The sequence below is a fragment of the Alteromonas sp. MmMcT2-5 genome, from assembly GCF_022348315.1.
In the GTDB taxonomy this organism is placed as follows: domain Bacteria; phylum Pseudomonadota; class Gammaproteobacteria; order Enterobacterales; family Alteromonadaceae; genus Alteromonas; species Alteromonas macleodii.
This window is the reverse complement of the sequence record NZ_JAKRFB010000014.1, coordinates 1-57,671: the sequence shown is the minus strand read 5'-3', so window position 1 is coordinate 57,671 and position 57,671 is coordinate 1. Positions and strand designations below refer to the sequence as shown.

Here is a 57,671-nt window from a genome sequence, read left to right as displayed (position 1 = left end):
CATTTGGCAAATTCAGAATTTAATAACGACATGGCTGCCTCATTTAGAACGCAATAACAGAAGTTACGTAACCGTAGCCATTGGCTGTACTGGCGGGCAACACCGTTCGGTTTATATCGCACAGACCCTGTCGAAAACCTTCAGTGAAATACACCCTGATGTTCAAATTCGCCATAGAGAGCTGAATCAGTAATGACTATTCAAAAAACGCTAACTATCGTCAATAAGTTAGGGTTGCATGCGAGAGCGGCGACCCAACTGGTTAAACTGGCTAATCAATTCGACGCTAAAATCATCTTAAAAAAAGGCGATAAAGAAGCAGACGCAAGCAGTGTATTGGGATTAATGATGCTTGAAAGCCATCAAGGTGAACAGGTAGATGTGATTGTGGACGGCAGTGATGCTGTTGATGCACTTGCAGCTATTGAAGAGCTTATTGAGGGCAGATTTAACGAAGACGAATAGTCTTACTTACCCAATCCATTGACCAATTAATCAACACTTAGCGCAGTTATCTTAAAATCCTGCGCAAAACCTACGCAATTATCATGACAGACTCATCATAATTGCGATATTCTACGCCCACTTAGGCTCTATGGCCTGCATTGTTCATCTTTTAGCTTGTAGGAATAACGCCTTATGGCAGAAGCGCTTGTTTCTAAATACGTACAAACTCAGTTACGCGCACTCAACGCTGCGTTGACCAACGGTCAATTCGTATCTGTACGTAAGCTTCTGCTTGAATTACCGCCTTCAGACGTCGCCCACATTCTTGAATCTAGCCCTAGCAGAACCCGTGACGAATTATGGGAGCTCATTGATGGTGACTTTCACGGCGACATTTTAGAAGAACTGTCTGACGATGTTCGAAACGGTATCATTACAAAAATGCTTCCCGCTAATGTGGTTGACGCACTTGAAGAGATGGATACCGATGACTTAGCAGAGACGCTAAGCAGCCTTCCCGAGCCAGTATTGGCCGATATTCTAGATTCGATGGATGCACAAGATCGCGTGCGCGCAGAGCAAGCGCTGTCTTACGGTGAGGAAACCGCTGGTTTCATCATGAACACCGACACCATCACTTTACGTCCAGATGTGACCATTGACGTGGTTCTGCGCTATATTCGCTTAAAAGGCGAGCTACCTGAGAATACGGATACGTTTTACGTGGTAAACCGAACTGACAACCTTGTTGGTATTGTTCCGGTTACCCGTTTACTCACCGCAGATACCGACGATAAAGTGTCTGACGTTATGGACGAGGAATCTGAAGCGATTCCTGTGAATATGCCAGACGATGAAGTCGCAAGCCTGTTCGAGCGATACAATTGGCTTTCAGCACCTGTTGTAGATGAAAACCATCGCTTAGTGGGCCGAATTACCATTGATGACGTGGTTGATATTATTCGTGAGGACGCCGAGCACTCGATGATGAGTATGGCGGGTCTTGATGACGACGAAGATACCTTTGCACCCGTTATGCAAAGTACCAAACGACGCTCGGTGTGGCTGGCGGTAAACTTAGTGACGGCGCTAATGGCTGCGATGGTGAGTGATCTATTTGAAGCAACGCTCAGCCAACTGGCTGTGTTAGCTATATTAAATACCATTGTCCCCAGTATGGGCGGTGTAGCGGGTAATCAGACGCTAACGCTAGTTATTCGCGGTATGGCACTAGGCCATGTTAACGCGAGTAACTCACGATGGCTTATCAGTAAAGAAATATCCATCGGCTTTTTAAACGGTGCTATTTGGGCGGTGCTTATTGCCTCTGTCATCGCGTTATGGAAACAAGATTACATGCTGGGCGTAATTATTGCCTTTGCCATGATGGTAAACATGATTGCGGCTGCTTTAGCGGGTGCAACCTTACCTATGATCATGAAGCGTCTTAAGATAGACCCTGCCCTAGCTGGCAGTGTTATCTTAACTACGATAACCGATGTAGTGGGTATTTTTGCTTTCTTAGGTACTGCGACGCTGTTTCTAATTTAAGTTAATTTTGAACTCTCATGCCTGATAGGGCATGGGTGAGCTAAACAACACTCATGCAATAAGCGCTTTCGCTATATATCCATTGACGTTCAGCTTGTAACCCACACCCCAGACGGTTTCTACTAGCTGTCCACCATTTTCAATACTGTTGATTTTATCAAGCTTAGTGCGTAAACGATTTATATGGGTATTCACCGTGTGCTCGTAGCCTTCGTGGTTATAGCCCCACACCTCACTGAGCAATTGATTGCGAGAAAAAACTTGGTTTGGATGACGACAAAAATAATCCAGTAGCGCAAACTCCCTAGCCGTTAACGTCAGCACTTGGCCGTTTAGGGTTACGCTATGAAAACGCTGGTCGATTTTAAGGGGTCCTATTTCGATGCGCTCTTCACTACCTTGAGATGGTCTTAAATGTGCTTGGCTAGGCATACTTCTGCGCATATGGGAGCGAATACGGGCAGTAAACATGCGTGCATCAAATGGCCCTGATAGATAATCATCTACGCCTACTTCATAGTAGTTTGCTTCATCTACCTCTTCGTCGGCCACATCGTCTGTCATCGCGTCACTTTCCACTGCCATCACCCAACTTTCTGGGTTCGTATCAACAAGGCCTTTTATACGATTAAGACAGATAATATTTCCATGCGACTCAACAATAACGAGCGAATAATGCTGCGCCTTAAGCAACGACTCTGCGGATTGAAAATTAGAGACTGCGTCGTAAAGAAAGCTATGCTTACTTAAGCATTGCGATATGTTCTGTTGAAACTTATTTCCACTGTAGATGATAAGGATCATATCTCGCTCCTAATTCGCCAATAAAAAACAAGACCAGTGCGTTCGTGGTTTTCTTTCACAGTGATTACAATTTTTTTATAAAAAATATAAATTCAGAATTTATAACAGCACTGTTATTTATTGAGACGAATCTGTGTGCGTTTTGTGAAAGTTCTGTGATGAATTGGACATTTTACTGCCCTAAATTTTTATGCGATTTAAGCCATAAATAAGGACAATAAAATGAAATTCACTAAACTTGCTAGCGCAACGCTTTTGTCGCTAGCAGCAGTATCAGTAAGCCAAGCTGTCACTTTAGACATTGAAATTACCAACCTGACTCAGGCGCAGAGTTTTACGCCGCGCTTAGTCATAGCTCACGATGACACCGTCGATGCCTTTGAAGTTGGGCAACCTGCGTCATCAGCTCTAGCGTGGTTAGCTGAAGCTGGTGTTATTGACGACGAACAAAATGCTGATTCAAGCGGCGCAAACTTTGAAGCGTTACTCGGCCCTGTTGATACCGACAATGGTTCAAATACGTGGCACCGTTTTGGCGGACTTCTCGCGCCGAAAGCTACGTTAAGCTATCCCTTCGATACTATGGACAAGCCATATCTTTCGCTACTTTCCATGCTAATACCTACTAACGACGCTTTTGTTGGTATGGACAGTATTGAAATTCCAACCGAGCCGGGTACCTACACTTATTACCTTAATGCATACGATGCCGGTACTGAGCTTAACGATGAACTAAATAGTGCCCGTACAGATGTTGTTGAAGCTGGGACCGGAAATGCGCTGGGTGGATATGGCGTACCGGGTGTTGCCGGTGGCGGCGCTCCAACTCGTATTGTTGATTTGGGTACAGGTGGCACGGGTGTGGGTGCACAAATCGTTAATGGCGAAATTGAAGATGGTGAAGATGGCCCAGTACACATCCACCGCAATGCGCTTGGTGATACTGATAGCGCCGCTGGTGCCAGTGATCTGGACTCTACCGTACACCGTTGGTTGAACCCAGTAGCACGTGTAGTTATTACTGTTCCTGCATCTTAAGGAGCCAATACGATGAATAATCCAATAATTAAACTCAGTACATTATTGATGCTTTCAGCACTTCTTGCTGCCTGCGGCGACGATGGTGATACAGGCCCTCAAGGACCAGCGGGTCCGCAGGGGGAAGCAGGTACTGACGGACAAGATGGTACGGATGGTCAAGACGGTTCGGACGGACAAGACGGTATTAACGGTAATTCAGCGGTTTATACCGTACAAATTACCAACTTAACCTACTCTCAGCCCTTTGCACCTGCCGCCGTCATATTGCATGAGTCAGGCTTCCATTCATTTAATGAAGGCGAGCCAGCCAGCATGGGCATTGAAATAATGGCTGAAGGCGGTGACCCGTCTATGGTCATTACTGAAGCCATGGACTCCACGGACTTTTTGGATGCGCAAAACTCTGGGGGCATATTGGGTCCTCGCTCAATGGGCGCAGAACTAACTCTTGTGGTTCCTGAACTCGATGCTGATGACCTGCGCCTTACGTTGACGACCATGCTGGTCAACACCAACGACGCATTCACCGGCTTAAACGCTGCGAATGTAAGCAACATGGCGGTTGGTGATAAAAAAACGTTCATGACAGTGACTTGGGATGCGGGTACAGAAGCAAACACAGAAACCGCGGCAACTATGCCAGGCCCTGCCGCTAGTGCAGCGGGTGGCGGCGGAGAAGCTGCGGGCTATGATGTGGTGAGGGATGATCTTGCCGATGCAGTAAGACTTCACCAAGGTGTAGTCACTAGTGCAAACGCTGACGACCCAAGCCGTGAGGGCCTGTCTACATCGGTACTAACCGAAGCCCATCGCTTTGATTTCCCAACGAGCCGCGTGGTGATAACCCGAACCCGTTAAATGGTCAAACGCAGTACCACGTGAAAGCGCCCTATTACGCAGGTAATGGGGTGTTTTTACTTTTGTGCGAAGGGGGAACCGGAGATAAAATTTAACGGGAATAAGAAAGATAAGCGCTGGCTTTGCTGAGTAGATAAACTTCACAAAACCAGGCTAATACGTTATTTGATAAGCTATTTAATAAGTTACTTAATAACTTTGAGGGTAGGCTTACCCTTCTTAGGTGGAACAGGTGCGTCTTTCACGTCGCTTGCATCAGCATCTTCCAGCGACGTCGGGCCGCTAGGTTGAGAAACATCTTCAGATGTTTCTGGACGCTCTTGCTGCGCACGAGCCACATCTTCTTCAGTGGCGAATACTGTACCTGCACCATTTTCCCTTGCGTAAATAGCCATTACCGCTTCACAAGGCATACTTAATCTTCTAGGTTGCCCAGAGAAGCGCGCTTGAAACGATAAGCCATCTAAATCAAGAGAAAAGTTAACACACGCACTAGGCGATACGTTTAAAACGATCTGACCGTCTTTAACGAATTCCTGCGGCACTTCAACTAACTCGTTGGTTGCATCTACCACAATGTACGGCGTTAAGTCGTTATCAACAATCCACTCATAAAAAGCCCTAAGCAAATAGGGCTGGTTTGACGTCATAGATGTCATAGCGGGTTGTGGATCTCACGCTCTTGGTCAGTCAAAGACGCTTTAAATGAGCTACGAGAGAAAATACGGTTCATGTAAGCGTTAATTTCTTTGCTGCCAGCACCGTTTAGTTCAATACCTAGTGCAGGTAAACGCCATAATAGCGGAGCAAGGTAGCAATCAACTAAGCTGAACTCTTCGCTCATAAAGTAAGGCATTTCACCAAATACAGGCGCAAGAGATAGCAAAGCCTCACGCAGCTCATTACGTGCTGCTTCTACATCACCTTCGCCACGGAAAATACGGGCAGCAAGCGAGTACCAGTCTTGCTCGATGCGGTGCATCATAAGGCGGCTCTGACCACGTGATACTGGGTAAACCGGCATAAGTGGTGGATGAGGGAAACGCTCATCAAGGTATTCCATGATGATGTGCGACTTGTAAAGTACAAGCTCGCGATCAACTAGAGTTGGAACAGTACCGTAAGGGTTAAGCTCCAACAGATCTTCAGACAAGTTGCTAGGATCTGTGTAGCTGATTTCAACACCCACACCTTTTTCTGCCAACACAATACGCACCTGGTGGCTATAAATATCAATTGTGTCAGAGAACAACGTCATAATAGAACGTTTATTCGCGGCTACGGCCATTCAATTTCCTCCGTCGAGAAACAAGTTTACGCTTACAAACGGTAAGCTTATTACGTTAACTCGTGCTACCTGAAGACCCTATTTATTAGGATTTTCAGATAGCACGAGTAAATACCAAAAAAGGGGGCGAGAAGCCCCCTTTTCATATTATACATAAATCTGTGCGATTAGTGCACTTCTCGCCAGTATTCTTTCTTCAGTAAGTAAACAAATACAAACAATACTGCGATAAAGATAAGTACCCACTTACCGATTTTGTGAGATTCAAGTTTAGAAGGCTCACCTGTGTACTCTAGGAAGTTCACGATATCGGCAACAGCTTGGTCGTACTCGTCAGGAGACATTGCGCCAGTACCATCTGACTTAATGCCTACATAACGCTTAACCATTTCGCCATCAACCATTTGCTCTTCATAAGTACGTGTTGGCGTACCTTGAAGTGGTTGAAGTACGTGTGGCATACCTACTTCAGGGAATACTGTGTTGTTCACACCAAATGGGCGGCTTTCGTCAACATAGAAAGAGCGCAGGTAAGTGTAAATCCAGTCTTCGCCACGAACACGAGCCACTAGCGTTAGGTCTGGTGGAGCAGCACCGAACCAGCCAGCAGCGGCTTCTTCTGGCATTGCACGAGTAATGTAGTCAGACACTTTTTCACCCGTGAACTGCAGGTATTCTTGACCTAGTTCGTCAGGAATACCCAAGTCTTGGAATGAACGCTGATAGCGCTGATACTTCATTGAGTGACAGCCTAAGCAGTAGTTCATGAACAATTGTGCACCGCGTTGTAAAGACGCCTTATCGGTTAAATCGATAGGCGCTTTATCTAGGTGTACGTTCCCGCCTGCCGCAAGCGCTACGCCAGGTAGGAAGAAGGCTAAAAAGCACATCATTTTTTTCATTTAGAAATCCTCTCTGGCACAGGTTTAGTGTTTTCGTTTTTGCTGTACAAGAACAGTGCTACGAAGAAACCGAAGTACATTACCGTTGCAACTTGCGACGCAATGATTTTCCAGTTTTCTTGCGGTGTACCACCTAGGTAACCTAGGAAGATAAACACAATTGCAAACACGATAAGGTTTACTTTGTGTAGGCCACAACGATAGCGCCATGACTTAACACGACCACGGTCTAACCAAGGCAGAGCAAATAGCGCAGCAATTGCACCGAACATTGCTAATACACCGAATAGCTTATCAGGTACCGCTTTTAGTACCGCGTAGAACGGTGTGAAGTACCAAACAGGGAAGATATGCTCTGGTGTTTTAAGTGGGTTAGCAATTTCAAAGTTAGGGTGCTCTAGGAATTTACCGCCCATTTCAGGGGCAAAGAACAGCACGTAAGTGAACAATGCTAAGAATACACAGAACGCCACAAGGTCTTTAAGTACGATGTGTGGGAAGAACGGCAATACGTCATCAGCAATGTCGTACTTGCTTGTGTAGTATTCATGAATTTCATACTTCGTCTTTTCAGACTCAGGTAGTGAACCTTTCTTGTGCTTGATAGCGATACCATCAGGGTTGTTAGAACCCACTTCGTGAAGTGCAATAATGTGAAGGAACACAAGAATAACGATAACCAACGGCAACGCAATAACGTGTAATGCGAAGAAGCGGTTTAGTGTTGCGCCAGAGATAACGTAGTCACCTTGTAGCCAGATAACAAGGTCAGGACCAACAACAGGAATAGCACCAAATAGTGATACGATTACCTGCGCACCCCAGTAAGACATTTGTCCCCAAGGTAGAACGTAACCCATGAAAGCTTCTGCCATAAGCGCTAGGTAAATAAACATACCAAACACCCATAGAAGCTCACGAGGCTTCTGGTAAGAGCCGTAAATCATGCCACGGAACATGTGTAGATATACCACAATAAAGAACGCTGATGCGCCAGTACTGTGCATGTAACGAATGATCCAACCGTAGTCGATCTCACGCATGATGTATTCAACAGAAGCAAATGCGCCTTCTGAAGATGGAACGAAGTTCATGGTCAACCAAATACCAGTAACAATCTGGTTTACCAAAACAATAGTTGCTAGAAAACCGAACACATACCAGAAGTTCATGTTCTTTGGAGCAGGATATTGAAGAGCGTGCATATTCGCAACGCGCATCATTGGGATGCGTTCTTCAATCCAACCTAGGAAAGCATTCATATTACACGGCCTCCGCTTCTGAACCGATGATGATGTTATTGTCATCAACGAATTGATATGGCGGTACAACCAGGTTCAACGGTGCAGGAACGTTTTGGAATACACGTCCAGCCATGTCGAATTTCGAACCGTGGCACGGGCAGAAGAATCCATCTGGAACGCCTTCAACCACTTCTTCAAATGCACCGTCTTTAAGATGCTGTGGAGAACAACCCAGGTGAGTACAGATACCAACAAGGATAAGGTACTCTTCCTTCATTGAACGGAAACGGTTTTGAGCAAACGCAGGCTGCTGCTCAGCTTCAGAGTTAGGATCTTTCAGCTTATCTTCGTGCGCGCCTAGTTCTTCAAGAATTTCAGGCGTACGACGTACAATCCACACAGGCTTGCTTCGCCACATCACACGTACTAACTGTCCAGGCTCAATCCCGCTGATATCTACTTCAACGTCAGCACCGGCGGCTTTCGCTTTGGCGCTTGGATTCCAGGACGCAATAAAAGGCACAGCAGCACCAACGACACCTACACCACCAACTACCGACGTGGCAACGGTCAAGAACCGACGACGAGTGTTGTTTTCTGGCTGGTTTTCATTGTGTGCAGACTCTGTTGCATCTACAGATACATTGCTCATCCACATTTCTCCAGGTTTGGATAATTATGATGTGTAACCCAAGCTTATACTGGTTTTATCACGCTTGCGTCATGCATCATATGGCTTGTCATGACAGCGACGTAACAGTAAAAATTTACTGGTTTACGAGGTCACGAAAGTTTTCAAAATTTTCGACCGCAAATGATAAAAGAAAAGCCCTTATAAACACAAGGTTTTACTGATATTTAAGCGATAATTTAATTCAAAAGGTGTGTTTAGGTTTAGTGAGGGAAAGGCCTAAAATCAAGGTTTTGAAGAATATTTGGTTAGATAACACCAGCAAATTAAACCTTTGTTATGAATTGTAGAGGCTTGAAGACTTTACTGAATGTGGGACGCAGGCAACTTGTAATAGAAAAAAAGCAATAAAAAACCCGGCATAAGCCGGGTTTTTGAAAATACAAAAAACGTAAAAATTAACGCTTTGAGAATTGTGGACGCTTACGCGCTTTGTGTAGACCAACTTTCTTACGTTCAACGCGACGTGCGTCACGAGTAACGAAGCCAGCTTTACGAAGTGCTGGACGTAGTGCTTCATCATACTCCATAAGAGCACGAGTAAGACCGTGACGGATTGCACCCGCTTGACCGTTAGAACCACCACCTTTAACAGTGATGTATACGTCAAACTTTTCAGTCATTTCAACAAGTTCAAGTGGCTGACGAACAACCATGCACTCTGTTTCACGACCAAAGTACTCGTCAAGAGCGCGTTGGTTTACTTTAATGCTACCTGTGCCTGGACGTAGGAACACACGAGCAGTAGAACTTTTGCGGCGGCCTGTGCCGTAGTATTGAGTATCTGCCATGTTAATAGCTCCTTAAATGTCCAAAACTTGTGGTTGCTGTGCGGTGTGCTTGTGCTCTGCACCTGCGTAAACTTTCATTTTACGGAACATTGCGCGACCTAGAGGGCCTTTTGGCAACATGCCTTTAACTGCTTTTTCAATAACCATTTCTGGCTTGTGAGCAATTAGTTTTTCAAAGTTTGTCTCTTTAAGACCACCTGGGTAACCAGAGTGCGCATAGTACATTTTGTCTTGCGCTTTACGGCCTGTTACCGCAACTTTTTCAGCATTGATTACTACGATGTAATCACCAGTGTCCACGTGAGGTGTGTACTCTGGCTTGTGCTTACCACGAAGGCGTAGTGCGATTTCAGAAGCCAAACGGCCTAGAGTTTTGTCTGTGGCGTCTACCACATACCAGTCACGTTGTACCGTTTCTGGCTTAGCAACAAAAGTTTTCATTTTCAAATTCACCCGAATAATATCGTCGTTACTGATTTCTGAACACCAGAAATCACCTTAAAATCAACACAATGACCCCTTCGAGCCGGCTGATTCTTCCACCTTCCCAAAGGTGGGCGTAACTGGGCAGGGCGCGAATTATACAGGAATTGAAGGAAATGCGAACCCCTAAGAACAAAAAATATGGATAAAATTCCATCATCTGCCGATGACATAGAAACCGATTTGAGGTAACGTCAAAACGTTATATTTGGAACCGTTATAAAAACAAAATGAAAATGTCTCGCTTCGTAGCTTCAATGATGATGCTACACACGCTACTTATGGCCAGTGTTAATGCTGAGGAGTTAGTATATACACGTGCGTTTGCCGATGATGATTATGGAAGTTATCACGTAGCTGTACTCAGTGCAGTTATCGCAGCAACACCAGAATACGGTGATGTTGCTTTAACCCCTCACCCCCATCCTATGAGTCAGAGTCGTCAGCTTGTTACTTTGCTAAAAGGCGATGCGGATGTAATGTGGAGTGTCACCAACAGTAACCGAGAGCAGCGTCTTCTGCCCATTAAGTTACCACTGCTGAAAGGTTATTCAGGTTATCGCGTATTGGTGATTAACCCTTCTGAGCAGTCCAGTTTCGCCCAACAAACCGGCGAAGCATTAAAGCAATCAACCATGGTTCAAGGCGCAGACTGGCCAGATTTAAGTGTACTTAAAGCAAATGGCTATAACGTAAGTGGTGAAGATTGGAGCCTTTGGTTCCATTCTATGTACTCGATGGTAGATAGGGGGCTAGTTGACGCTTTCCCCAGAAATATCATTGAAGTACACCGCGATTTAGAACGCCACAAAGATAAGCATGTCTCTTTAGAGCAGTTCCACCTATTAAAATACCCCAACTATGAGTACTTTTTTGTTAGCCCAGATAACCCTGCCCTCGCGAATAGATTGAGATTAGGTCTTGTCAGGATTCTAGATGATGGAGAACTCGAACGTATCTTCGATAGCTTCGAAGGGCACAGAAAAGCAGAAATGCTTGCCGATGCTGAAAGTAGAAAAATTCACGAGCTCGGCAACCCAACAATACCTTACAAACTAGATTATGCGCGGTGGGACAAATACAAAGATTTAGCAATACGCGCGCTCGAAAAAGAGATGTCAGAGTAAAACACTAAGCACTTAAGGTTTTCTTAAGGTCTCTCGTTTAGTGTTTTGATTTGTTTTTTTATCAATGAGTTTTTTATGCGTGTACTGCTTGTAGAGGACGATAGGCCGTTGTCTGACGCCCTCGCCCTTTCACTAAAGAATGCCAACTTCACGGTAGACTGTGTTTATTCAGGCGCAGATGCTCTTGCAACACTTAGAGCGGGCCAAAGTGACATTGTCATTCTTGACTTGGGTTTACCCGACACTGATGGCCTCGACGTACTAAAATCTATTCGAAAGAAAAACGCAACGCTTCCTGTGTTGATATTAACTGCACGGGATAAAACACTAGACAAAATCTCTGGCTTAGATGCAGGCGCCGACGACTACTTACCTAAACCATTTGAAATAGAAGAACTGTTAGCTAGGATTAGAGTACTTGAGCGTCGTCTGAGCACAGCATCTCACACCATTGTTAGTGTTAAGAATGTCAGCCTTGATACTGCCCATCATACGCTTACTATCGACAATCAAAACGTTCACTTACCTCGACGTGAACTCATGCTACTAAAAGCGCTTATTGAAAACGCAGGGCGCATACTGAGTAAAGATCAGCTGGAAAATAAACTTTATGAGTGGGGAGAGGAAGTGTCAAGCAACACAATAGAAGTACACGTGAGTAATTTGCGTAAGAAAATGCCTCCTGAGTTTATTAAGACTATTCGAGGCGTCGGTTATTGCATTTCAAAATCGGGGGAGTGAATTGTCTTCAATTCGCCGCTTTCTAATTCTTACACTGATCAGCGCGCTTGTTTTAGTGATATTTAGTGCAGCACTTAAAGGCTACCGCGCAACGCTGGGTATATCGAATACCTTGTTAGATAACGAGTTAGTTGAGCTATCCCGCGCAATCTCATATGTAGATAGCGGCACCCGCACACAGCAACAGACACTTTTCTTCCAAGTATGGAGACAAGGTAAGCTGGCCAGCTCATCTACTGATGCGTTAAGCACGCCATTAACCAGCTTCTCCGAGGGCTTTTCTGAAGTAAACGCACTGGGTACACGCTGGCGGGTACATACCCGGTTTAACCCGAATAATGATAGCTGGTATATGGTGGCTCAACCCGTAAGTAGTCGCTTTACTTTAACTGACTCGCTAACTGTAGCCGCCATCACCCCTTTTATAATTAGTGTGCCTATTCTTGCACTCATTCTCTTTTTTGGCATTACTTGGGGACTATCGCCGTTAAAACACCTATCAAAACTCCTTGCCAGCCGACAGGGTAATGATTTTTCTACCATTGCGTTATCCCGTGAGCCCAGTGAACTTAGCCCTGTTGTTAGTACGTTAAACACTATGTTCACGCGACTAAATTCAGCGTTCGAACGAGAGCAGCAATTCGCATCAAACGCAGCGCATGAGCTTAGAACTCCGCTCAGCGTGATGAAAATAAACATTCACAATATAGCGAACGAGTTAGGTGAAAAAGGCCACGTGTTAGCTCCGCTCAAAGCAGACACTGACAGAATGATCCACGCGGTAAATCAATTCCTTTTGCTTACTCGCACCAGCCCAGAAACGTTTGCAGAACAGCGAGAACCTGTAAATGTGCACGTGGTCGCGCAAGAGGTAATTAGTGACCTATACGGCGCTATTGAAAATAAAAACCAAGAGATAGCACTGGAAGGAGAAGAGGCCTGGTTGCTAAGTTCTCAATTTGTCCTTTACACCTTGCTTCAGAACTTAGTGAGCAATGCGAGTAAATACTCGCCTAGCGGTGCACAAATAATAATTAGGATTGAACGACGGAAAGACGAGCTTATTTTAAGCGTATGCGATTCTGGGCCAGGCATCCCTGCTGACCAGCGCGCTGTCGTGCTAAACCGGTTCAAAAGAGCATCTAACAGCTCCCCTCACTCGGGAAGCGGCTTGGGGCTAGCCATTGTAGAACAAATCGTTGTATTACACGGGGCTGAGCTCTCTTTAGATGAAAGTTCGCTCGGGGGATTAGAAGTTAGGGTGGCATTTTCCAATGACTACATACTCTAAGATTTCTTTATTCTGCTTTTCAGCCCTTTGTGCATTTTATACGCCCCTTGCGTTCGCCTTACCTGAAGTGGTGGTGGAAATTAAAGAGCACTTATTCTTTCCTCAGGAAGTGATTGTGCCTGCAGGGCAAAAAGTAAAGCTAACCTTTGTCAATTTCGATGATACTCCCGAAGAAATAGATAGCTTTTCGTTGAACAGAGAAAAAGTGATATTTGCGAAAAGCCGAGGGACCATCTTTATTGGCCCATTAAAAGCCGGTGAGTATCCTTTTTTTGGCGAGTTTCATCCTAATAGCGCCGTAGGAAAGGTAATAGTTAAAAACAAAGAGGACATGCTGGATGCTAATTAATACTGTCGTTCTCTTCTTGCGTGACACCTTGCCCATATTCCTGCTCATTAGTGTATTGCTGGCGCTGCCGCGTGTGTCTACGCTTGCCGTTGCGTGGCGGGTGTTGCTGCTGGTATTGCTCGCTGTATTTACCTACCCCAAGCTAGGACTGGTATCGCAGCTATCAGAAGGTGCCGGATTTGAGTATCTCAAATCAATACTGTTTTTTATTGCGTGGTTGGGTATGTGCCTTGTTGTACTTTTGCCGTCACGTATCTCAAATAGGTTCAGTCTAGGCCTCACCCTGCTAGTAATAGGTATTGGCTTACCCAATTCGCTGCACTTTTTAGTTTATTTTGTTTCCGAGTTATCACGTAATAGTGATAGTACGTTATTGCTCTTGGGCACTATTATTGGTCTGGGTATAAGTATTAGCATCGCGATTCTACTTAATATTTTGCTCACCCATTTTGTTAGCAAGCGAGCAACATACTTTTTTGCAACCACATTTGTGGCAGCTCAAACCGCTAATATCGCATTACTATTGGAACAAACTGACACCTTCCCATCGCCAAGGCAGCTATGGGATAGCAGCACAATAATTAGCGACAATAGCGAATATGGTCATCTTCTGAATTCTCTCGTTGGCTATGAGGCTACGCCCTCGACGAGCTATTTATTGGTGTTTTTCTTCGCACTTATCGTGCCTAATTTAATTGCTTTCTTTTCTTCAAAAAAGAGATTCTCTGATGAAATTCAGGAGGTCGCACAGTGAGACGTTTTCTCCTTACTGCTATCGCATTATGCGCCGTGTTTTCAAGTAACGGTTATGCAGATAATTTTACCGTAGATAAGGTTTATCACCCTTATGTATTACCCTTTGAACGTGAGTTTGAGTGGCGACTTACCTCAAGACAAAATGACGATGGCAATGTTTTAATGCAACGCTTCTCATTCGGCCATGCACTTTCAGAATTTATGATCCTCGAGACATACCTTGTCGGTGCGCGGGATGAAAATGAAGATTTTGGCTTAGAAAGCTACGAAGTAGAGTTACGCTGGATGATGACTGAACAAGGGCGATACTGGGCTGATTGGGCAACGCTGTTTGAGCTGGAAAAGCAGCACAATACCGATGACTGGGAAGTTAAAGCGGGGATATTAACAGAAAAAGAATTTGGCCAATTCAGTTTAACAACTAACGTTAGCTTGGTGTACGAGTGGGGTCAAACTGTTGAGAATGAATGGGAAAGCGAATTTAAAGCCAAGTTTAGGTATCGCTGGATCCCTGAAGTACAACCTGGATTGGAAGTGTATGTAGCAGAGGACTTTATCGGGGTTGGTCCAGCATTCATGGGTATAAAACGCTTTGACCGACAGAAGCAGTTAAAATGGGAACTGGGCTTTATTGCTGGACTAAATGGTGACAGTAAAGATCACACACTTCGCATGTCCTTGGAATACGAATTTTAATGCAAGTTTGTACTTTAGCGCCTAACTTAAGCTTTCCTTAAGGTTCAACATTTAAAGTGCACGTCATTCGATGATTTACCAAATATTCTTATGCACCAGTTTGACGTCAGTGTTGTTTTACCTGCTAAAAATGAAGCCAAAAACCTTTCTGCTTTGTTACGAGAAATTGCAGAAGTGGTTCCAAGTACAACGACAGAAATTATTGTTGTTGATGACGGTAGCAGCGACGACTCCCTAGCCTTGCTGCATAACCTTTCAAGCACCTTGCCGGTAAGTTGTCGTGTCATCGTCCACCCTATGAGCTGCGGTCAAAGCACTTCGGTTTTTCACGGCGTTTTACAGGCAAAAGGAAAGTGGATCATCACCCTTGATGCTGATGGGCAAAACGATCCTGCTGATATACCGCGACTTATTCGCGCAGCTAAAGACACTAATACAGTGCACTTCTGCGTTATCGGACATCGTAAAAAGCGAAAAGATACCCCGTGGAAGCGATTTCAGTCTAAAGTTGCCAATCGTGTTCGCCAGTGGATCCTGCAGGACGACACACCAGACACGGGCTGTGGCTTGAAACTCCTCCCAAGAAGTACCTTTTTACTTTTGCCCTACTTCGACCATATGCACCGATATATTCCCGCTTTAACTAAAAGGCTTGGGGGAGAAGTGGTATGTGTATCGGTTAATCATCGCGCGCGCTTAGAAGGTAAATCAAATTACACAGCGTGGAATCGTGGCTGGGCAGGGATCATCGATATGCTTGGCGTCAGATGGCTAATGTACAGAAACAAACTTAATCACATTGCCAGCGGAATTGGTCATGAAGACTAATCTTCGCCGCCTCAAAAGCTTCATACAGTTTTTCATCGGGGCAGCAAGCATCGCGCTTATCTGCTATGTGTCGCTTGAGGTCACTGGTGAAGTATGGAAGCACGGTGATGATACAGATTGGTTGAATGCCTATATTTCAAATTTAAATTGGCAATCGCTGTGCATGATACTGAGTGGTTGTGTTGTACTTTTAACCATGGGTTTTCCCCGTCAGGCTGTCAGTTTTTTTTGCGGAGTGGGCTTTGGCGCATTGCAGGGAGGATTAATTGCCTTGTTGCTAACGGTATTGTCAGCATGTATAGCCTATGCATTAGCAAATGGCCCTCTGCGCTCACTTGCCGTCCGTCTTTTAGGTACAAAATTAAAGCCTGTTGAAAACAAACTGGCCAAACGCAGTTTTCGCAATGTGCTAATTGTTCGTTTATTCCCTGTTGGCTCCAACCTAATCACAAACGCCGTCGCAGGTGTGCTAAGCGTTCCGTTTGTCCCGTTTATTGCTGCAAGTGCAATCGGCTTTGCGCCTCAAACTTTTTTATTTACCTTGCTTGGAAGCGGTTCTCGATTTGTCAGTTCCCTCGAACAGCCTTTACAAATTGGTGGCTTAATCATTAGCCTTCTTCTACTTCTATCCTTATCAGGCATTGCTCGTAGGAGTGAGCCGTCGTGAGGCTTATGCTTAATTCAAATAGCCATGCCTCTACCCTGTTCTTTTTTGCCTGTGCTCTGATATTTGTTGGTCTGGGTTTCAGAGATGCTTGGCCCCCCGATGAGCCTCGATTCGCATTGGTCGCAAAAGAGATGGTGAACAGCGGACAGTGGCTTGTGCCCATGCGCGGTGGCGAAATTTATCCAGACAAGCCCCCTGTGTTTATGTGGTGTATTGCCTTCTTTTACCTTATTACGGGTAGCCTAAAGGTGGCTATGCTCCTGCCTAACGCTATCGCAAGCCTTGTCACTTTGGGGTTAACCTACAAGCTATCGCTAAGACTTGCCAATGAAAAAGCGGCAATGTTGAGTATGCTCGTACTTCTACTGAGCCCTCAGTTTCTTATTCAAGCCAAATTCGCTCAAATAGATGCCCTTGTCGCCTGCTTTATTTGGATTGGCGTCTACGGACTCATTCAGCACTTTTATGTGCATGTTAATTGGCGGTGGTACTTTGCAGCATGGTTCTTTATGGGGCTTGGGATCATAACCAAAGGCGTTGGCTTTTTACCTGTTCTTTTATTTATCCCCATTGCATTTTTCGCATTTACCAGCGGCTCACATCGCGGCAAGTGGTCATTGGGCATGTTGTTTGGCCCCTTAATCATGCTATCAGTTGTGGCGATGTGGCTTGCACCTCTGCTTTATCTTGGTTTGATAAAACAAGAGCCTCAAATACAACAATACTTGTCGAACATTTTGTTTAAACAAACGGCTGAGCGATATGCCAATGCCTGGCACCACATAGAGCCCTGGTATTACTATATTGTTGAAGTTATTCCTGTATTTTGGATAACTCCAATTGCCATACTTGTATCAAAAGCTAAGTCGTTAAAAAATGTACTTACTCACAACCCCGCTTACTCATCCTTGTTGATATGGGTAATATTGGTTGTCATTTTCTTTAGTATCAGCCCAGGTAAACGTGGTGTTTATGTGCTACCGGCACTGCCTGCGTTGAGTATGCTTGCAGGTCTGGTACTTGCGAATTCGACTGTATCAAGAGGATTGATGCTTTTTGCGCGCGCAGTTACTTCGTTAATCTCTGCCGTTTTATTGATTGCTGGCTTAGCACTGCTTTTTCACGAGCCCACCGCTGTTAAGCTTATGACGCGCTTTGACAGCGACAGCGAAACCCTTGTTCGTTTAAGCATTGTATTACTTGTACTCGGTTTCGCTGGGCTTTGTACTCATATTGTCTACTATGTTTACAATAAAAAGCGCAACGCAGGGGATGGAGAATTACTCGCCCGCCAATTACTGGCATGGCTTTTCATTTTAACTGTAATTCCTTCCACATTCGGTGCATGGCTGCTAAACGACTACCGTACTCCCCGTATAGTCCTTCAAAATGCAGAAAGCCAAATAAGTAATATGTTGACGAAGGATTCAACTGCCTTCGAGGTAGGGATAGTCAGCTTTAAAGAACAGTATTTGCTTTATTCACCCTTTGAAATGGCTCATTTTGGTTACCATACTCCGAAAGAAGTAGAAAACGGTACAGCGTGGGCTTGGTTGACCGATACTTCCGAGCCTTCCCGCGAGCAGACAAAGATTTCAGGCCAGCGGGTTAGACCTCCAATACGTCAACGCTTTCTGTTAGTTCCAAGTGACTACAAATTTCAGTGTGTAGACTTATCACAAGCCACTTCACTGGGCGTAGCCCACCGTGACGAATGGTTATTGCTTCCTGCCACTGCTGCGAACGCTACCTGTGATTTACCGGCTAACGGCCCAGTTTTTAATAGCTATGACGGCTCAAGCGATTAATTAGCTTGGGCGTTCTTAACATTTTGGACTGACATTTGTAAAAGTTTTTCCCACTTAAGGTTCTCTTAAGGTCTCGCGTAAATACTCATAACATCGCAAAACCAATGAGCATGTTTATGAGTCACGTTTTAGCTTCAGTTCCAACCCAGGTTGCGAGTCAGCAACCTGCGATTGTCTCAAAGGAAAAGCCCGCTTTAACCTTTATCGCGGCAAAACATGGACATAATGCCCGCCGCCGTATTGAAGCGTTTATAGCGAGTGGTTTTAAAGCTCGCTACAACGCACGAGTGACTTCCTTTATGCCTATGCTGTTTGCTCTTGACGCTAAGGGAGTTAAAGCCGCCGCAGGCGCAAGATTTGCCGCCTATGATGGTCAGAATAATTCTCTTTTTATAGAGCAATACCTTAACACTTCGGTAGAAACTGCCCTCACCTTACAAGGGATAACCGTAAACAGAGCGCATATTGCTGAAGTTGGTAACCTTTTTAGCAGTGCATCGCGCTATACCCTCCCCTTGTTATTTGCCCTGTTCTTCGTTTTAAAACGATGTGGTAGCAAATATCTGGTTTTCAGTGCGACCTCACAGCTCACCTCTTTACTCATGGGCGCGGGTATTCAACTCCTCCCCCTTGTTAAAGCCGATGCGTCAAAACTTAAAGGGAATAGCGATGACTGGGGCACCTATTATGACACCGCTCCTCAGGTTACTGCCCTGTCGCTACATCACGTAACGCAACACATAATTGGCTGCCCTGAACTTAATGCTCATTACCAACGTGCAATTGAGCTTATTTCCGCAAATGTGGATGCGTTAACGCAAAATATCTGCACAAAAAAGGAAACAGCGTATGTTGCTTAATCAGTATATAAACGGGCACGACGATGACGTTGCGCTGAAATGCAAAGACGGTTCAATGACTTACCGCGCCCTTTTGAGCGCCGTCGAGAGCCTCGCAAGCTGGGTAACAAACCACAATGCCGAGAGGGTGGGCATTGCCTTTGAAAATAGCTTTGCATGGGTGATTGCTGATTTAGCCTGCCAACAGGCTAACGTCTGCTGTGTCCCCGTTCCGCTATTTTTTACCGCTTCCCAACAAGAACATGTATTAAATGAGAGCCAGTGTCACTTTTTATTGACCAATCGCGGTGGTGAACTAAGTGAATGGAGTGAGTCACCGACTGTTATTGATAATGAACACGACATTGTCGCTCATCCACTCAAACATGACTCTCGTGTATACACACCTGTAGGTACTAATAAAATAACCTTTACTTCTGGCTCTACGGGCTCACCGAAAGGCGTGTGCCTGTCAACTGAATCTCAATGGAAAGTTGCCCATTCTATTGAGCGCGCTGTTCAACCAGAAATAGTGAACCACCTGTGTTTACTGCCATTGCCTACCCTACTTGAAAATATTGCAGGAGTTTACGCCCCTCTGTACCACGGCGGCACGGTTTATTTAGCCACAGCATCTGAGCGCGGATTTCAAGGAAGCAAACTCGTCAATCCAAACGCACTGCTGTCACTGATAGACCGCGTTCAACCATCGTCTGTGATTTTGGTGCCCGACTTGCTAATGGTGCTAGTACAGGCATGTAATCAGGGCTGGACACCACCTTCATCACTAATATTCATTGCTGTAGGCGGTGCACATGTAGCGCCCACTTTGCTGGCGCAAGCTCAAGCGAAGGGACTACCAGTATTTGAAGGTTATGGCTTATCTGAAGCGGTATCAGTATCAACATTGAACACGCCCAATTGCAATACGATGGGCAGTGCCGGAAAAACGCTTGGTCATAATCAACTGCACATCGAAGAGGGTGAAATTGTAGTTACAGGCAACCACTTTCTGGGCTATCTGAATCAACCTTCCTCATTTTATCCGACCCAGGTCAGAACCGGCGATTTAGGCTTTTTTTCTGACAACACACTTACGCTGAATGGGCGTATAAAAAACATAATGGTGAACAGCTTTGGCAGAAATGTATCGCCAGAGTGGATTGAATCTTTACTACTGGGAACAGGACTGTTTAGGCAGGCTTTGGTGTATTGCGAAGCTAAACCCTACTGTGTCGCGCTCCTCGTACCCGCTTCCAATACTATTTCTAATACACAGATTCAAAGCACCGTGGCGCTTATCAATAAGCAGTTACCTGACTATGCGCAAGTTGTTAATTTCGCCACCATCGGTCTTTGTACGCCAGAAAACCAACTGCTTACCCCAACGGGAAAACTGAAACGTGACGCAATAATTGCCCGCTACGCGACTGACTTAGACATGCTCTACCAGGGCCAAGACCAACACCAGTACAGCGTTCAGAGTACAACAGCATTTTCTTCTCAATTTGTTATCAAGGAATAATTTATGAATTTCTATCAGCAACTTCAAAGCAACACCGAACATGCCAGACAGTCATTCTTACAGGCGCCGATTATACAACGCTGCTTTAACGGTGATTTTAACCTAAACGACTATATTGCCTTTCTTCAACAGGCTTATCATCACGTTAAGTTTACTGTTCCCCTGCTTATGGCTACAGGTGCCAAACTCAACGAAGATAAGGAATGGCTAAGAGAAGCAATTGGTGAATACATTGAAGAAGAAATGGGTCACCAAGAGTGGATCCTTAACGACCTTGCAGCCTGTGGCGTTGATAAAGAACAGGCGAGGATAAGTCAGCCTGCACCCGCCACCGAATTAATGGTTGCCTATGCTTTTGATGCAATAGCACGCAAAAGCCCACTGTATTTCTTCGGCATGGTATTCGTTTTAGAGGGCACAAGTATTGCGCTTGCCGACGCGGCTGCAAAACAAATCAAAGACAAGTTATCTCTGCCTAAATCAGCGTTTAAATACCTTACCTCTCACGGTGCGCTAGACCAAGAGCACATTGTTTTCTTTGAAGGGCTTATGAACAAAATTACTGACCCCAAAGAGCAGCAAATGATCATTCACAGCGCGAACATGTTTTATCGCTTATACGGAGATATCTTTCGCGAATTAACACCTGAACACGGCCTGGAACAGGTTGCTTAATTCAAGGGTTTACCTCTGGTGCTTATCCCCCGAGGTAAATTGATAACACGTTAAGGTAAATACAATGAATATTCAGTGGCGTAATCAAGTGGTACTTCTTACAGGTGCAACTGGCGGTATTGGTCAAGCAATAGCCAAGGCGCTTGATGAAAAAGGCGCGCACATTATCCTAACTGGCAGAAGTAAGGCGAAGCTTGAACAGCTGCAACAAAATTTAACCCTTCATCATACTGCCATTGTGGCTGACATTACGTCAGATGAAGGCAGAGATAGAGTAGTAAGTGCCTGCCAACGACTTCCTTTAAGTATTCTGGTTAACAATGCTGGCATTACCTATGTGGGCGAGTTTGAGGGCACCCCTATCGAGTCAATTGTGTCGACAAATATGCTGGCTCCGATGCTACTAACTCAACGCCTACTGCCGATACTCGAACGTAGACCGTCTGCGCACGTCGTGAATGTAGGCTCAGCTTTTGGAAGCATAGGTTTTGCTGCGCACGGAACCTACTGCGCAACTAAATTCGCTTTGAAAGGCTGGACGGAAGCGATGCACAGAGAATTCAGCGATAGCAAAATTAAATTTCACTATCTAGCGCCACGCGCAACGCGTACCGATATAAATGACGATCGCGCTAATGCGCTAAATGAGGCATTGGGCAACCAGACAGACGAGCCTGATGCAGTAGCACAAGCATTCATTAAACAGTTAGAAAACAATTTGCCAAGGGTCGCGCTAGGACATGCTGAACGCTTTTTTGCCAAGCTTAACGCGCTAGTTCCCAGTGTTGTTGACAATGCGTTGGCAAAGAAACTTCCAACAATTAAACGCTATGCCTTTCAAAAAACGCGATCACAAGACAAACAGACCAGCGCTCAAAACGAAACCCGTCTGGGTAACAAGCTGGTTTAACACGAGGACATTATCATGAAGAAATTAACCACGCTTAGCACCACGGTAATTCTGGGACTCGGTCTGGCATTAAGTCACACTGCTATAGCTCAAGCTAACGAAGTCACAGAAAGTACAGCGCCGACATCAGCCTTAAGCGAAACGGCTACCAGCCCTTTAAAGATACTTCAGCATCAATGGGCACATATTAACTATGAACTTGATGATGCAGAAAAGGAAAAAGCATTCGTCGCCCTTATTAATACCGCTAAATCTTTCGTAAAGGAAGAACCCAATAACCCTGAGTTATTGATTTGGCAAGGCATAATTCAATCCAGTACAGCCGGTGCCAAAGGGGGGCTTGGTGCTCTGGACTACGCAAAGGATGCGCGTAAGAGTTTCGAACATGCAATGCGACTAGATGAAAATGCACTCTCGGGCTCAGCGATGACCAGTCTGGGCGTGCTGTACCATAAGCTTCCGGGTTGGCCTATTAGCTTTGGTAACGACAAAAAAGCTGAGAAATTGCTGAAGCATGCACTTGAAATAAACCCTGACGGGATAGACCCCAACTATTTCTACGCCGAGTTCTTGTTCGATAATGGAAAGTACGAGCAAGCGCTCAAGTTTGCCAAGAAAGCGCTCGACGCCCCAGCGCGCGCAGATCGTCCTATTGCAGATTCAGGTCGCAAAAGAGAGATCGCTTTATTGGAAGCGAAAATAGCGAGAAAAAGTTAGTCACCCTAAAGGTATACAGGGAAAGGCAATGCTCTTATTGCCTTTCCATTTTCAACAAGTATTAGATTTTCGCTACAAATACCGTTAGATTAGCCGCCGATTCAACGATAATTCATGAAATTACTAACAATTTTGTCGAGTTATCTCGTTTATTCCTAACTACCTCTATCTTATAAAGGCGACTTTTCATGCAGAAAAAGAATTTCTTCTCTCCTTTTCTATTCATCCTTATTACTACGTTGTCGATATCTACGGTTCATGCAAGCACCCCTGATTTACTACCGTTACAACACGCGTGGGCAAAAGCGAACTATAAGCTTGAAGGTGAAGCCCAATTAGAGGCATTTTCTACATTGATAGCGCAGGCGAAAGTGTTAGTCGAGCAATCAGAAAATAGCGCTGAAGCACTGACCTGGCTAGCTATCTCTCAATCAAGTACTGCAAGTGCGAAAGGCGGTTTAGGTGCCCTGGACTTTGCTGAAAGTGCGAAGGAAAATTTAGAACGTGCCATTGAAAAAGAGGAAGCGGTATTAGAGGGGACGGCACTCACTGTATTAGCGGCACTTTATCATAAAGTACCAGGCTGGCCAGTTAGCTTTGGAAGCGATAAGAAGGCAAAACAATTATTTAAGCGTGCATTGGAAATTAACCCAGATGGTATGGACCAAAACTTCTTTTATGCTGAGTTTCTTTTCGACGATGGTGAATACGAAGAAGCCCAAGGGTTTTTAATCCGTGCTCAAAACGCGCCTGAAAAAACCAACCGCCCTCTAGCCGATAAAAAACGCAGAGAAGAGATTGCTATACTTCAGGCAAAATTGGATAAAAAAGCATAGTATCATTTGCTTCTTTGCGGGGCTATCGCGCGTCGCTTATGAGTTCGAAATAAGCAACATCCCCGCTTTTTGCGTGTAGAAAGGTGTATTTAACGCCTTTCTACATAAAAAGCGCATACATAGGTGGCACTTATCCTCATGTATAAATTGTAAACAGTTCTCATTCGGTATCAGCACTCCTATTATGAAAGAAAAAAGGAGTGGCCCAATGCCTAAAATCCCACGTTCCTCAGACAACGACTATACCCAAGAGATGAGCCGAACACGCCGCGAGTTTATTGCGCGCGAAACCGGCACTCAGCTAAATCACTTAGGACACTATTCTATCCCGCCTGAAACATTGTCGGGAAACATAGAAAACTTCGCCGGTGTCGCACAGGTTCCTATCGGCTTTGCAGGCCCGATGCTAGTGAACGGAGAGCACGCTAAAGGCGAGTTCTACGTTCCAATGGCCACAACAGAGGGTACACTAACAGCCAGCTACAGCAGAGGCATGCGTCTAACAAGAGAAGCAGGCGGTATAACGACCACCGTTATTGACGATGCTATGCAGCGAGCGCCTATGTTCGCGTTTTCTAACGCAAGAGACGCCCTCGAATTTGGCAAATGGGTTGAGCACAACTTTGAAGCCATCAAACGCGTCAGTGATAACACCACCAGCGTGGGCAAACTAAGGGATATCGAGCAGTACGCTGCGTCTAAGCTTCGCTGGCTAAGATTCAATTTCACCTGCGGCGATGCGGCTGGTCAGAACATGGTAAGCAAAGCCACTAAAGCAGGTTGTGAGTGGATACAAGCGAACTACCCACGTCCTATCGAGCACTTTGTACTTGCCGCTAATCTTGATACCGATAAAAAGCACTCTCACTTAAACTCGCTGCATACCCGCGGAAAGCGCGTTGTAGCAGAGATAACACTGCCAAAACACCTTATGACGGAGATTATGCATTGCCCGCCAGAGGCTTTGTTTAAACAGCGCCAATATTCAAATATGGGCGCATTGATGGCAGGCAGCGTTAACAATGGTGCGCATTTCGCTAACGGCATTACCGCCATGTTCATCGCTTGCGGGCAAGATGTCGCTAATGTGGCGGAGTCGTCTGCGGGGTTTACCTACGCTGAAATTATGCCAAATGGAGACTACTACTTCTCTGTGACTATTCCATCGTTAATCGTTGCTACATACGGTGGTGGAACCGGTTTAGCTACACAAAACGAATGTTTAAGCGTACTTGGCTGCACAGAAAGGGGCAGCGTAAATAAGTTTGCAGAAATTGTCGCTGCGACCGTATTGTGTGGCGATCTGTCGCTGGGTTCTGCAGTCGTCGCAGACGAATGGGTAAGCAGTCACGAGCGACTGGGTAGAAACCGTTAAAGGTTTTTATATCTGTCACCTAACGCTTAGCAATGTAGTTCGAATAAACTGTGCCCTACTGCCGAAGGTGAGTAAATTCTGTATAGAGAAATTATACAGCAGGCATGCTGGGGCGCGTAACAACAAAGTACGCGCCTATTCCCATAAATAGAGCTATACCTATGTACGCTGGAATAGGCATTGATGCGAACAGGCAAACAAGAATAAAGCTCACCAACATACTGCAACACGCTATGCATTTCACTTTTTTCGAAATTGCACCATGTTTTCGCCACGCAACAAGACTGGGGCCATATTTAGGGTGTTGAAGTAACCAGCTTTCAAGGCGCGGTGAAGATTGAGTAAAACAAAAAAGCGCACCTATCAAAAAAACAGTTGTTGGCATTACCGGCAAGAATGCGCCAATAATACCTAGAAGGGTAAAAAACAACCCGAGTGATAAATACAGTACTTTTTTCATGAAATACCAACGCCCAATTCAGTCCAACTCCTTGGTAAGTGTCATGACTTAACACCAGCGACACACCCTTCCAATATGCCAAATTTATACTCAGATATTAGATAAAGTGGATCTACATTGCCTTGTCGTAAATCAAACCTACTCTATAACCATACGCCAAAATAATGAAGTTTCCATCTACATTGGTCTAATTTTACGGGCCAAGCTTAACGCAACTCAAAAATTAGCCGCGCACCTTCAGCTCACAAAGTTGACGGTAAGATTAATAATTGGGAACGTTTTAAGGTCACAGCGTACACCATTTATTCAATGTTGGAAGAAGACGACTGCTTGACCTGCTGCCACAGCGCTTCCATTTCATCAAGCGTCAATGCGTCGAGCTTGTCGCCCTGTTCAGCCGCTAAGCGCTCTACGCCTTTAAAACGGTTAGCAAACTTGTTACTGGCGTTTCTAAGTGCGGTATCAGCATCTACCTTGCAATGTCTTGCCAAGTTAACCATGGCAAAAAGTGCATCGCCAATTTCTTCTTCAATGGCTTGTTGGTTGTCGGGCACGCCACTGTTTAAAGGTACAACACCAGTCTTCAGTGCCCCTTGTGCTCGCTGTTTGAAATCCAGCTCTTGCTGAATCTCTTCCACTTCCTCACGTACTTTATCTATGACAGGTGCGGCATCAGACCAATCAAATCCTACCTTTGCACAGGCTTTCTGCAGCTTTTGCGCGTACATAAGTGCTGGCATACCTTTAGGCACATTATCTAGAATACTGTTTTCTGTTGCTTCGCTGTCTTGCTTTAAACGCTGCTTTTTAAGCTGCTTTTCCTGGGCTTTGATAGCATCCCACTGCGCGTTTAAAGCACTGTCACTCAATAGGGTACGTTCGACCGTGACGTTTTCATTTGTATCGCTGACACCTTCAGATGCAAGCGCGTTCGCAAACACATGAGGGTGGCGACGCACGAGCTTATCACTAATGCTTTTCGCCACATCGTCAAAAGAAAATGCACGCGATTCACTGGCTATCTGTGCGTAGAACACCACTTGAAACAGCAAATCACCCAACTCATCTTTAATGTCGTGCATATCACCATTGGCAATAGCATCGGCCACTTCGTAGGCTTCTTCTATGGTGTAGCGAGTTAGACTTTCCATGGTTTGTTTTACATCCCACGGGCACCCAGATTGCGGGTCGCGCAGCTGCGCCATAATTTTAAGCAGCCGCTGCATTTCGCTAAGCTTAGCTTTGTTTGCGTTTTGCATCGGTCACGCCTTTAAGCTGTCGCAATCGGGTTAACACTTTAGACACCGTATCGAGGTCCTGAACCTCTATCGAAATAGTGATAAGCGCCGTCTGTCTATTTTTATCACTTAGGCTGTTCACGCCTAGAAGAGGCACGTTTTCATTCGCCAATACCGTAGTAATATCGCGCAACAGGCCAGTTCTATCGTGACAAAATATATCAATACCCGTCTCAAAACCTACTTTAAGCTCTTGTGACCAATTCACTTCTATCTGACGCTCAGGGTGCTGTGACAACAAGTGTTGCAGCTGGTCGCAGCTTTCTTTATGAACGCTTACACCACGGCCTTGTGTGATATAGCCTAAAATCGCTTCGCCGGGAACCGGCTTACAGCAGTTCGCCAGCTGGCTCATTAAGTGACCCACGCCCTGCACCACCACTGCATCTTTTTTGCCTGATCCGGCCGCAGTTTTGCGCGTTTTAACCTTAGGACTAATTTCGGGTTCTGGAGCTGGCGGCTCCTGCAAGTGATGAATAAAGTTAATCACCTGCATAACGCGCACATCACCGGCACCTACCGCAGTGTACAAGTCATCGAGGGTTTGTAAGTTAAACTTCTCAAATGCCTCATTAGGTACTTTGGCAGGAAAGTGGGCACGCTGAAGTTCGCGTTCTAGCAGCTCTTTACCGGCAGCCAGGTTTTTGTCTCTGTCCTGCTTTTTAAAGAAGGAATGGATAGTGGCACGCGCCCGTGATGAATGCACATAGCCAAGACCTGGGTGCATCCAGTCGCGACTTGGGTTTGGCTCTTTTCCGGTGAGTACTTCTATCTGATCGCCACTTTGCAATAAATAAGTGAAAGGGACTATTCGCCCATTCACTTTTGCGCCAATGCAGCGGTGGCCCACGTTACTGTGGATGTAGTAAGCAAAATCAAGCGGCGTAGCGCCTTGGGGAAGGTCAATAACATCGCCTTTGGGTGTAAACACGTACACCCTATCGTCAAACACCTGACTGCGAAGCTCTTCAACCAAATCGCCAGATTCGGCCACTTCCTCTTGCCACGCAAGTATGCGGCGAAGCCAGTTTATGCGCTCGTCATAGCCTGACTGCTTGCCCGTGCTACCCTCTTTATATTTCCAGTGTGCAGCCACACCCAGTTCTGCATCCTGATGCATTTTCTGCGTGCGAATTTGAATCTCAACCGACTTCCCTTCTGGCCCCACGATAACCGTGTGAATAGACTGGTAACCGTTAGGTTTGGGGGTTGCGATATAGTCGTCGAACTCGTTAGGTAAGTGCTTATAGCTGGCGTGAACCGTACCAAGCGCGGCGTAACAGTCTTGAAGTCGCTCGGCAATAATACGCACCGCACGAATATCAAAAAGCTGCTCAAACGTAAGGCGCTTTTTCTGCATTTTTTTCCAAATGCTGAATATGTGCTTAGGACGGCCGTAAACCTCTGCGCGAATTTCTTCGCTATCAAGCAAGCCTTGCAAGTCGCCTACTATGGTTTCTATGTACTCGGCACGCTCTCGGCGCTTGCCGTCAAGCTGATGAGCTATTTGCTTGTAGGTGATGGGGTGTAGATAGCGAAACGCAAGGTCTTCAAGCTCCCACTTTAACTGACCAATGCCCAAACGGTTTGCCAATGGCGCATAGATGCTAGCGCACTCGCGGGCCACCATAACGCGGGTTTCTTCATCGGCTTTCTTAACCTGCTGCAATGCACAAATGCGTTCTGCCATTTTGATCACAACGGCACGCACATCTTCTACCATCGCCAGCAGCATACGACGAATACTGTCTATGTGCTGTTCGTCCGACTTTTCGGCAAAGCCAGAGCCTTTTACTTTACGCGCATGTAACGACTTGATAGCATCCATTCGGCGCACGCCAACGATCAGGTCGCGTATTTCCCCGCCGAATTCTTCATAAATATCGTCTTCACTTAAGGCGTGCTGTTCGCAATATGGAAAAACCAAGGCTGCCTGAAGCGTTGCGTCATCCATATTGAGCTGACACAAAATCTCAACCATTTCCTGACCAACCAACAGTCGCTCGGGAATAGATGACACTGCACTTAGTTTTTCTTTTGTTTCTACACTTAACTCAAGGCTATCTAACCACGCTTCAAAGGGTGGTCGGTCGGCTTGGTGGACCTTTCTTGTCGATACCATATCCTTTACTCGTTACTGCTGCTTTCGCGTAAACAAGGCCATCATTTCCATGTGATGGGTGAAGGGGAACATTTCTGCTACGCCCGCTTTTTCCATTTCATAACCTCCGTCTATCAACACCTTTGCGTCTCTAGAAAACGTACTTGGGTTGCAAGAAACATACACTATCGTTTTTGGTAGTGCTTTTACAAGCGCATGACAAACGGTCAACGCCCCTTCTCTTGAAGGGTCTAGTAATACCTTATCAAAGTCCTGCTGTAATGAAGCCTCGACGTTGGTCTTATCGGCCAAATCCAAATGCAGCCACTCTACATTTTCAATGCCCTGTTGCTGTGCATTGTCTTTGGCGCGGCGCACCATCTCTGCCACACCCTCTACCGCCTGAACCTCTGCACCTAACTTAGCAATAGGTAAAGTAAAATTGCCCAGCCCGCTAAACCAATCAGCAATACGCTCGTTGGGCTTTGGGTTTAGCCAACCTATTGCCTGATTAATCATTTTTTCGTTAACCGCTTTATTTATTTGAACAAAATCGTTGGCACTGGGTGAAATTGAGCAGCCACTTACCGTGTTCATAACCATATCAGTACCACGACCCACACTGCGAATTTGCCCCTGCTTATTTTCAAGCTTTAATTCAATACCGTAGTCACCAACCGATGAACTCGTGTTCACCAATTCGCTCACTGCATCAATCAGCTCAGCTTCAAGGGCTTTGGTGTGTTTAATAACAAGGTGCGAGGTGTTATCGCCAGCAATAAGGCTGATATGCCCAATATGACGCGCTGACTCGAACCCTGAAAGCGCATCCCGTAAAGGGCCAATAAGTTTAGATAGTGGGTCGACCAGTATTGGGCAGGTTTCTACATTGATAACGTTACTGCTATTTGCTTCACGAAAGCCCAACTTAATTTGATTGGGGTTGCGGGCATCTATAGCCAACCTTGCTTTTCTGCGATATTGAGGGCGAGGCCCTGCTAAAGGTGCTTGCCAAACTTGTGGCTTCATTGCAAGGTGACGTTCCATCATCACTTTAAGAGCACGGTCACGTTGCTCAAGCGCAGAGTCAGGCTTTATGTGCTGTAGCTGACACCCACCACATACATCAAACACAGGGCAAAAAGGCGCTTGCCTTTCATCACTTGGCGAGTGAATGTTTGTCGCCCTGGCGTTAATGACTTTCTTTTTGCTAGATACCACCTCTATGTCGCAGGTTTCTCCTACAAGGGCACCTTCAACAAATACCATCGGATTGCCGCGCACTACGCCATTACCCATCCAGTCCAAATCTTCAATGGTGACCGTGTTAGGCTTTTGACTTTCACTGGTATCCGCTGCTTTTTTGCTTTTCCCAAATCGAAGTCCTGCGACCTGCGCGTTGGCTCTGGCATTCCCTTTTTTTGAAGCGCCACGCTCAGTAAGCGACGTTTTGCCTTTTTGCTTGCTACGAGATTGTTTAAAAAGGTTTGCCAAGTGTGACTCCGGTTACTTGCTTTACGTGGTTTGATGTTAGTAGAGATTTTTGCGCGCGCTCACCAAATAGAAGTCGCCCACGTGGGTTAGGGACAGTTGCTCTATTCAGACTCTAGTATAACGGTGGCGACAGCATAATGCTGCTCATCTGAAATACTGACCACGCTTCGCGTAATACCTCGGTTTTTGCACATTGCAGCAAACTCGCCAGAAAAATGAAGCTCTGGCGCACCTAAATCGTTATTGCGCACTTCTATATGCTGCCAGCTGATCCCGTTTCCAATCCCTGTACCAAGGGCCTTCACTGCCGCTTCCTTGGCGGCAAAACGTTTGGCTAAGAAGCGGACTGGCGTACCGTGTTCGCTGAACTGCTGCCACTCGGCAGGCGTAAGTACTCGCTTCGCTAAGCGTTCATTAGCGCCATCGCCTTTACCAAGTCGCGCTATCTCTACAATGTCAGTACCTAGCCCTGCAATCGCCACGTTATCTACACCCTTTTGAATCTAAGGTTAAATGCCCGCTCGCGCTTCAAGCATTAGCTTGCGCATATCAGCAACAGCCGTGTGAAGGCCGTCAAACGCGGCGCGAGCAATGATAGCGTGGCCAATATTAAGTTCGATTAACTGAGGTATAGCCGCAATAGGCTTAACATTGTGATAGTGCAAGCCATGACCGGCATTCACTTTAAGCCCTAAGCTATCGGCGTACTCGATACCTTCAACTAAACGCGCTAGCTCTTTATGCTGCTCTTCTTCGCTGGTGGCTTCTGCATATTGGCCTGTATGAATTTCGATGTAAGGAGCGTTACATGCTGCTGCCGCGTCAATTTGCGCTTTGTCGGCATCAATGAACAACGACACCAAAATGTTCGCATTAGCGAGTCGCTCGCACGCCGCTTTGATGTTTTCAAAATTCCCTGCTACATCAAGACCACCTTCGGTAGTCAGCTCTTCGCGCTTTTCTGGTACTAAGCAACAAAAAACAGGCTTCACTTCTTCGGCAATTGCCAGCATTTCATCAGTTACTGCCATTTCCAGATTGAGTCGAGTATTGATCGTCTGCGCTAAAATGCGCACATCGCGGTCTTTAATATGGCGGCGGTCTTCACGTAAATGAACCGTTATGCCGTCTGCACCTGCACGCTCTGCAATATCCGCTGCATGTACTGGATCTGGATAATGTGTACCGCGCGCATTGCGTAGCGTTGCGATATGGTCGATGTTAACGCCTAATAAAATCGTGCTCATTTCACCACCTAACCTGTAAGAGCGATAGAAGAGACCAGCTCTTCCTGTTTAATACGTTGCTTTAAGGGTAAAAATACCCTTTTAAGGAAAGTCGCAATTGTAGCAAATTTTTTTGTAGAACGTGCTTATTAAGCGTTTGAGTTAAGAGAAAATAATTTAATGCTATTACCGCGGCCTGGGCATAAAAAGCTCGCGGCTTTTAAGTGGCTTGTCACCAATTAGCGGTTTCAGCAAGTCCCGGCAAAGCACCTTAGCCACCTTTTTACTGAGCGGCGTAAATTCCCCCTGTGACAAGCTAAGCAGCGCTTGTCCGGGAAAGCCTCGCATTCCGCGGGTTCCCGCCATATCGTCAGGCAGGCGCACAAAGCCCGCGTCTATCTGAAAGTGGTAGCTACCACTTTCTTCTATAGGCATTTCGTATTCGACGTCGGTAGTAAAATCGGGCAACAGCCCCATTTCATCAAGTAGTGCAAATTCGAACTGTCGCAAGGTCACTTCTATATCGCTATTATCACGAAGGGACAGCAGCGCATTTTCATAAGCGTTGTGAACGCCATCGCTGGCAAGTCCTGCTGGCATAACGCGATTAGTTAGCTCGTTAACGTACATTGCGCAAAATAACGCCGTGCCCACAAGGTTGATGGAAGGCGAAACGCTTTCAACGTGACGTAAGTTTTTTAACTCTGACTTTCCGCTTAACTGTAAACGAAGATGCTGAAAAGGTTGAAGCAGGCTTTTCTTGTCAGATTTACTATTCTTCACCCCTTTCGCTACCGCACTAACACGCCCTTCTTCTAGGGTAAAAAAGTCAACAATATAGCTGGTCTCCCTGTAAGGGCGTCTATGCAGTACATAGGCATTTAACCATTCATTATTCATTGTTGCTCACTGTGTGTTAATTGTTGTGAAGTGGTGCCTGTGGCAACGTTAATATCAGCTGCGCTTAATTCGTACCACTTTCATGGTTTCAAACTCAATGCCAGCCACCTCTTCAACGTGGCGATAGTAGGTTACGTTCACTCGCGCGCCTTTTAAGCTTTGGTATTGCTGTTTACGCCGATAGATAAAAGGGACATCAATACCTTCTAGCATAATGGTGTGGCGAATCCAGTCGCTGTCTTTCTCTTCTCGCTGAACGTGGGAAATCACTTTTGCATTGTCGGTTTGATTCAGCTGACTATGCTTATCCACCAGCTTTTGTCTTTCGCTTTTCACCTTTGCCCCTTCTTTCCACAACTTTACGTTTATTGCTCGTCAGGCTTACTGGCCATCCGTCTGCGTGTGAACTTGCTCCTGCTAACGCGCTTCTATTTGCTCGACAATAAGTTGCACGGTTTCTTGACCGCGAAATACGTTGATATCAAGTCGATAGGCAATATGCACGCGTTTGACCATGGCATTCGGCCATGATTTTAAATCAACGTTAAACGCAATAGCATCGACCTCGTTAGCACCGTCACTTTTTAACACCATTTTTAAGTGCTTTTGGCCAACTAAGCGCTGGTCAAGCAATGCAAATTCACCATCGAATAGCGGTGATTCAAAGCCCTGACCAAACGGACCTGCTTGACGTAATAAATGCGCAAAGGGTAAACACAGCTCTTCCGACGACAAGTCACCGTCGGAAAGTAAAGCATGATTTCCGTCAAGCTTTGCCATGTGCGCTCGTGCAATATCAACAAAAGCCTGCTCGAAGTCTTGAAGCTTAGCTACGGGCAAGCTTAATCCAGCGGCCATGGCATGCCCGCCGAATTTTTCGATAACGCCAGGGTAGCGCGTATTAACTTCATCAAGTACATCGCGTATGTGCACGCCAGGAATTGAGCGTGCCGAACCTTTAATGATCTCGTCGTCTTGATGGGCAAAAGCGATAACAGGCTTAAGGTACTTCTCTTTCAAACGCCCTGCTACAATACCAATAACCCCTTGGTGAAAGTCTTCGCGATAAACCACCAGTGCGCTTGGCATATCGCCTTCATTCAGCGCCATTTGCTCTAGTACGGTTTCCGCTTGTGCTTTCATGCCGGTCTCAATCTCACGGCGTTCTTTATTAAGCGCATCGAGTTCCGCAGCGATCATTCGCGCTTGAATGGTTTCATCTTCTAATAAGCACGCAATGCCTTGGGACATATCGTCTAATCGACCCGCGGCATTAAGCCTTGGCCCAACCACAAAGCCTAAGTCAGTTGAGGTTAAGTGAGCGCAATCGCGATTCGCTACTTCGACCAATGCTTTAATGCCAGGTCGACACTTACCTGCCCGAATCCGCTGAAGGCCTTGATGAACTAAAATTCGGTTGTTTTTATCAAGCACTACTACATCGGCCACGGTGCCAACCGCAACAATATCAAGTAGCGACGCTAGATTTGGTGGCGCTACTCCCGCTTTTTCAAAATGCCCTTGCTGCTGTAACTCGGCTTTAAGTGCTAGCATGATGTAAAAGGCAACGCCAACCCCAGCCAAATTTTTAGAAGGGAATTCACAGCCAGGTTGGTTAGGATTTACTATCGCATCAGCAGGAGGTAGAACATCGCCTGGCAAATGGTGATCGGTAACAACAACCTGCATTCCCAACGACTTTGCATGGGTTACACCGTCAATACAGGAAATGCCATTGTCCACTGTGACAATAACCTCTGCCCCCTGTTTGGCAGCTTCATCCACAATAGGCACGCTAAGTCCGTAACCGAAGTCAAAGCGGTTAGGTACAAGAAAATCAACGTTGTGATAGCCCATGGCTCGAAGCGCCAATATGCATACCGATGTACTGGTTGCTCCGTCGGCATCAAAATCGCCCACAATAATAATACGTTTATTTTGTACAACAGCATCAGCGAGAATTTGCGCGGCCTGCGGCATGCCCTTCAAGACATTGAAATGGGTTAGTCCTTTTAGACCATTCTCCAAGTCATCTAAATTCGCAATATTACGACCGCGATAAATTCTATCGATAACAGGATGTAAGTCGGAACTAAGCGAGGCGCCGGTAACCTCACGGCGAACAATAGGCAAAATCATGAAATACCACTAACCAAAACTGTAAATGCAGTTGTCGATGCCAGTTCAAATAGGCTTTAATTAAAAAGACTGGAGTCGGGACACTTGATAATTAGTGCAGATTCCAAGTAAACGCCCGTGTGAGCTGCAAAGCAAAACTGTACGAAAAAACGCTAGAAAATATGAGGACGAATAATACCGCAGAAAACAAAAAAACGCACAAAGCGTGCGTTTTTATCATATTTAAGGTTAAGGACTGAATCGCTATTCAGCTTCCTCCAATGCTTTAGCAAGCAACGCAGCTGGCTGATAACCAGGAATCAATGAACCGTCTGGCAGTACGATATTTGGCGTGCCATTCACGCCTAATTTTTGACCTAACATGTACTGCTCTGCCACTTTATTTTTACAGCTTGCGCTAGCTACGTCGTTACCCGCTTTAGCTTTAGTTAACGCTTTTTGCGGGTCTTTCGCACACCACACCGACACCATATCGTTGTAGTTTTCACTGTTTAACCCAGAACGTGGAAACGCAAGGTAGTGTACGGTGATGCCCGCATCGTTGAGTTCATCAATCTCGTTGTGAAATTTACGGCAGTAACCACACGTAATATCAGTAAATACGCTTATTTCATGCTTTTCGTTTTTGGCCTTAAACGTAATAGACGATGATTCCATCTCTTTTACGCCTTCTTTGCGCAGCCCAGAAAGTGCCAGCTCTGTTTCGTTACGCATCTCTTCATCAATGTTAAAAACACGAGCCTGAAGCAGATACTGCCCGTTTTCACTTACGTAAAATAAACCGCGGTTTGTTGATACTTGGACCAAGCCAGATACTGGAGAGTCGGCAATGGTTTCTACATCCAACCCTAACATTGACGATAACTTGTTGCGGATAGCGGCTTCGTCAGCTGCCTGCGCGCTAAGACCCAGTAATGATCCCGCCGCAACTACACTGGCTAACAATACTTTCTTTACTGCTTTCACTAAATACTCTCCATTTTGCCATTTAAGTTCGCTTGTACTTACTGGCTTAACATGCAACTGCTTGAATCGGTATCTTTCCATTTAAAGCAATTGCTAAAAATTTTTACATTCATAACGTTCAGACCGTAAAACTTAGCAAAAAATTGCACGTTAAACGCTAATTTTCTTTTAACCTCAGTACATTTAACGTCAACATTTAAACTCACTCGCGTTACAGCACTAACGGAAAATGTATGTTCTAAACGTTTTGCATGGCTCGTATCCTACCATAGACCTTTTTATTTTATATACGTCGTCACTGATCCTCGTCGTATACAGCCCCCAATTTATAGCATTCTTTATTTGAATATTTAGCCACGTGGGTGATGACTGTGGATTAAAGTTTGAAGTCGCTCTGTTGCTACATGGGTGTATATTTGAGTCGTTGACAAATCGCTGTGCCCCAACAGCATTTGTACAACACGCAAATCAGCACCGTGATTCAAAAGGTGTGTCGCAAAGGCATGGCGCAATGTGTGGGGAGAAAGGTGCTGCTCAATTCCCGCTTTCACCGCATAGTATTTAATGCGATGCCAAAATGTTTGGCGCGTCATTTTCTGTCCACGCTTGCTTAGAAATACCACATCAGAAGCTTTACTGGCGAGTATCGGTCTGGCTGTTTTAATATAGGTCAGCAGCCATTCTATTGCATCTTCACCAAGGGGCACTAAGCGCTCTTTATTCCCTTTACCCACAACCCTAACTACGCCTTGCTGAAGGCTTATTTGATCCATTGTTAACCCAATAAGCTCACTTACACGAAGGCCGGTAGCGTAAAGCACTTCAAGCATGCTCTTGTCCCGACATTCAATAGGGTCGTCGGTAAGGGGGGCATTTAGCAAATCTTCAACTTGTTGCTCACTGAGTGAAGAAGGCAAAGCTTTGGGTGTTTTCGGATTAGACAGCGCGGAAACTGGGCTATCAACACGAACCTGCTTACTAATTAGGAATACGAAAAACGCCCGGATAGCGCTAAGCGCACGTTGGGTGCTGCGTGTGGACAGCCCCTTGTCATGACGATAGGCTAAATAATCCTGAAGCTGCTCAGTGGTCAGCACAGCGATATCTTTTACGCCTTGATTGTTGCTGAAGATAGCAAGCTTAGTAAGGTCGGTGCGATAGCTCTGCTGAGTATGTTCGGACAGTCCTTTCTCAAGCCAAAGCATCTCGACAAAACCATCGATATGCGCCTGACTCGCTGCCGGCACATAAGTTAACTCACGTTGAGTTTTTGCCATCTAAAAGCCACGCTTTTGCTTAATCAGCTCGTAGGCTGATTGAATATCTTGCGCTTTCTTTTTCGCAATTTCCATTGCCTGTTCAGGTAGCCCTTTAGACACCAGCTTATCGGGGTGATGCTCAGACATGCGCTTCCTGTAGGCACGCTTTATTGTCTTTTCATCGTCGGATGCCGCCACACCTAATATGTGATAGGCATCATCTAAACTTTGCTGTTCTGAATAGGCTGATTGGCTGTGCTGACGTTGACCTGAATGAGTGCGTTGTCCTGAGCCAGAGTTAGACCGCTGCCTAAAGCGTATTTCAGCTTCATACATTGAAATTAGATAATCTAAATCACGACGCCTAAAGCCTAGTGGCTTCGCTACTTTTTCAAGTACGTTGTATTCTTCCTGTGAAAGCTGACCGTCGGCGAAAGCGGCTTGAATAAGAATCTCTAAGAATACTTGAAGAATATCCCGTCTACCGTGGCTGGCGTCGTAAAAACCTTTCAACGTATCGACTAAAGGAAAGTCTCGCGCTTTGCCTTCTCTAAATGCATCCTGAGCTTCACGACGGGCATCCCCAGTTAAACGCATCTCGTCCATTAATGCTGTGGCGATTTGAATTTCTCTGTCTGTTACTTTGCCGTCAGACTTAGCAAGATGGCCTAACGCACTAAACAAACTATGAAAGAAAATAGCTTGCTGCTTCAGATTGTCCTGATCGGTAAAAAAGCGCCCAAAGCCACCTAGCTGATTGAAGTCTTGGCGATAGGCTTTATCAAAAAAGTGCCCGACTAATAGCCCTAAGATCGCCCCAGGTATTTTAAGAAACATAAAGCCGAACAAGGCGCCGAGGATTTTTCCCCAAATTGACATCGCGTCATACTCCGTTGGTGCACTGTTTAGAAAGTTGATGTTACTGTAGTGAAATCACGCCGTGCAGAGCGCGTTATACCAATCATCATATCAAATACATAAGTTAATTAACTAGGGCTTGTGCAGCTTGAAATCAAGCTTACTGCCACTAATTGCCTCCGTCTTTGATGTGTTGTGCATATAAAAGTGCATTTTTTTGTCTGAATGGTTGGTAATTACGACAGAAGTGCTTAGAATTGAGCGCTTATATGAATAGTAATAGCGAGTGAAAGCTACATTAACTCTTTGCCAAGAAGTAATGTGCATTATCACTGTTTTTTTAAACGTTATGTCGAACTAACCGAGACGGACGTCGTCTTACTTGGGTTTAAAAGCAACATACAACAAAACAGGCCGCCCATTAACGCATGAAAAACACCTGCGCCATGCTTGTTTCCGCGACTCTTTTGCCTACAGTCGCGTTTGCACAGGAAACGACAGCTTCAAATTCTAAACCAACGTCAGATGCAGCCCCTCTTGCATTCTGCTCAGTCGAACCTGTTACTTTCAGTAGCCAGGCATTAATGCCCAAAGGCCACGTTAAAGTTGAAGCTAACCGTACTGAAATTATCCAAGATACCGTAGCGCTGTTTTCTGGTAATGTTGATATCACGTCAGATACTGCGGTAATTAGTGCATCTCAAGCACAAATTAACGGAAGTGGCAGAGACCTTATTGCGAAAGGCGACGTAACGTATCAAGACTCGCAGTTAAAAGTAGAAAGTGATGCTGTGACCCTTCGCTCTGAAGAAGAGCGCTTAGAAATGCAAAATACCCGCTATCAGCTGACGGGTTTTGTGGGTCAAGGAGCCGCAAAAGATATTGTATTAGATACAGACACGGGAATTGTGCTCAAAGAAGTTAGCTTCACTACGTGTCCTGAAGGCGATGAAGACTGGCTAATACGCGCCAGTGAAATTAGTTTGGAAAAAGGGACCGTATGGGGCCAAGCCAAACACACACGCTTCTACATTGCCGATGTTCCAGTGTTTTATTTACCGTATTTTGCGTTCCCTGTTAGCAACGAGCGCCAAACGGGCTTATTGTTTCCAGAGTTAACTAGTTCAAGCAGAACGGGCGTCGACTATACGCAGCCTTTTTACTGGAATATTGCCCCCAACTATGACATGACCATCTCACCGCGATTGATGACCCTTCGCGGTCTTCAGCTGAATACTGAGTTCCGTTATCTAACGGAGCGTAGCCAAGGCAAAGCGTACGTGGAGTACTTGCCGAGCGACTCAGATATTAGTGGGAACCCTGACCGATATTTTTATCGCTTGGAGCATCAAGGGCTTATAGCTGACAACTGGTTACTAAACGTTGATTTCAACGGATTAAGTGACGACAACTATTTAGTTGACCTTGGTTCAGATTATTATAGTCGCGCTGACACCCACCTATATCGTAGCGTTGGATTAAGTTACTACTCGCAAAATCTATCCGTAAATATGCAGATAAAAGATTTTGAAGTACTGGGTAATACTGCAGATAGCTATCGCGCCGTACCTGAGATCAAAATCAACTACAACAAAGCGTTAGGTGAATATCTAGAGTTCAACCTAGACTCAGAAGTCGCACACTTTGACAATACTCTCGATACCGCTCCAACGGCTACTCGTTTTCACGTTGCACCTACTTTAGCGGTGCCGCTCCGCGCAGCATGGGGTGAACTTGTCGCAGAAACCACGCTTTTTCAAACGGTTTATCAACAAGACAATGTTGAAGGAACTGACTTAAAAGAAGATGTTGAACGCACATTAGGACAAGCTCGCCTTTATGGCGCGTTATATTTTGAAAGGGATAAATCGTGGTTCAGCGACGATATGTCGATGACTTTAGAGCCAAAGATTCAATATCTTTATACATCGTATGAAGACCAAACTGCGATTGGATTCTATGACTCAACGCCGCTGTTAACCGACGTTGAAGGATTGTTTAGAGGTCAGGAATTTACTGGCCTTGATAGAATAAGCGATAACAACCAAATCACCCTTGGCGCGACCACACGCATGTTGGATAAAAACAATCGGGAACAATTTGTTCTTAGTGTGGGTCAGATATTCTACCTTGAAGATAACAAAGTCATTGCGGCAACCAAGAATCAAGATCGTTCAGCGCTCGCCGCTGAAGTGGATTGGCGCTTTAATAAAAACTGGTTCTTCCATTCTGATGTGCAAGTGACCACTGACACAGACAAAGTTGACTTAAGCAGCGTGGGTATTGAATACCGCAAAGATGATTCGCGCTTTATTCAATTAAGTCATCGCTATGTTCGCGATCTCAGTGGTGAAACCATAGATCAAATTGGTATTTCGGCAAGCTGGCCTATTTCTGAAAATTGGCAGTGGGTTGGCCGTACTTACCGAGATCTTGAACGCAATAGAAGTGTAGAAACCTATGCAGGTATCCAGTATGAATCATGCTGTTGGGCGGTGCGATTAGTTGCGCAGCGCAGTCTGAACAACCGTTACAATGCTAGCGGCGAACAGACAACAGACGATTTTGATTCTGGAATATCGCTACAATTTATTTTCAAAGGCATCGGGTCATCTGGTACCCAAAGAAGCATGCTTCAAGACGGTATGTTTGGCTATCGTCAGCCTTATAGTTTAAATTAACCCGCAGTTGAGCGCTTACAGCGCTTAAATGCAATCAACCAATAATAAAAGAGTGTGTATGAAGTTCATTATCCGTGCATTGATGTTAGGTGCCCTACTCTCGTTTAACAGTGTTGCGCAAGAGGTCATGCTTGACCGCGTGGCCGTAATTGTTGACCAAGGTGTTGTGCTTGAAAGCGAAATTGATGCCCTTGTACAAGACGTTAAACGCAACGCAGAAGCTAATAATCAACAGCTACCGTCAGATCGTGCGCTTCGTACACAGGCCATTGAGCGTTTAATCACTAAGAGCCTTCAGCTTCAAATGGCAGAGCGTATGGGTATTCGCATTAGCGATCCACAGTTAGAGCAAACCATTAGCAACATTGCAGCGAATCAAAATGCAACGATTGAAGAACTTCGTGCCCAATTAGCGGCAGAAGGTATTGCATACGATGATTACCGCGAAGACATTCGCGAAGAAGTTATCATGGGTGAAGTTCGCCGTGCTAACGTACGTCGCCGTGTTTATATTACACCTCAAGAAATTGAAACCTTGATTGACCTGATGGAACAGCAAGGCGCTACTCAAGCTGAATATCGCTTAGGTCACATTCTTATTGGTTTCCCGCCAGAGCCTACAGATGAAGATATTCAATCGGCACGTGAGCGTGCAGACAAAGTCATTTCACTATTAGAGTCAGGCTCTGATTTTGCTAAAATCGCCATTGCGTCATCATCAGGTAACGAAGCGCTCGAAGGCGGTGACATGGGCTGGCTTAACATTAACGCCATGCCGACGCTTTTTGCTGAAGCTATTCAAAACAAAGACAAAGATGCTCTTGTTGGACCTATTCGAAGCGGTGCAGGCTTTCATATCCTAAAAGTATTAGATACGCGCGGTATTGAGAAAGTCACGGTGGAAGAAGTAAACTCTCGCCACATTCTTGTTAAGCCGTCAATCATTCTTAGCGAAGACAAAGCTAAAGCCATGCTAAACCGCTTCAAGGAAGAGGTGAAAAATGGTGAAGCTGATTTTGCAGAGCTAGCTAAAGAGCATTCAGAAGATCCTGGTTCAGCCCTTCGCGGTGGCGAGCTTGGCTGGTCGGATCCAAATAATTACGTGCCTGAGTTTAAAGACGCACTTGCACAGCTTGAGCCTGGAGAATTTAGTGAACCTGTTCGTACCGTGCACGGCTGGCATTTAATTCAGCTTATTGAACGTCGTATTGATGACGCTACCGATAAGCGCAAAGAAGATAAAGCTTACCAGCTTATCTTCAACCGTAAATTTTCAGAGGAAACCGAGAACTGGTTACGTGAGATGCGTGATGCTGCTTACGTAGAAGTTGTCGACTCGTAACAATAAGTTATTCATGAGTACACCAATTAAAATAGCAATAACGCCGGGAGAACCGGCAGGTATCGGGCCAGATTTGATCATAAAACTGGCCCAAGAAACATGGCAAGCGCAGCTTGTCGTGTTTGCCGATGGCGAAATGCTCAAAGCACGAGCAAGCGCCTTGGGGCTGCCATTAACGCTAATCGATTACGATGCCACTAACCCGCAAATTCAAGATGCGGGTTCGTTGTTTATAAAGCAAATAGATAAATCCGTTGACGTTATGCCAGGCGAGCTTGATAGCGAAAACGGGTTATACGTAGTAGAAACTCTGCGCCAGGCGTGTCAGGCAAATATGGATGGCGACTTCGACGCCGTCGTTACCGGCCCCGTACACAAAGGCATTATCAACAAAGCAGGGGTATCATTCAGCGGTCATACTGAGTTTTTTGCGTATCAGTCCAATACCATTGATGTGGTTATGCTTCTGGCAACTGAAGGTCTTAATGTAGCGCTTGCCACCACGCATATTCCCCTTGAGTATGTAGCGAAAGCTATCACCCGAGAGCGTCTTCATAAGGTCATTCATATCATCAACACCGACCTTAAATTGAAGTTTGGCGTTAAAGAACCTCACATTTATGTGTGTGGCTTGAACCCTCACGCGGGTGAAGATGGTCACATTGGCACTGAAGAAATTCATACCATCATTCCGGCGCTTAACGAACTAAGAGAAGAAGGCTTAAAGATCACAGGCCCTCTACCTGCAGACACCATATTTCAACCCAAATATCTGGAAAATGCTGACGTAGTGCTGGCTATGTATCACGACCAAGGCTTACCCGTGCTAAAATATAAGGGTTTTGGGGCTTCAGTGAATATCACGCTAGGGTTACCTTTCGTTCGTACATCGGTAGATCACGGTACTGCATTAGACTTAGCAGGAACAGGTGAAGCCGACGCCGGTAGTTTCAGAAAAGCATTGGAAAAAGCCATCGAGCTTGCACATCATCAACAATGAGTAAAACACACTTAGGCCATACGGCCAGAAAGCGATTCGGACAAAACTTCCTTCACGATGATTACGTGATAGGCAAGATTGTTGCGGCCATCGCGCCAAAAAATGAACAAAACCTGGTAGAAATTGGACCCGGTTTAGGCGCATTAACAGATCCTGTTTGTGAAGAAGTAGATGCACTCACAGTCATTGAGCTAGACAGAGATCTTGCTAAGCGATTGAGACACCATCCATTTAACGGCAATAAGCTTACGGTTATTGAACAAGATGCAATGACCATGGACTTTGGCGCCCTTTCTAAAGAAATGCCAGTCAAAGACAAAAAGCTTCGCGTATTTGGTAACTTGCCCTACAACATTTCGACACCACTTATGTTTCATCTTTTTGATCATGCTCACTGCATAGAAGATATGCATTTTATGCTTCAAAAAGAAGTGGTAAACCGCTTGGCAGCAGGACCAGGTTCTAAGAATTACGGCAGGCTTTCCGTTATGGCGCAGTATTACTGCCACGTCATTCCGGTACTCAATGTTCCGCCGGGTGCCTTTAAGCCACCCCCGAAGGTTGATTCTGCAGTAGTGAAGCTAGTGCCGCATCAGGCTCCGCCAGTAGACGTTGAGTCTGTAAATACGCTTGAGCGCGTTTGTGCGCAAGCGTTCAACCAGCGCCGAAAAACCATTCGCAACTCGCTGAAAGACAGTTTAAGTGAAGAGGAGATCCGTGAGCTAGGTATCGATCCTACCTCTCGCGCAGAAGTATTATCACTTAACGATTTTGCCACAATAGCAAACGCTGTGTCGGCAAAAGAGCACCAACAAGAGCAGTAAGTTCTCTATGGATGTACTTGATATTAAGGTGCGGGTGAAAACCCGTCACCTTCCCGACCACCTTCCGTCAGATTCAAAGCAATTTGCCTTCGCGTACCACATTACGATTGAGAACAATAGCGACCATACGGTGCAATTACTCAGTCGCTACTGGAAAATTACCGATGCAAATGGCAAGACATCAGAAGTTGAAGGTGATGGGGTTGTAGGCAAGCAACCTATCATGAAAGCGGGCGAGCATTTTGACTATACCAGTGGCGCTGTCATTGACACACCGGTTGGGAATATGGAAGGCTACTATGTAATGGAATTAGAGAGCGGCGAGCGTTTTCGCGTTCCTATCGACGTTTTCCGATTAGCCATTCCAAGTATTCTTCATTAAGGTTTCTATGTCGCAAGGTAACACGTACGTCATTGGTGATATACAAGGCTGTTACGATGGTCTTCGTCGCGCGTTAGATAAAGTAAAATTCGACGAAGAAAATGATACGCTACTCGCAGTAGGTGATTTAGTTGCTCGAGGAGAAGATTCTTTGAGCACATTGCGCTTTTTAAAGTCTCTCGGCAGCCAGTTTAGCAGTGTTTTAGGAAACCACGACCTTCACTTACTTGCCGTTGTAAACGGCATCCGCAAAGCAAAAAAATCCGACAAATTAGAGCCTCTACTTAATGCTTCAGACTTGGCCGAACTTATTGACTGGTTACGTCAGTTCCCGTTGGCAATGAAGTTAGATGAGCAATCAGTAATGGTGCATGCTGGACTCTATCCTAAATGGTCTATCGATGAGTGCGTTTCACTTAGTGACGAAGTTAGCAACATCCTAAAATCCGACAATTACGCCGCTTTTCTTTCAGAAATGTATGGTAATAAACCCAACAACTGGTCAGATAAACTTAAGGGTGATGAGCGACTGCGTTTTATTGTGAATGCGTGTACGCGCATGCGTTTTGTTCATACAGATGGCACACTCGATTTTGATAACAAATCTCATCCCAGCGCAGTATCCCACAGCACTAGTAGCACGTTAAAACCATGGTTTGAAGTAGAGAATAAAAAGCTAGGTGACGATCAACGAGTGGTATTTGGGCATTGGGCAGCTCTGTCGGGCCAAACAAACAGTCATCAATTTATCGGCTTAGATACAGGCTATGTTTGGGGGCAAAGCATGACTTTGCTAAACCTGAACTCCGCTTCGCTTGTGAGTGTTTCTGCCTAAAACCAGAGTTTACTGGCTCCGCAATTATCCAATTCGCACCTGTTTACGTGTATAATTTGACGCACCAACTGGTATTACCAGTTAAACTTTCTACACGTAAGTGCTAAATAAAATAAACATTAAGTTATTGTAGCCGATACACTTACTTACGATAGTAACGATAATGTCTCATTATCTACTCAGTAATTGAACAAACTAGCTTCTTTAATCGCTATATTTTGTTTGCTGAGACGGGTAATATCGTTAGGGATAAAAATAAAAAACACTCATCCAGGAGTTCCGATGAAAATAACGGTAGCCACACGCGTAATCGGGGGATTTGTAGCGATTAGCGCACTTCTGATCGTCATTAGTGTTGTTTCACTTTATAACCTCAACTCAATAGGCTCAGCAACGGAAGAAGTAAATGACGTTGCATTACCCACGGTAGCAGGCAGCAATGCACTTAAAGCCAGCTTTCTCAATATGGGCCGACTTACCTTCGAGAGCTACATCGAAGAAGATCTAAATGGCTTAAAAGACAAACGAGCGTCTTTTAACTCTGCCAAAGACACCTTTGAGAGTGAATATAAGAAACTGGCGCAGGCCGTTAATAACGAGCCTGAACTAAAGAGCACGCTGAATACTGTACGTGAGTCATATGAAGCATATATCACCAATGTTGAAGCGATGTACAAAAATCACCAAATGTATCTTGATATACGCAACACAATTCAAGACAGACTGGGTGACGCTGAAGACAACGCAGACGATGCATCTACCTACCTTCTAGACTTCTCAGACTTAGATGCTGTTCAGCGCGACCCTAACCTACGACGTGCGGCAGAAATCGGCAGTCAACTTGAGACGTCGCTGCTTTCTTTGCTAACGGTTTCATACGAGTACATTAAAACAGAGACACTGGTTCGTTCACAGACGCTAGGCAACGAAGTTGATTTGGTTGTCGAGAAAGTGGTCACGCAATTAAGCGACATGATGCAAACTGCGGGCGGCCGCGATGATTCTGGTACTCTTGATGATATTAACGACTTGGTTAACAACGCAATCAATGCGATTAAAGCTAACGATGGCGTGGTTCAGCTTCATGTTGATCGTCTAGAGCGCAGAAATGATGCTGAAAAAGCGCTTAACGCTTCAGACTCAAATATCGCGCAAGCGGTTGTCGCTCTAGAGAACCTGCTCAATCTTGCAGACAAGAAAGCGTCACATGTAGAAAGTCAGGTTAACGGCGCCATTGCGACGGGCAACACGTTCGTTATTGTGGTTGTTATTATCTCGATTGCAGTAGCAGCATTTATTGGCTACGTGACCGTTCGCGCAATCACACGTCCGCTTTATCGTGTAAATGAACTTCTGACGGTGGCTTCATCGGGTGACCTTACTCACCGTCTAGACGATTCAGCGCAAGACGAATTTGGTCTTTTAGCCCGAAACTGCAATACGCTAATTGGAAACCTGAAGGAGCTCATTACAGCCATTAACGTTCGTGCTGAACAGCTGGCAGCCGCCTCAGAACAAACGTCTGCAGTGACGGCGCAAACGACGCATTCAATTCAGGATCAGAAATCACAAATTGGCCAAGTAGCAACAGCAACCACAGAAATGCACTCTACGTCGCAGCTGGTTGTGCAAAACGCTGAAGATACACTAAGTCAAATTCGCCATGCGGATGCTGAGGCTGAGAACGTGCGCCAAATCTCACTAGAGAATAAGAACACCATTGAGATCTTATCTCGTGACGTTCAAGAAGCGGCAGACGTTATCAATAAGCTTCATCAAGACAGCGCAAGCATTGGTGGCATCTTAGACGTTATCCGTGGTGTTGCAGATCAAACCAACCTGCTCGCCTTGAATGCTGCTATTGAGGCAGCGCGTGCCGGTGAACAAGGTCGAGGCTTTGCGGTTGTTGCTGATGAAGTGAGAACCCTTGCCAGCCGAACTCAAGAATCGACACAAGAAATCAACGCTATGATTGAAGTGCTTCAAGCGGGTGCTGAAAAAGCGGTATCGGTGATGAATCAAGGTAAAGAGCAAACTGCGGCGTGTGTGGCACAAACTGAAAAGGCTACACAGGCGTTGGATATCATCTCAGACGCCGTTCACAAAGCCCATGACGTGAGCTCTCAAATTGAGCAGTCTGCCCGTGAACAGAATACGGTATCACAAGAGATCAGCGAAAAGCTTGAAACTATTGTGGGTATCGCTGAAGAGACGACAGCTGGAGCACAGCAAACGTCTGAGTCTAGCCATGAAGTGGCTCGACTTGCTGAAGAGTTACAACAGTCTATCAGACAGTTTAAAGTGTAACGCTTTTTACAAACCTGTTTTAAGAAGGGGCTTTTAGCCCCTTTTTTGTGTCTAACAATTAATCTGGCACACTTTAGGAATGCATAGATAGTTACTTTAGAACAGTTTAACTGAGCATTAATCGGCTTTAATTCGTATAAGGACTATTCGTAACAAACCACTAAAAAAGAATGATATTTTCCCGTTTTCGCTTGCCTCTTTTCATTACTACTTTATTGGTGTCAACAATGATCCAGGCTGAGCCATCATATTACAAAGATACAGAAACCCTTCCCTATTCCATTATCGAGACCCTTGATGAAGATATTGAAGTGAGGCATTACAATGAAGCGTTAGGCGTAATGTCTAGTGGGAATGAAGATAACGGAGCATTTCAGCTACTCTTTAATTATATCTCTGGTGAGAATACATCCAGTAGCAATGTGTCAATGACGTCCCCCGTAGAAGTTGGAAAGCGCTCTCAAGAAATTGCAATGACCTCTCCTGTCGAAGTCTCATCTTCAGAAACAATGATGTTTTTCTTGCCCAGCAAATATGACATTAAAAGCGCTCCTGTGCCTACGCACAAAGATGTATCGCTGGTTACTGTACCAGCAAGAACGGTAGCCGCTATTCGTTATTCAGGTTTCAACAAGGACAGCGATAAGAAGCAGTATACGAATAAACTGCTTAAAGCCCTTAGGGATAATAATATTGAGCTTGATGGTGAACCTAGCTATATGGGCTACGACTCGCCTTTCACCCTACCGTGGAATAAACGTCACGAAATCATTGTACCGGTCGACATCTTGAAATCATCTACAAACTGATGTGAAATAAAAACGGCCGCCTTTAAGGCGACCGTTTTTTGGGGTCATTCAGCACAGTAGGTGCTTATTCAAATAACGCCGTGTGAAGCTTGCGAACCACGTCGTCACTGTCGGTCTCGTTAACCAAGAACGATAGGTTGTGCGGGTTGGCGCCAAAGCAAATCATACGCAGGTTGAAATCTGAAACCGCAGCTAAAATCTTGCTAGAAACACCAACAGCGGTTTGCATGTTGTTACCTACAACCGTGACAAGGTCGTAACCTTTTTCTACTTTCACATCACAGATAGTTTCAAGTTCGGCAATGGTTTCTTTGTTTAGTCGCTGAGCCACAGAGTTTGCAGGGTTATCAAGGGTAAAAGATACCGAGATTTCTGACGTGGTAACCAAATCAACACTTAGCTTGTGCTTAGCGATGATGGCAAATACCTGCTGTAGGAAGCCTTGCGCATACATCATCTTCGGTGTTTTCACTGTCACCATTACCTGCTCTTTACGGCGAGTAATAGCGCGATACGGTGGTTCGTGCTCACAATCACGCACAATCCAAGTACCGCCCTTTTCTGGTTCCTTACTAGAGCCTACAAACACCTTTATGTCCTTGCGAAGCGCAGGCTCCATAGTGGCAGGATGTAGTACCTTGGCACCAAAAGTGGCCATTTCCGCCGCTTCTTCAAAGCTGAGCTCAGGTAACGGATGAGCAGCTGGCGTGATGCGCGGGTCAGTTGTGTACACCCCTGTTACATCAGTCCAAATCTCACACGATTCGGCATCAAGCGCTTCAGCAAGTAGCGCCGCCGTAAAATCTGAACCACCACGACCTAGCGTTGTAGTACGGCCTTCCTCGTCAGCACCAACAAAGCCTTGAGTAACCACTATCGCGTCTTTAATTTCAGGTGCCAGCAATTGTTTAGACAGCTTTTCGATTTCTTCGATTTGTGGCGCACCTTCTCCAAACTCACTGTCCGTACGTAACACCTTACGTACGTCAAAGTTCATGGTTTTTACGCCCTGCTCTGCAAGCACTGAAGAGAACATCAGCGATGACATCCGCTCACCCATTGAAAGCAGCTGATCTTTTAAATCATCACGGTGAAGGATTTCTTCATGAAACGCTAAGCTTCGCATTTCATCTAACAAGTCGTTGAGTTTTGGCTCAACCGCGTCTTTATCTTTCAACTTGTTAAGAATGGCAAGCTCAATATTAATAATGGCCTGACAGGTCTCTTCAATTTGCTGTTGCGTCATAGGTGTGTGCGCTAAGCTTACCAGGTGATTGGTTACACCTGCCGCAGCGCTCACTACCACAATGCGCGTTTTGTCATTACCGGCAACAATTCGGGCGCAGTTTTGCATTACTTCGTAATTCGCAACGCTAGTTCCACCGAACTTAGCTATCGATAAGGCATTTGTCACTATATTTAACTCCAGAATAAAACTAGCATTTCGCTAGCAGCAACCGCGCCTTTTGCGCGGTTAATCAATCGTTATTTGGTCGCCTACTTTTATATTATTCTCGGCAAACCACCCTTGGTTCATTTCCAACGCGTAAAGTACCTCTTTCGATGATCCGACCGACTCCAAACTATGTGGAGTGAGAGGTTTTATATCCGTTATTACGCCTTTTCTGTCGATAAATGCTACGTCTAGAGGAACAAAGGTATTTTTCATCCACATGCCCGCAAACTTTGGGCTAGAAAACTTAAAAAACATACCGCAGTCTTCGCACAAGGCTTTGCGAAACATAAGGCCCTGTGCGCGTTGTTCAAAGGTTTTGGCATACTCAACTTCATAGTGCTTGCCGCCAATCTCAAGTGTAATGGATTCAAAGTCCACTGAATTCAGCGACGATACAGGGTCAACCTGCGCTTTTGCACACCCTAAGGTTAATACAAGTGCAGCAACAATAAAGAAAGATTTTCCCATTAGACATTCCTTTTCGCCATAAAAAAAGCCGGTCACCTTAACGGTCACCGGCTTTGTAGTTTATACACTATTTTAAGCAACATTCAATGTTGGAATAATGCGCGCTTTTGCTTCTTCCTCAGCCTTTTTAAAGCTAGGCATTTTGTCGAAGTTTAAGTAGCGGAATACTTCACCCGACATTGCGTTAATTTTGCTAGCGTATTCCATGTACTCTACAGCAGTTGGAATGCGCCCAACAATGGCCCCCACTGCAGCAAGCTCTGCTGAGGTCAAATATACATTCGCCCCATCGCCCAGGCGGTTAGGGAAGTTACGAGTAGACGTTGAAAGTACGGTTGCTCCCGCATCCACCCGTGCTTGGTTACCCATACATAGTGAGCAACCGGGCATTTCTGTACGTACGCCTACGCGACCATAAATGTTGTAATAGCCCTCTTCCATTAATTGGGCTTTGTCCATCTTAGTCGGTGGTGACATCCATAAACGGGTTGGCAGTGTTTTGTTGTACTGCTCAAGTAGCTTACCGGCTGCACGGAAGTGACCAATGTTTGTCATACATGAACCAATGAAGACCTCGTCTACCTTATCGCCTGCAACGTCAGATAAGGTTTTCGCATCGTCAGGATCATTAGGGCAGCACACAATTGGCTCTTTAATATCGTTAAGGTCAATTTCGATTACCTCAGCGTACTCAGCATCTGCATCGGCGCGCATCAACTCTGGGTTAGCTAACCATTCTTCCATTTTCTGCGCGCGACGCTCTAGCGTACGAGGGTCGCCATAACCTTCGTTAATCATCCAGCGTAGCATGGTAATGTTTGAACGCAGGTATTCAGCAATCGACGCTTCAGATAGATTGATAGTACAACCGGCTGCTGAACGCTCCGCCGACGCGTCAGAAAGCTCGAACGCCTGTTCTACGGTTAAGTTCTCTAGCCCTTCGATTTCTAAAATACGGCCTGAGAAGGCGTTGATCTTACCTTTTTTCTCGACCGTTAATAGGCCTTGTTTGATGGCGTACAGCGGAATGGCGTGTACTAGGTCGCGTAGTGTAATGCCCGGCTGCATTTCACCCTTAAATCGCACCAGTACAGACTCGGGCATATCTAGCGGCATAACGCCAGTAGCCGCAGCGAACGCGACCAGGCCAGAACCCGCAGGGAATGAAATACCCAATGGGAAACGAGTATGCGAGTCACCACCCGTGCCTACTGTGTCAGGCAGCAGCATGCGGTTTAACCAGCTGTGAATAATGCCGTCACCCGGACGAAGCGATACACCACCGCGGTTCATTATAAAATCTGGTAGCGTGTGCTGTGTTTCTATATCCACCGGCTTTGGATAAGCGGCGGTGTGACAGAATGACTGCATGGTCAAATCGGCAGTAAAGCCAAGACAGGCTAGGTCTTTAAGCTCATCGCGAGTCATGGGGCCAGTGGTATCTTGCGAGCCTACAGTTGTCATTTTAGGTTCGCAGTAGGTGCCTGGGCGAATACCGTCAACACCGCACGCTTTACCCACCATTTTTTGCGCTAGCGAGAAACCCGCTCCAGTGTCTTTTGGCTGTTCAGGCGTACGGAATAAATCCGTTGGGCCTAAACCTAGTGTCTCACGCGCTTTCTCGGTAAGGCCACGACCAATAATCAGGTTGATACGTCCACCTGCACGCACTTCATCCAGAATCACCTTCGACTTATAGCTGTATTCTGCAAGAAGTTCACCGGTTTCATGGTTGGTGATTTTGCCTTCAAATGGATAGATGTCTATAACATCACCCATGTTCATTTTTTCCACATCGGCTTCAAACACCAACGCACCGGCGTCTTCCATGGTGTTAAAGAAGATAGGAGCAACTTTTGAACCAATGCACACACCGCCGCCACGCTTATTAGGCACACCCGGTAAGTCTTCACCAAAGAACCACAATACAGAGTTAGTTGCCGACTTGCGTGACGAGCCGGTTCCAACTACATCACCGACAAACGCTACGGGATACCCCTTACTTTTGACTTCTTCTATTTGCGCCATTGGGCCTTTAACACCAGGTTCTTCTGGCTCTAAACCTTCGCGGGGCATTTTGTAAGCTGCCAGGGCGTGCAGAGGAATATCTGGGCGAGACCATGCGTCAGGGGCTGGCGACAAATCATCAGTATTGGTTTCACCGGTCACCTTAAATACGGTATAAGTGATTTTATCGTCCATTAACTTACGCGACGTGAACCATTCACCTTCCGCCCAAGATTTAATGATGTCAGTGGCATGCTCGTTACCCGCTTTGTGCTTTTCTTCCACATCGTGATAAGCGTCAAACATTAAAAGAGTATGTTTCAGCTCTTTCGCTGCCAACGGCGCAAGCGCTTTATCATCAAGTAGCTCCACTAAAGTGGCAATGTTGTAGCCACCGTGCATATTTCCTAGCAGTTCAACGGCTTTCTCTTTAGAGATAAGCTCACAACTGTCTTCACCTTTTGCGATTGCACTTAAAAACCCAGCTTTAACGTAAGCTGCCTCATCAACCCCAGGCGGTACACGTTCTGACAGCAGTTCTAAAAGAAACTCCCCTTCGCCTGCTGGCGGGTTCTTTAATAAATCAACCAGGCCAGCTACCTGTTCAGCGTTAAGCGGTTTAGGTGGAATATTTTGAGCGGCACGTTCTTCAACGTGATTGCGATAGTCTTGTAACACAGTCTCTTCCTCTAAGTTAGCTTGCGCAATGGGAGTAAACGGTCTTGTACGCACTTGACGCAAGGTGTGTTTAATAAATCATCAACAGTATAACTTCACGGGCTCATTTTTTAAATTTAGCGCCCTTTTAATTCACTTATAATCGCTATTCATACCATTACTTTTAAACGACAAAAGCGATTAAAAAGAAATAAGCAAAGTCATTTTAGCAATTAACATGCAGTAAAGTTATAGGGCTTTATGACTTAAAGACAAGGTGTTAGCTGTACACAATGCTTCCTCAATTGAAGCAAACCGTAAACGATTAACAACAGTAAGTGAGAGGCAGTTCATTGTGACTATACTGGCAGTAAATAATTGTTAATTGGGCAAGTCTGTCTGAGGTCTGGTGCGAAGAAAGCTTGCAAACTTTGGCTTTCCATTTTTCGTTAAACCGTAGTACTTAAAGGTTACCCAGCTGCCGATAGCGGGCGGAGATTGGCGCTCATTTTCTGAAAAGCCCGTTCCTAATTTAAATTGAATGCCTTCTCGCGTTTCTACAAGAAGCGAGCCCATCATTCCCTTAAATCGTCCTTTTCCCGGAAGCAATGCCAGTACTTTCCCTTCTGCATCTTCAAAGCGTTTTACTTTGAGTAACTTGTCACTTCGCCCGGATGTGTACAGCGCTTGTTCATGATGAAGCATTAACCCTTCTCCGCCTTCCTGGGTTACTTGCTCCAGCTTTTCATCAAGTGAAGCAATAGACGTAAGCTTAAATTGAGGAATAACTGCAAACGTTGGATTAGGTGTAGATTTACTTAGTCTGTTAAGCCTGTTGAGTCGCCGACCAAAGGGCTCACCCATCATAGGTATGTCAAAGGCCATAAATCTAACTTTAGCCCAGCGTTTTGCAGATAGAGAATTTGCTGCGGCTATAGTGTCTGCTGAAGACACTGTGCTAGATGAAGCGTTAGCGACAGAATGCAGCTCGATGTTTGTCAGCGTTGAAAGCACAATAGAAGCTGTACGTTCAAACTCCCCTCTTCCTATCCAAAGTTCGCCGTCAATAGTGGTTTCTGGCCAGTTAGCGGTGAACCATGTTGGCGCGAATATCTTGTTCCCATTGCGGGTAAGTAATTCAGTACCGTTCCATCTTGCGCGAATACCGTCTAGCTTCTCACTAACCCAATAGTCAGCTACGTTGATATCAGTGCGACTTTGATCGTATTGCTTAGCAAGCTGCAGCCCTTCGACAGTATCGAGCATGTGATTAGCATTAACGTTAGCTATGGCGGTGATTGAAAGTACATATACAGCAGTCAAAAAATTTCGCATCGGCTCTTCCTATAACGTGTTAACCTTTGCTTGCTTTTATGCTTTTAATAAAGAAGCAAAAACAAAGAAGGCAGAGTAAATTACTCTGCCTTCTTTGCTTTTATAACTGTACGTAGGAAGGTTTTTTCGCTTAATCGAAGCTGATCTAGTCGGTAATAATATCAATTACTGAGATCAGCACGTCTTCAGCAAACGCTTCACCTGCCGTTCTTTCTTTATCACGTCGCAGTTTGTAAGTTTCCAAGCAAGCATTTAGCTGCTCGTCGGCGGTGTAAACCCCATGAACACCTGCGTTATTAGCTTGCTCAATACAGCGATCGGTTTGTCCCGTCGTGACGGTACTGCACCCGCTCGTTCCCAAGGTGATTCCGACCATACAAACCGCAGTGGCGATCCAGTTTACGTGTTTAACTGTGCTTTTATGGTTCAAGATAACTTAATCCTTCAATAAAGACTGCAAGCGTTTTTGTCTATTAACATAAACCTGATGGCCATCGTGCTCAGACGTGGAAAGTGCTAAAGCTTGGTTCACGCTTTCCAGCGCTTTTTTGTACTCGCCCATCTGCTCATAACCATAAGCTAAGCCATTATATGCGTCAGGCGTTTGAGGATACTCAGCAATATCGTATTTAAACAAGGCGATGGCTTTGTCGTAGTTTTGTTCACCCACATAGTGATAACCTAACTCGCGAATAACCCATTCCGGCGCGTCGAGCTTCTCGCCTCGCTGCTTTGAAACACGGGCGTAATAGTCTTTAATACTTTTAATATCTCCACTGAACTGCTGTGGCCTTAAATAAGCTGATAAGAACAAATGATGGTAAGCGCTGAAAGTTGACGCAGCTGAGACCAAATTGTGGGTAACTCCCTCGTAGGCTTCGTTCTCCCATCTTAATCCGGCAGGTTGATTTGCCCGCATTCCAGAAATCATATCGTTATAATACGGGCGCATGGGCGCGCCTTCATTGCCGATAGACGTGTAAATGAAGTGGTCTAATTGATTGGCAGATTTTAAGAATGCAACCGTACTTTTTGCAGATGCGCCATAGTTCCACCACACCGCAGCACTGTAAGTCAGCGCGGCGTTAAAAAGCTCAGGCTTCTGGGTAAGTGCGTACAACGCGAATACGCCTCCGGCTGATGCACCCTCTATCACTCGAAAGTCATGCACGCGATATTTCTTCTCTACCATCGGCATAAGCTCAGTGGTTATAAAGGAAAGAAAGTTTGCACCGCCACCGCCATAGCCTACAGGCCCGTTTGGATCTTCATTTGCCGTGGGATATAAATCGCGAAGTCGGTCGGTATTTTCAATGGCGACTATGATGACTTCCGGAGCAGCATTCTGAGATTGCAGCGATTCTAGCACTGCATTCATCATAGTAAGATTTCCCGCACCATCTAGACGATAAATAACGGGGTATTTCTTGTCGGGGTTTTCGGCGTAGCCTTTTGGAAGCTGAACAACCACTTCTCGTTGCTCGTTTAGCACTTTAGACTGGAGTTTCTCTACTTTCAATTCGTATCGCTGGCTGTCGCTGCCTGTTTCGCTGTTAGCCGGAAGGCTCGTGAAAGCAAGAAATAGCAGGGCAATTATAATATGTATTTGTGACTTCAAACTTAAATCCTTTTATAAGACGCTTTGCTTTTCGCAGTAATACTATTTACTTGATTGGGCCAAGCGAACTTTTATTATTATCTATTGTATAACAGGGGTTTATTCGGATTAATGACAATTTCATAGCCACATTACTCTGTATATTCCCCTTTAGCAATACAGGAACTTTCTGTAGACATTTCTCCGCCCAAGTATTTAGTTAGCACAGCGTGTAGTTCCGTTTTATTGACTGGTTTTGTGAGATATCCATTCATCCCGGATGCTAACGCTTTATCTATTTCTTCGGCAACCACCGCAGCAGTGAACGCGATAATAGGAATAGTGATGTTAGCTTTTCGCAACGCTAAAGCGGCTTCAGAGCCGTTCATTTCAGGCATGTGTAAGTCCATCAATATAAGGTCGAAATGCTGCTTTAGTGCAATCTCTACTGCTTCGTTACCGTTATTAGCAAGCGCAACTCTCAATCCTGTGTCTTCTAACAATGATTTTGCTACGACCTGGTTAATGTCGTTATCTTCTGCAACCAAAACAGTAAGGTTTGGGAACGACGGTGTGCTTTCCTGTTCTTTAGCGCCAATTACACTATCTGCAATTTCAAACGGTAGCTCGAAATAAAATTCACTCCCCTGACCTACCGCGCTTTTTAGATAAACCGTGCCGCCCATAGCTTCAACCAAGCTTTTTACTATCTGTAAACCAAGTCCCGTTCCCCCGTGCATTCGATTAATGCTGCTGTTGGCTTGTGTAAATGCATCGAATACGCGCTCTTGTTCAGAAGCATCAATCCCGTCCCCCGTATCCTTAACTGAAAATCTGACAAATTGATGGGTCTTTGACGCTTCACCTTTCGATAGCCCTAAAGTGACACTGCCCTGATGCGTAAACTTTATCGCGTTGCTCACTAGGTTGTTTAACACTTGAGAAAGGCGCGTTGCGTCCCCTACAACACAAGTATTTAGTGTTTTATCTACTTCTATTCTCAGTGAGATACCTTTGTTCTGCGCCAATTGTGCATAAAACGCCACGCAATCTTTGGCAGTACTTTTTAGGTCAAAGGGAATGATCTCCAGCGCAAGTTTTCCCGCATTTAGTTTGGAGAGATCTAATATGTCGTTCAAAATACGGTTTAGCGAGAGTCCTGAACGCTGAATCTTCTCGAGGTTAGGCCGTGCACTTTCCGAAATATCATGAGAAAGCACTACATCGGTCAGTCCCAAAATACCGTTTAATGGCGTGCGAATCTCGTGTGACATAGTGGCGAGGAATCGTGATTGTGCAGCCGACGCTTGCTTTTCGCTCGCAAGCGCCCTGTTTAGCTCAAGAGTTTTGTTTTTACTCTCAACAAGGGCTTTCTCTAATTGGCTCGCTAGAGCATAGATAAGAAGGGACACAACAAGGTTGGTCACACAAAGCCTTAGCCAAAGGCCCTTGTCATAATCCCCTTCGTAAAGCGGCACAAGAAAAGTACAGCATGCGAGTACTACCATTGCACTTATTCGCCAACCATTAGAAAGCAGTAAAATGGGAAAAATAGTAGCAATTGGAACTAAGGTTGCGGGCATGAGCCCATTGCTTATTACAAGGTAAGGCGCGACGGGAATGGTGAGTATTGCCCACAATTTCGCCAAAGGTTCTTTGTAGTTAGAAAAGATAATTCCCGCTATCGAAATTGCACACCAAGACAGGCCGAAAAATACTGCCACATACACATTTTGGGGTTGTGCTATGACGATTACCGCTAAGATGAGTAAAGAAAAAACCAGCAGAATTTTGAAGCCAGCTTTTTGCAAGGCCGATGTAACTTCGCCAAATGATTCAGGCTTTGTAGAGTACTGCTTTGGCATTAGGGTTTCTAAGTATTATTAAATGACTAATAACTCAGTATAAGTACCAAACAACAACTCTGCATAAAAATAATGGGGTCAGAGTCTGAGGTATCCCCACAAATAATATTGCGATATCAATAAGATAAAAAAGATAGGAACATTCATGACGTTTGGTGATCAGAT

The 57,671-nt window shown here is 45.4% G+C and carries 56 protein-coding genes (1 of these 56 running past the window's edge); 29 read left to right on the top strand and 27 right to left on the bottom strand.

What is annotated here, in order from left to right; genetic code table 11:
* The 3 genes from rapZ to mgtE form a co-directional block, all read left to right on the top strand.
* On the top strand, nt 1-193 hold the final stretch of the coding sequence (rapZ, locus tag MHN09_RS08355) for an RNase adapter RapZ (RefSeq protein WP_014948340.1). The gene continues 653 nt to the left of window position 1, outside the view; 193 of the gene's 846 nt are visible here — the last part of the coding sequence; the start codon falls outside the window, past its left edge; the stop codon is at nt 191-193.
* A complete protein-coding gene (locus tag MHN09_RS08350) occupies nt 193-465 on the top strand; it encodes an HPr family phosphocarrier protein (protein ID WP_014948339.1) in 273 nt (90 codons plus the stop codon). Before rapZ ends, MHN09_RS08350 begins: the two co-directional genes overlap by 1 nt.
* A gap of 174 nt (nt 466-639) precedes the next feature.
* Nucleotides 640-1,998, top strand: a complete 1,359-nt coding sequence (gene mgtE, locus MHN09_RS08345; protein WP_014948338.1) for a magnesium transporter — start codon at nt 640-642, stop codon at nt 1,996-1,998.
* A gap of 51 nt (nt 1,999-2,049) precedes the next feature.
* Here mgtE and MHN09_RS08340 read toward each other — a convergent pair whose 3' ends face one another.
* Nucleotides 2,050-2,802 (bottom strand): response regulator transcription factor, encoded by a 753-nt coding sequence (locus MHN09_RS08340; protein ID WP_156085968.1) that lies wholly within the window; start codon nt 2,800-2,802, stop codon nt 2,050-2,052.
* Between the two features lie 222 nt (nt 2,803-3,024).
* Between MHN09_RS08340 and MHN09_RS08335 the strand changes: the two genes are divergently transcribed.
* Entirely contained in the window at nt 3,025-3,840 is an 816-nt protein-coding gene (locus tag MHN09_RS08335) for a spondin domain-containing protein (protein WP_039224560.1), read from the top strand.
* A gap of 12 nt (nt 3,841-3,852) precedes the next feature.
* Nucleotides 3,853-4,701, top strand: coding sequence for a spondin domain-containing protein (locus MHN09_RS08330; protein ID WP_168533647.1), 849 nt, complete (start codon nt 3,853-3,855; stop codon nt 4,699-4,701).
* A 185-nt stretch (nt 4,702-4,886) separates the two neighbouring features.
* On the opposite strand, the gene MHN09_RS08325 is transcribed toward MHN09_RS08330, so the two are convergent.
* The 7 genes from MHN09_RS08325 to rplM form a co-directional block, all read right to left on the bottom strand.
* Nucleotides 4,887-5,360, bottom strand: coding sequence for a ClpXP protease specificity-enhancing factor (locus tag MHN09_RS08325; RefSeq protein ID WP_014948334.1), 474 nt, complete (start codon nt 5,358-5,360; stop codon nt 4,887-4,889).
* Nucleotides 5,357-5,989, bottom strand: coding sequence for a stringent starvation protein SspA (gene sspA / locus MHN09_RS08320; protein ID WP_012517332.1), 633 nt, complete (start codon nt 5,987-5,989; stop codon nt 5,357-5,359). Before sspA ends, MHN09_RS08325 begins: the two co-directional genes overlap by 4 nt.
* A gap of 167 nt (nt 5,990-6,156) precedes the next feature.
* Nucleotides 6,157-6,891, bottom strand: a complete 735-nt coding sequence (locus MHN09_RS08315) for a cytochrome c1 (RefSeq protein WP_014948333.1) — start codon at nt 6,889-6,891, stop codon at nt 6,157-6,159.
* Nucleotides 6,888-8,153, bottom strand: coding sequence for a cytochrome bc complex cytochrome b subunit (locus MHN09_RS08310; protein ID WP_014948332.1), 1,266 nt, complete (start codon nt 8,151-8,153; stop codon nt 6,888-6,890). The genes MHN09_RS08315 and MHN09_RS08310 overlap by 4 nt, the downstream gene beginning before the upstream one ends.
* Nucleotide 8,154: 1 nt before the next feature.
* Nucleotides 8,155-8,787, bottom strand: coding sequence for a ubiquinol-cytochrome c reductase iron-sulfur subunit (petA, locus tag MHN09_RS08305; protein ID WP_014948331.1), 633 nt, complete (start codon nt 8,785-8,787; stop codon nt 8,155-8,157).
* Between the two features lie 437 nt (nt 8,788-9,224).
* Nucleotides 9,225-9,617: a 30S ribosomal protein S9 gene (gene rpsI, locus MHN09_RS08300; RefSeq protein ID WP_014948330.1), complete on the bottom strand. Its 393-nt coding sequence runs from the start codon at nt 9,615-9,617 to the stop codon at nt 9,225-9,227.
* A 12-nt stretch (nt 9,618-9,629) separates the two neighbouring features.
* Nucleotides 9,630-10,058, bottom strand: coding sequence for a 50S ribosomal protein L13 (gene rplM, locus MHN09_RS08295; protein WP_014948329.1), 429 nt, complete (start codon nt 10,056-10,058; stop codon nt 9,630-9,632).
* A gap of 272 nt (nt 10,059-10,330) precedes the next feature.
* Between rplM and MHN09_RS08290 the strand changes: the two genes are divergently transcribed.
* The 16 genes from MHN09_RS08290 (at nt 10,331) to MHN09_RS08215 (ending at nt 25,240) form a co-directional block, all read left to right on the top strand.
* Nucleotides 10,331-11,227, top strand: a complete 897-nt coding sequence (locus MHN09_RS08290) for a hypothetical protein (RefSeq protein WP_342339910.1) — start codon at nt 10,331-10,333, stop codon at nt 11,225-11,227.
* Nucleotides 11,228-11,302: 75 nt separating this feature from the next.
* Nucleotides 11,303-11,968, top strand: a complete 666-nt coding sequence (locus MHN09_RS08285; protein WP_239218707.1) for a response regulator transcription factor — start codon at nt 11,303-11,305, stop codon at nt 11,966-11,968.
* Between the two features lies 1 nt (nt 11,969).
* Entirely contained in the window at nt 11,970-13,259 is a 1,290-nt protein-coding gene (locus MHN09_RS08280; protein WP_239240139.1) for an ATP-binding protein, read from the top strand.
* On the top strand, nt 13,243-13,608 hold the full coding sequence (locus MHN09_RS08275; RefSeq protein WP_239240137.1) for a cupredoxin domain-containing protein: 366 nt from the start codon (nt 13,243-13,245) through the stop codon (nt 13,606-13,608). The genes MHN09_RS08280 and MHN09_RS08275 overlap by 17 nt, the downstream gene beginning before the upstream one ends.
* Nucleotides 13,598-14,362 (top strand): FTR1 family iron permease, encoded by a 765-nt coding sequence (locus tag MHN09_RS08270; RefSeq protein WP_239240135.1) that lies wholly within the window; start codon nt 13,598-13,600, stop codon nt 14,360-14,362. Before MHN09_RS08275 ends, MHN09_RS08270 begins: the two co-directional genes overlap by 11 nt.
* Nucleotides 14,359-15,060, top strand: a complete 702-nt coding sequence (locus MHN09_RS08265) for a hypothetical protein (RefSeq protein ID WP_014975717.1) — start codon at nt 14,359-14,361, stop codon at nt 15,058-15,060. Before MHN09_RS08270 ends, MHN09_RS08265 begins: the two co-directional genes overlap by 4 nt.
* A 90-nt stretch (nt 15,061-15,150) precedes the next feature.
* Nucleotides 15,151-15,888 carry a glycosyltransferase family 2 protein gene (locus MHN09_RS08260; protein ID WP_239240133.1) on the top strand — a complete coding sequence of 246 codons (738 nt, stop codon included), beginning with the start codon at nt 15,151-15,153 and terminating at the stop codon, nt 15,886-15,888.
* Nucleotides 15,878-16,555, top strand: coding sequence for a VTT domain-containing protein (locus MHN09_RS08255; protein ID WP_039219683.1), 678 nt, complete (start codon nt 15,878-15,880; stop codon nt 16,553-16,555). Before MHN09_RS08260 ends, MHN09_RS08255 begins: the two co-directional genes overlap by 11 nt.
* A 5-nt stretch (nt 16,556-16,560) precedes the next feature.
* On the top strand, nt 16,561-18,363 hold the full coding sequence (locus MHN09_RS08250) for a glycosyltransferase family 39 protein (protein WP_232380190.1): 1,803 nt from the start codon (nt 16,561-16,563) through the stop codon (nt 18,361-18,363).
* 116 nt (nt 18,364-18,479) lie between these two features.
* Nucleotides 18,480-19,223: a thermostable hemolysin gene (locus MHN09_RS08245; RefSeq protein WP_202941150.1), complete on the top strand. Its 744-nt coding sequence runs from the start codon at nt 18,480-18,482 to the stop codon at nt 19,221-19,223.
* Nucleotides 19,213-20,727: an AMP-binding protein gene (locus tag MHN09_RS08240; RefSeq protein ID WP_239240131.1), complete on the top strand. Its 1,515-nt coding sequence runs from the start codon at nt 19,213-19,215 to the stop codon at nt 20,725-20,727. The genes MHN09_RS08245 and MHN09_RS08240 overlap by 11 nt, the downstream gene beginning before the upstream one ends.
* Before the next feature lie 3 nt (nt 20,728-20,730).
* Nucleotides 20,731-21,402: an iron-containing redox enzyme family protein gene (locus MHN09_RS08235; protein ID WP_014975712.1), complete on the top strand. Its 672-nt coding sequence runs from the start codon at nt 20,731-20,733 to the stop codon at nt 21,400-21,402.
* Between the two features lie 64 nt (nt 21,403-21,466).
* A complete protein-coding gene (locus MHN09_RS08230) occupies nt 21,467-22,312 on the top strand; it encodes an SDR family oxidoreductase (protein WP_239240129.1) in 846 nt (281 codons plus the stop codon).
* A 15-nt stretch (nt 22,313-22,327) separates the two neighbouring features.
* Nucleotides 22,328-23,029, top strand: a complete 702-nt coding sequence (locus tag MHN09_RS08225) for a tetratricopeptide repeat protein (RefSeq protein WP_014975710.1) — start codon at nt 22,328-22,330, stop codon at nt 23,027-23,029.
* Nucleotides 23,030-23,217: 188 nt separating this feature from the next.
* The gene (locus MHN09_RS08220) at nt 23,218-23,865 is read left to right on the top strand and encodes a hypothetical protein (protein ID WP_014975709.1); all 648 of its coding nucleotides are present in this window, start codon (nt 23,218-23,220) and stop codon (nt 23,863-23,865) included.
* A 208-nt stretch (nt 23,866-24,073) separates the two neighbouring features.
* The gene (locus MHN09_RS08215) at nt 24,074-25,240 is read left to right on the top strand and encodes a hydroxymethylglutaryl-CoA reductase (RefSeq protein WP_080986381.1); all 1,167 of its coding nucleotides are present in this window, start codon (nt 24,074-24,076) and stop codon (nt 25,238-25,240) included.
* 91 nt (nt 25,241-25,331) lie between these two features.
* Here MHN09_RS08215 and MHN09_RS08210 read toward each other — a convergent pair whose 3' ends face one another.
* The 12 genes from MHN09_RS08210 to djlA all read right to left on the bottom strand — a co-directional run bounded on the left by MHN09_RS08210 (nt 25,332) and on the right by djlA (nt 37,962).
* Nucleotides 25,332-25,700 (bottom strand): YbaN family protein, encoded by a 369-nt coding sequence (locus MHN09_RS08210; RefSeq protein WP_049586141.1) that lies wholly within the window; start codon nt 25,698-25,700, stop codon nt 25,332-25,334.
* Between the two features lie 302 nt (nt 25,701-26,002).
* A complete protein-coding gene (mazG, locus tag MHN09_RS08205; RefSeq protein ID WP_049586139.1) occupies nt 26,003-26,959 on the bottom strand; it encodes a nucleoside triphosphate pyrophosphohydrolase in 957 nt (318 codons plus the stop codon).
* On the bottom strand, nt 26,937-29,120 hold the full coding sequence (relA, locus tag MHN09_RS08200; protein ID WP_239240127.1) for a GTP diphosphokinase: 2,184 nt from the start codon (nt 29,118-29,120) through the stop codon (nt 26,937-26,939). The genes mazG and relA overlap by 23 nt, the downstream gene beginning before the upstream one ends.
* 12 nt (nt 29,121-29,132) lie before the next feature.
* Nucleotides 29,133-30,593 carry a 23S rRNA (uracil(1939)-C(5))-methyltransferase RlmD gene (gene rlmD, locus MHN09_RS08195; protein WP_239240125.1) on the bottom strand — a complete coding sequence of 487 codons (1,461 nt, stop codon included), beginning with the start codon at nt 30,591-30,593 and terminating at the stop codon, nt 29,133-29,135.
* Nucleotides 30,594-30,694: 101 nt separating this feature from the next.
* Nucleotides 30,695-31,075 carry a holo-ACP synthase gene (acpS, locus tag MHN09_RS08190; RefSeq protein ID WP_014948318.1) on the bottom strand — a complete coding sequence of 127 codons (381 nt, stop codon included), beginning with the start codon at nt 31,073-31,075 and terminating at the stop codon, nt 30,695-30,697.
* Nucleotides 31,076-31,102: 27 nt separating this feature from the next.
* Nucleotides 31,103-31,840: a pyridoxine 5'-phosphate synthase gene (pdxJ, locus tag MHN09_RS08185; RefSeq protein ID WP_014975702.1), complete on the bottom strand. Its 738-nt coding sequence runs from the start codon at nt 31,838-31,840 to the stop codon at nt 31,103-31,105.
* A 165-nt stretch (nt 31,841-32,005) separates the two neighbouring features.
* Nucleotides 32,006-32,719, bottom strand: coding sequence for a DNA repair protein RecO (gene recO / locus MHN09_RS08180; protein WP_239240122.1), 714 nt, complete (start codon nt 32,717-32,719; stop codon nt 32,006-32,008).
* A 54-nt stretch (nt 32,720-32,773) separates the two neighbouring features.
* Complete coding sequence (locus MHN09_RS08175) at nt 32,774-33,055, bottom strand: hypothetical protein (RefSeq protein WP_014975700.1); 282 nt, start codon at nt 33,053-33,055, stop codon at nt 32,774-32,776.
* Nucleotides 33,056-33,136: 81 nt separating this feature from the next.
* Nucleotides 33,137-34,858 (bottom strand): single-stranded-DNA-specific exonuclease RecJ, encoded by a 1,722-nt coding sequence (gene recJ, locus MHN09_RS08170; RefSeq protein ID WP_239240119.1) that lies wholly within the window; start codon nt 34,856-34,858, stop codon nt 33,137-33,139.
* 243 nt (nt 34,859-35,101) lie between these two features.
* Nucleotides 35,102-35,824: a bifunctional protein-disulfide isomerase/oxidoreductase DsbC gene (gene dsbC, locus MHN09_RS08165; RefSeq protein WP_196494333.1), complete on the bottom strand. Its 723-nt coding sequence runs from the start codon at nt 35,822-35,824 to the stop codon at nt 35,102-35,104.
* Between the two features lie 350 nt (nt 35,825-36,174).
* Entirely contained in the window at nt 36,175-37,101 is a 927-nt protein-coding gene (gene xerD, locus MHN09_RS08160; protein ID WP_239240115.1) for a site-specific tyrosine recombinase XerD, read from the bottom strand.
* The gene (djlA, locus tag MHN09_RS08155; protein WP_014948312.1) at nt 37,102-37,962 is read right to left on the bottom strand and encodes a co-chaperone DjlA; all 861 of its coding nucleotides are present in this window, start codon (nt 37,960-37,962) and stop codon (nt 37,102-37,104) included.
* Between the two features lie 407 nt (nt 37,963-38,369).
* On the opposite strand from djlA, the gene lptD reads away from it, so the two are divergent.
* The 8 genes from lptD to MHN09_RS08115 all read left to right on the top strand — a co-directional run bounded on the left by lptD (nt 38,370) and on the right by MHN09_RS08115 (nt 48,121).
* Complete coding sequence (gene lptD / locus MHN09_RS08150) at nt 38,370-40,622, top strand: LPS assembly protein LptD (RefSeq protein ID WP_014975696.1); 2,253 nt, start codon at nt 38,370-38,372, stop codon at nt 40,620-40,622.
* A gap of 28 nt (nt 40,623-40,650) precedes the next feature.
* Nucleotides 40,651-41,964, top strand: coding sequence for a peptidylprolyl isomerase SurA (gene surA / locus MHN09_RS08145; RefSeq protein ID WP_258312597.1), 1,314 nt, complete (start codon nt 40,651-40,653; stop codon nt 41,962-41,964).
* Nucleotides 41,965-41,977: 13 nt separating this feature from the next.
* Nucleotides 41,978-42,964 (top strand): 4-hydroxythreonine-4-phosphate dehydrogenase PdxA, encoded by a 987-nt coding sequence (pdxA, locus tag MHN09_RS08140; protein ID WP_239218734.1) that lies wholly within the window; start codon nt 41,978-41,980, stop codon nt 42,962-42,964.
* On the top strand, nt 42,961-43,788 hold the full coding sequence (gene rsmA / locus MHN09_RS08135) for a 16S rRNA (adenine(1518)-N(6)/adenine(1519)-N(6))-dimethyltransferase RsmA (protein WP_014948308.1): 828 nt from the start codon (nt 42,961-42,963) through the stop codon (nt 43,786-43,788). Before pdxA ends, rsmA begins: the two co-directional genes overlap by 4 nt.
* Nucleotides 43,789-43,795: 7 nt before the next feature.
* Nucleotides 43,796-44,170 (top strand): Co2+/Mg2+ efflux protein ApaG, encoded by a 375-nt coding sequence (apaG, locus tag MHN09_RS08130; protein WP_014948307.1) that lies wholly within the window; start codon nt 43,796-43,798, stop codon nt 44,168-44,170.
* Nucleotides 44,171-44,177: 7 nt separating this feature from the next.
* Nucleotides 44,178-45,005 (top strand): symmetrical bis(5'-nucleosyl)-tetraphosphatase, encoded by an 828-nt coding sequence (locus MHN09_RS08125; protein WP_156085947.1) that lies wholly within the window; start codon nt 44,178-44,180, stop codon nt 45,003-45,005.
* 282 nt (nt 45,006-45,287) lie between these two features.
* Nucleotides 45,288-47,312: a methyl-accepting chemotaxis protein gene (locus tag MHN09_RS08120; RefSeq protein ID WP_014948305.1), complete on the top strand. Its 2,025-nt coding sequence runs from the start codon at nt 45,288-45,290 to the stop codon at nt 47,310-47,312.
* Between the two features lie 227 nt (nt 47,313-47,539).
* The gene (locus MHN09_RS08115; RefSeq protein ID WP_014975692.1) at nt 47,540-48,121 is read left to right on the top strand and encodes a heme-binding protein; all 582 of its coding nucleotides are present in this window, start codon (nt 47,540-47,542) and stop codon (nt 48,119-48,121) included.
* Between the two features lie 64 nt (nt 48,122-48,185).
* On the opposite strand, the gene lysC is transcribed toward MHN09_RS08115, so the two are convergent.
* From lysC to MHN09_RS08080, 7 genes are all read right to left on the bottom strand, one after another.
* Nucleotides 48,186-49,535 carry a lysine-sensitive aspartokinase 3 gene (lysC, locus tag MHN09_RS08110; protein ID WP_014948303.1) on the bottom strand — a complete coding sequence of 450 codons (1,350 nt, stop codon included), beginning with the start codon at nt 49,533-49,535 and terminating at the stop codon, nt 48,186-48,188.
* Between the two features lie 60 nt (nt 49,536-49,595).
* Complete coding sequence (locus MHN09_RS08105) at nt 49,596-50,045, bottom strand: DUF192 domain-containing protein (protein ID WP_014948302.1); 450 nt, start codon at nt 50,043-50,045, stop codon at nt 49,596-49,598.
* 72 nt (nt 50,046-50,117) lie between these two features.
* Nucleotides 50,118-52,730 carry a bifunctional aconitate hydratase 2/2-methylisocitrate dehydratase gene (acnB, locus tag MHN09_RS08100; RefSeq protein ID WP_168462886.1) on the bottom strand — a complete coding sequence of 871 codons (2,613 nt, stop codon included), beginning with the start codon at nt 52,728-52,730 and terminating at the stop codon, nt 50,118-50,120.
* A 360-nt stretch (nt 52,731-53,090) separates the two neighbouring features.
* Entirely contained in the window at nt 53,091-54,044 is a 954-nt protein-coding gene (locus tag MHN09_RS08095) for a DNA ligase (RefSeq protein ID WP_061094231.1), read from the bottom strand.
* 145 nt (nt 54,045-54,189) lie between these two features.
* Nucleotides 54,190-54,474: a hypothetical protein gene (locus MHN09_RS08090; protein ID WP_061094230.1), complete on the bottom strand. Its 285-nt coding sequence runs from the start codon at nt 54,472-54,474 to the stop codon at nt 54,190-54,192.
* A gap of 6 nt (nt 54,475-54,480) precedes the next feature.
* Complete coding sequence (locus MHN09_RS08085) at nt 54,481-55,662, bottom strand: alpha/beta hydrolase-fold protein (protein ID WP_061094229.1); 1,182 nt, start codon at nt 55,660-55,662, stop codon at nt 54,481-54,483.
* Nucleotides 55,663-55,793: 131 nt separating this feature from the next.
* Nucleotides 55,794-57,506, bottom strand: a complete 1,713-nt coding sequence (locus tag MHN09_RS08080) for an ATP-binding protein (protein ID WP_239240112.1) — start codon at nt 57,504-57,506, stop codon at nt 55,794-55,796.
* Nucleotides 57,507-57,671: the final 165 nt, after the last annotated feature.

What these genes read in the sequence shown, in the direction of transcription:
- rsmA (WP_014948308.1), top strand. Translation starts at nt 42,961, where the DNA reads ATGAGTAAAACACACTTAGGCCATACGGCCAGAAAGCGATTCGGACAA.
- MHN09_RS08225 (WP_014975710.1), top strand. Translation starts at nt 22,328, where the DNA reads ATGAAGAAATTAACCACGCTTAGCACCACGGTAATTCTGGGACTCGGT.
- apaG (WP_014948307.1), top strand. Translation starts at nt 43,796, where the DNA reads ATGGATGTACTTGATATTAAGGTGCGGGTGAAAACCCGTCACCTTCCC.
- MHN09_RS08275 (WP_239240137.1), top strand. Translation starts at nt 13,243, where the DNA reads ATGACTACATACTCTAAGATTTCTTTATTCTGCTTTTCAGCCCTTTGT.
- MHN09_RS08260 (WP_239240133.1), top strand. Translation starts at nt 15,151, where the DNA reads ATGCACCAGTTTGACGTCAGTGTTGTTTTACCTGCTAAAAATGAAGCC.
- MHN09_RS08235 (WP_014975712.1), top strand. Translation starts at nt 20,731, where the DNA reads ATGAATTTCTATCAGCAACTTCAAAGCAACACCGAACATGCCAGACAG.
- MHN09_RS08310 (WP_014948332.1), bottom strand. Translation starts at nt 8,153, where the DNA reads ATGAATGCTTTCCTAGGTTGGATTGAAGAACGCATCCCAATGATGCGC.
- MHN09_RS08215 (WP_080986381.1), top strand. Translation starts at nt 24,074, where the DNA reads ATGCCTAAAATCCCACGTTCCTCAGACAACGACTATACCCAAGAGATG.
- MHN09_RS08335 (WP_039224560.1), top strand. Translation starts at nt 3,025, where the DNA reads ATGAAATTCACTAAACTTGCTAGCGCAACGCTTTTGTCGCTAGCAGCA.
- MHN09_RS08255 (WP_039219683.1), top strand. Translation starts at nt 15,878, where the DNA reads ATGAAGACTAATCTTCGCCGCCTCAAAAGCTTCATACAGTTTTTCATC.
- MHN09_RS08210 (WP_049586141.1), bottom strand. Translation starts at nt 25,700, where the DNA reads ATGAAAAAAGTACTGTATTTATCACTCGGGTTGTTTTTTACCCTTCTA.
- pdxA (WP_239218734.1), top strand. Translation starts at nt 41,978, where the DNA reads ATGAGTACACCAATTAAAATAGCAATAACGCCGGGAGAACCGGCAGGT.
- xerD (WP_239240115.1), bottom strand. Translation starts at nt 37,101, where the DNA reads ATGGCAAAAACTCAACGTGAGTTAACTTATGTGCCGGCAGCGAGTCAG.
- MHN09_RS08325 (WP_014948334.1), bottom strand. Translation starts at nt 5,360, where the DNA reads ATGACATCTATGACGTCAAACCAGCCCTATTTGCTTAGGGCTTTTTAT.
- djlA (WP_014948312.1), bottom strand. Translation starts at nt 37,962, where the DNA reads ATGTCAATTTGGGGAAAAATCCTCGGCGCCTTGTTCGGCTTTATGTTT.
- MHN09_RS08285 (WP_239218707.1), top strand. Translation starts at nt 11,303, where the DNA reads ATGCGTGTACTGCTTGTAGAGGACGATAGGCCGTTGTCTGACGCCCTC.
- rpsI (WP_014948330.1), bottom strand. Translation starts at nt 9,617, where the DNA reads ATGGCAGATACTCAATACTACGGCACAGGCCGCCGCAAAAGTTCTACT.
- MHN09_RS08115 (WP_014975692.1), top strand. Translation starts at nt 47,540, where the DNA reads ATGATCCAGGCTGAGCCATCATATTACAAAGATACAGAAACCCTTCCC.
- MHN09_RS08095 (WP_061094231.1), bottom strand. Translation starts at nt 54,044, where the DNA reads ATGCGAAATTTTTTGACTGCTGTATATGTACTTTCAATCACCGCCATA.
- sspA (WP_012517332.1), bottom strand. Translation starts at nt 5,989, where the DNA reads ATGGCCGTAGCCGCGAATAAACGTTCTATTATGACGTTGTTCTCTGAC.
- MHN09_RS08270 (WP_239240135.1), top strand. Translation starts at nt 13,598, where the DNA reads ATGCTAATTAATACTGTCGTTCTCTTCTTGCGTGACACCTTGCCCATA.
- rplM (WP_014948329.1), bottom strand. Translation starts at nt 10,058, where the DNA reads ATGAAAACTTTTGTTGCTAAGCCAGAAACGGTACAACGTGACTGGTAT.
- MHN09_RS08245 (WP_202941150.1), top strand. Translation starts at nt 18,480, where the DNA reads ATGAGTCACGTTTTAGCTTCAGTTCCAACCCAGGTTGCGAGTCAGCAA.
- petA (WP_014948331.1), bottom strand. Translation starts at nt 8,787, where the DNA reads ATGAGCAATGTATCTGTAGATGCAACAGAGTCTGCACACAATGAAAAC.
- MHN09_RS08080 (WP_239240112.1), bottom strand. Translation starts at nt 57,506, where the DNA reads ATGCCAAAGCAGTACTCTACAAAGCCTGAATCATTTGGCGAAGTTACA.
- recO (WP_239240122.1), bottom strand. Translation starts at nt 32,719, where the DNA reads ATGAATAATGAATGGTTAAATGCCTATGTACTGCATAGACGCCCTTAC.
- lptD (WP_014975696.1), top strand. Translation starts at nt 38,370, where the DNA reads ATGAAAAACACCTGCGCCATGCTTGTTTCCGCGACTCTTTTGCCTACA.
- mgtE (WP_014948338.1), top strand. Translation starts at nt 640, where the DNA reads ATGGCAGAAGCGCTTGTTTCTAAATACGTACAAACTCAGTTACGCGCA.
- recJ (WP_239240119.1), bottom strand. Translation starts at nt 34,858, where the DNA reads ATGATTTTGCCTATTGTTCGCCGTGAGGTTACCGGCGCCTCGCTTAGT.
- MHN09_RS08105 (WP_014948302.1), bottom strand. Translation starts at nt 50,045, where the DNA reads ATGGGAAAATCTTTCTTTATTGTTGCTGCACTTGTATTAACCTTAGGG.
- MHN09_RS08230 (WP_239240129.1), top strand. Translation starts at nt 21,467, where the DNA reads ATGAATATTCAGTGGCGTAATCAAGTGGTACTTCTTACAGGTGCAACT.
- MHN09_RS08340 (WP_156085968.1), bottom strand. Translation starts at nt 2,802, where the DNA reads ATGATCCTTATCATCTACAGTGGAAATAAGTTTCAACAGAACATATCG.
- MHN09_RS08240 (WP_239240131.1), top strand. Translation starts at nt 19,213, where the DNA reads ATGTTGCTTAATCAGTATATAAACGGGCACGACGATGACGTTGCGCTG.
- surA (WP_258312597.1), top strand. Translation starts at nt 40,651, where the DNA reads ATGCAATCAACCAATAATAAAAGAGTGTGTATGAAGTTCATTATCCGT.
- MHN09_RS08315 (WP_014948333.1), bottom strand. Translation starts at nt 6,891, where the DNA reads ATGAAAAAAATGATGTGCTTTTTAGCCTTCTTCCTACCTGGCGTAGCG.
- MHN09_RS08350 (WP_014948339.1), top strand. Translation starts at nt 193, where the DNA reads ATGACTATTCAAAAAACGCTAACTATCGTCAATAAGTTAGGGTTGCAT.
- MHN09_RS08290 (WP_342339910.1), top strand. Translation starts at nt 10,331, where the DNA reads ATGAAAATGTCTCGCTTCGTAGCTTCAATGATGATGCTACACACGCTA.
- MHN09_RS08125 (WP_156085947.1), top strand. Translation starts at nt 44,178, where the DNA reads ATGTCGCAAGGTAACACGTACGTCATTGGTGATATACAAGGCTGTTAC.
- MHN09_RS08330 (WP_168533647.1), top strand. Translation starts at nt 3,853, where the DNA reads ATGAATAATCCAATAATTAAACTCAGTACATTATTGATGCTTTCAGCA.
- pdxJ (WP_014975702.1), bottom strand. Translation starts at nt 31,840, where the DNA reads ATGAGCACGATTTTATTAGGCGTTAACATCGACCATATCGCAACGCTA.
- mazG (WP_049586139.1), bottom strand. Translation starts at nt 26,959, where the DNA reads ATGCAAAACGCAAACAAAGCTAAGCTTAGCGAAATGCAGCGGCTGCTT.
- MHN09_RS08120 (WP_014948305.1), top strand. Translation starts at nt 45,288, where the DNA reads ATGAAAATAACGGTAGCCACACGCGTAATCGGGGGATTTGTAGCGATT.
- relA (WP_239240127.1), bottom strand. Translation starts at nt 29,120, where the DNA reads ATGGTATCGACAAGAAAGGTCCACCAAGCCGACCGACCACCCTTTGAA.
- MHN09_RS08250 (WP_232380190.1), top strand. Translation starts at nt 16,561, where the DNA reads ATGCTTAATTCAAATAGCCATGCCTCTACCCTGTTCTTTTTTGCCTGT.
- MHN09_RS08220 (WP_014975709.1), top strand. Translation starts at nt 23,218, where the DNA reads ATGCAGAAAAAGAATTTCTTCTCTCCTTTTCTATTCATCCTTATTACT.